Origin of the sequence: Bacillus sp. T2.9-1, from assembly GCF_950097965.1 — a bacterium.
Taxonomy (GTDB): Bacteria; Bacillota; Bacilli; order Bacillales; family Cytobacillaceae; genus Niallia; species Niallia hominis.
Genome location: NZ_CATNHG010000001.1, coordinates 1 through 57,671, shown reverse-complemented (window position 1 = coordinate 57,671; position 57,671 = coordinate 1). Strand labels below are relative to the sequence as shown.

Sequence of the window (57,671 nt, the reverse complement as noted above, 5' to 3'; positions counted from 1 at the left end):
GCTCAATATGCACATGTACCTCGAGTGCATGAAACTCATCAATTAAAGCATTCTCAACAGCGGAAGAAATATCATGGGCATGAGTAACATCTAACTGCTGGTTAACTGTAATGACAACATCAACAACTGGACTGTTTCCATAGTTTCTTGCTTTTATCTCTTTTACAGCTTTTACACCTTCTGTACGCAAAATAGTTTTTTTGTATTGATCAATTAATAAAACATCAAATCCATCTGTTAAATAGTGAGTTGTTTCTCGGAAGATACCCCAGGCTGTTTTACAAATTAATAGCCCAACAATACAGGCAGCAAGGGGATCTAAAAAGGTTAATTTTAGTTGAGCGCCAAAAATCCCAACTGCTGTCCCAATGCTAACCATTGAGTCGGAGAAGTTATCCTTTGCAGCCGCTTTAACTGCTTGGCTATTAATTTTATTACCTAAACGTAAATTAATGCGATAAACACCAAACATTACAGCACCACAAGCGATGGCCGTATATGCCGCTACTAAATCAGGTGCTTGCCTTGTCTGGCTAAAGAAGGAAGAAACGGCTTGGAATAATACTTGCAATCCGACACTCATCATAATAAAGGAAGCAATTAAAGAAGCAACAGTTTCTGCTTTCCAATGACCGTATGGATGATCTTTATCCGCTGGTTTTTGCGAAAGACGCAACCCGATTAGTACAGCAACAGATGCAATAATATCTGTGAAATTATTCCAACCATCAGCTTTTAGGGCTTGGGAACCTGTGCTATTTCCAATAAATAATTTAACAGAAGCTAGTACAATATATGTAAAAATGCTCAATATCGCAGCACGTTCTCCAAGCTTTAAGTCTGCATATTTTTTGTCCATTACAAATGCCCCCTTAACTAACCCACTTATCATATCAATTCCTTATAGGGTGGGTCTAGAGCAACGTTTTTATACATATCAACAAAAGTGTTAGAGAGATAAAATAGTTAGCTAGAGGAAAACTTCATCCATTTAATATTACTTAGCATGTGGAAAAAAATCTCACTGACTTTAATAAACTAGAAGAGATAAAAAATCTCCAAGACTTATCTTAAGACAAACCTTGGAGGCGTATAATCACTTATTCGTTTCCTTTTACATGTACTTTCTTGCTTGGCCAAAAGACTGTATTTCCTAATAGAGAAGTAATTGCAGGAACTAAAAAAGGTCTCACGATAAAGGTGTCTAGTACAACCCCAATAGCGGTTATCGTTCCAAAATGGACAAGCACTTCCATAGGTAAAGTAGTCAACACCATAAAGGTAGCTGCTAAAATGACTCCTGCAGAAGTAATAACCCCACCTGATTCTGCAACTCCCTCTTTTATTGCTAGTAGGAGAGGCATTTTTTTTCGTTTTTTCCAAATGCTTGATATCATGAAAATATTGTAGTCTTCTCCTAAAGCAACGATAAAGACAAAGGAGTACAAGGGGATTAAGCCTTGAATTGCTTCTACTCCAAATCCATAATGAAGAATGACCCACCCTAAGCCTAGGGCACTAAAGTAAGAAAGTAGTACAGAAGCTATTAAATAGAATGTTGCTATAATGGATCTAAGATAAACAAGTAACAAGATAGCAATCATGATTAAGATAATTGGAATAATTAATTTTACATCTTGATTTGTCAATTCTCTTGTATCATATTGTTCCGCAGTTACTCCTGCAATCCATATCTTCTCATTCGGTTCCTTTATGCCATTTTCAGCAAGCTTCTCTTCTAATGTATCACGAATAATAGGGAGTTCATTCATCGCTTGATTTGAATAAGGATTTGTTTCTAATTCAATCGAATATTTTACTAAATTAGGATTGCTTCTACCCGATTCTTCCTCCGAAACCGTTGCAATGAAAGCTAATTTATTTAATTCTTCTTCAATATTTAATGTTGCTCCTTCTGTATCAATAATGACAGAAACCGGTGCGAGTTCCCCTGCATTAAAATGTTCTTCTATTAAGATATATCCTTCTTTTGATGGCATGTCATCTGGAAATGAGGACAATAAATCATAGGTATATACTGTTTTAAGGGAAAATACAGCAAAAATACCAAGAAATAATGTCGTTAGTATAGTCACTTTCCATGGATGCTGTGTTACTATATTTCCGATTGTTTTCCCCAATGTATTTCTTTTTTTAGTCGTCTTTTTTATCCTACCATTTATAATTTGTCCTTCTAATTTCGGAATAAATGGATAAAAAGATAATCTACCAATAATGGCTAGAATGGATGGGACAAGACTAAGACTGGCTATCATCATAATAAATATAGCTAAGCTAAACGGGATTGCAAATCGTTGCACGGCACCATATTGGGCAAATAATAGGACAAGAAGAGAAAATACTACTGTTAATCCACTCATTGCCACAGCACCACCAGATCGATGCAATGCTCTTTCCATCGCCATTTCTTTAATTGATTCTTTGGTTAAATACGTTCGATACCTACTAATAATAAATAAACAATAATCTGTACCTGCTCCAAATAGTAATACAGTCATAATGGCAATGCTTTGTGAATCGAATTCAATCCACTCATGTTCTCCCATGAAACCAAGCAAAGGACTGATAACTCCATAAGCAATACCTACTCCAATTAAAGGAATTAACGCTAAAATAGGAGAACGGTAAATGACAAGTAAACAGATTAGCACAATAATAACTGTGCCAATGAGTAACGATAAGTCCCCTTGGCTAAATAGCTCTGTTGCATCTATGGAGATACCAACGGGGCCAGTAGTCCTTGCATGTAATATCGTTTCATCCTTTCGTGCAGTGTTAAACGGATTTTTTTCAAAGATTCCATTTGCAACAGCTTCTAGCTTTTGAATACTAGCTTTTAATTCACTAGTAGCTAAATTATTTGAAAATAAAATAGGGAGAACTAGAGTTGTTCCATCTTCTGAAATTTGTTGTTTGACTCCCTCAATAGGTAGTTGATGATAAGGAATAATTGCTTCTTGATGAGCAAGTGGCGCATTTGTTAATTGGTTCGTAAGTTCTTGGATTTGTTCAACATCCTTATCTGTTAAGCCAGTTGAGCGAAACCATGTAATTAACGCAGGAGTTCCTTGGTCATTAGAAAACTCATCCTTCATTTTTTCATCTGCCAGCTGTGATAAAGCATTAGTTGGAATATTGCTAGCTAAGTCGTTTTTTTGTGAACTAGCTTGAGGGAAAAGTGTACTTAATATCCCAACAAGGAGAATCCAGGCAAGTAATATTATCCATTTCCCTTTTTTACTAGTGACAGCGGTAAAATAGCGATGAATATACCGTTTCATTTTGTTCACTCCTTAAAATACACATAACTTATCACTTGATAAGTTATGTGTAAAGAAAGAAACTTATCAAGTGATAAGGTGAGTATATATTTATTTTTATAAGAAAGGAAGTGTTTTTTGAAAAATCATTACTTATCTACTATTCCAAATATAAATAGATGAACGACTAATTTTGCTTTACGCCGGATTTCCTTTGTTTGTTCTTCATTAGAAAGTTCTTTCATATGAGAAGGACGCATGGCAGTTTGAATATATTGAAGAAAGGTGAATGCTATTTCTTCGCTATTACTTTCTATTTTTTGAAAAGAAATATTATTATCTTTTTCAGCCATATCAAACAAATGTTTAATCGGTTTTAAAAATCCCTCTTGCCAGCGAATTCTTAGTTGGGTTTGTATATCATTTGGCATCTCATGTTGTAAGTCATGGAACATTTGCATGAGATCTTCTTGATAATGTTCTAAAAAGTAAAGAGCAATTTGGTAAAGACATTCTTGAAGAATCTGATATTCCTTCGTAATTTTTAATAAAGCATTTTCAGTCTGTTGAATAGATGTCATAATGACTTCTTTATAAATATCTTGTTTATTCTTAAAGTGATGGTATAAAGCAGGCTGTGTAATTCCACAACGCTCTGCAATCATCCTTGTGCTGACCTTACGAAATCCCAATTCCATAAACAACTGATAGGAGACACGGATTATAAATTGATAGGTATCATGATCCGTATTAGTTCTTTCCCATTTTTTATTCATATTGCAAACCCTTTCATTGTTGTTTTTATCACATTTTATATTATAGGAAAAGTAAGGAGATATTACAAATATGTATAAAATGTGAATGAGTTTGTGAAATGTTGAACATTTTTTAAGAATAGGCTTGAAGGTTTTAGCAAGTCATTATATGATAAGCATGTAAAGAATAACAACGAGAAATTCCAAAAGATATAATATGTTTGTAGGAAGCTAGTGGGCAAACAAACTACTAAATTAGTAGTTTTTCTTTAAAGAATTATTTGTGAATATATTCACAAATTAACTGCTTTTTTAAAGTAGTTTTTTCTTTAAAGTAACTTGTGAATATTTTCACAATATTATCATTCTCGATTTGGAGGGATTTAGTGATGTCAGTTGTTGAAAAAGAAGTAAAAGCGAAAAATGAGCAAGTTGATGTGCAAACCGTTATTAATGAGATGGCAGCAAAAGGGAAAAAGGCACTAGAAGAATTTATGTCTTTAGATCAAGAACAAGTAGATACAATTGTAAAGGCTATGGCCCTAGCTGGTTTAGATAAGCATATGTATTTAGCTAAATTAGCGGTTGAAGAAACGGGAAGAGGCATTTATGAGGACAAAATTACAAAGAATATATTCTCTACCGAATATATCTACCATAATATTAAATATGATCGTACAGTTGGGGTGATAAGCGAAGACCAACAAACAGGAATTGTGGAAATCGCTGACCCGGTAGGCGTAGTTGCTGGGGTAACACCTGTTACAAATCCAACATCTACAACCATGTTTAAAGCTATTATTGCGATAAAAACACGTAATCCAATTATATTTGCTTTCCATCCATCTGCACAGAAATGTAGCAGTGAGGCAGCTAGAATTCTAAGAGATGCAGCAGTTAAAGCGGGGGCACCAGAAAACTGTATTCAATGGGTAGAAAAACCTTCTATTGAAACAACTAAAGCGTTAATGAATCATAATGATATTGCATTAATTCTTGCAACTGGTGGACCAGGAATGGTTAAATCCGCATATAGTTGTGGCAAACCTGCACTTGGCGTTGGCGCTGGTAACGTACCTTGTTATATCGAAAAAACAGCGAAAGTTAAAAGAGCAGTGAATGATCTGATTCTTTCAAAAACATTTGATAATGGAATGATTTGTGCATCTGAACAAGCAGTAATCATTGACAAAGAAATCTACGATGAAGTAAAGAATCTATTGATTCGAAATAGCTGCTACTTCTTAAATAAAGAAGAGTTGGCAAAAGTAGAAAAACTAGTAATTAATGAAAACACATGTGCTGTAAATCCAGATATAGTTGGTAAATCTGCTCATTATATCGCTGGATTAGCAGGAGTAAAAGTACCAGAAGATACAAAAATTCTTCTTGCTGAATTAGAAGGTGTAGGACCTGATTATCCTCTATCTAGAGAAAAATTGAGCCCTGTGCTTGCATGCTATAAAGTGGAATCAACAGAAGATGGAATTAAACGTGCAGAAGAAATGTTAGAGTTTGGCGGATTAGGACATTCAGCAGTCATTCACTCTGAAGATCCGAAAGTAATAGAAAGATTTGCCCTAAGAATGAAAGCATGCCGTATTATCAACAATGCCCCATCTTCTCAAGGTGCAATCGGTGACATTTATAATGCATTCATGCCTTCTTTAACACTTGGCTGTGGATCTTATGGTAAAAACTCTGTATCTACTAACGTAACAGACATTCATTTATTAAATGTTAAAAAATTGGCAAAAAGGAATGTAAATATGCAATGGTTTAAAGTACCTTCAAAAATTTATTTTGAGAAAAATTCTGTACAGTATTTACAAAAAATGCAGGATATCTCTAGAGTATTTATCGTAACAGATCCATACATGGTTAAATTTGGATATGTGGATAAATTACTTTATAACTTAAGAAAACGTTCAAATCTAGTGCAAGTAGAAGTGTTCTCTGATGTTGAGCCAGATCCATCTATTGAAACAGTTGTTAGAGGAACAGAGATGATGGCTAAATTCCAACCAGACTGCATTATCGCACTTGGTGGTGGATCTCCAATGGATGCAGCAAAAGGTATGTGGTTATTCTATGAGCATCCAGATGAAGAGTTCTTCGGATTAAAGCAAAAATTCTTAGATATCCGTAAAAGGGTTTATAAATATCCATCATTAGGTGGTAAAGCTAAATTTGTTGCTATTCCAACTACTTCTGGTACAGGATCCGAAGTAACATCTTTTGCGGTAATTACAGATAAAGAACAAAACATTAAATATCCTTTAGCTGATTATGAATTAACACCAGATGTAGCTATCATCGATCCACAATTTGTTATGACAGTACCGCCTGCTGTAACGGCAGATACAGGAATGGACGTATTAACACATGCTGTGGAAGCATATGTATCTAATATGGCAAATGACTATACAGATGCATTAGCGGTGAAAGCAGTTCAATTAATCTTTGAATATTTACCAAGAGCATATAGAAATGGAAATGACGAAGAGGCACGCGAAAAAGTGCATAATGCATCTACAATAGCTGGTATGGCATTCGCAAATGCATTCTTAGGAATTAATCATAGCTTGGCACATAAATTAGGTGCCGAATTCCATATCGCACATGGTCGTTCAAATGCCATCTTATTGCCACATGTTATTCGCTATAATGCAGAGAAACCGAAAAAATTCATGGCATTCCCTAAATACGAATACTTTAAAGCAGATGAGCGCTATGCAGAGCTTGCAAGAATTCTAGGATTGCCAGCTAATACTGTGGAACAAGGAGTAGACAGCTTTGTCAAAGCAGTAATCAGACTTGGAAAAGAATTAAATATCCCAATGAGTATTGCAGCACAAGGTGTAGATCCAAAAGAATTCGAAGCAAAAGTAGATTATTTAGCAGATCGTGCTTTTGAAGATCAATGTACAACAGCTAACCCTAAATTACCATTAGTAACGGAATTAGCAGACATTTACAGAAAAGCTTTTAAAGGGGTTTAAAATCAAGTCAAAGAGCAAACAATTTGAGGCTGGGACATAAGTATTCCAGCTTAAAATAAACCTGAATGATTATACGAAGGTGCCAATGAAAGGTTCGTATAATCATTTGGGCTTTTTTATTCGTTTTAAAAAGGATGTTCCATGAAGTTTGTTGCTATTATCCGCAGCCTGAATACACTTCGCTTTCCGTGGGGCTCGCGCTGAGACGCGGTCTGCTTCCGCCTGCAGGGTCTCAGACTGTCTCGCTAATCCCCGTGGCGTCTACGTGTATTCAGGCTGCTCCGTTCTTCCAACTAATTTATTTTTTCTTTGGAAAACAATATTTTTTAGGAAATAGCCTTTAAAAACGAAGTGGAATGGAGCGGAGGACGGTCAACTCCTGCGGGAAGTAGAGGAAAGGCTGAGACCCCGCAGGCGCGCCGAGGAGGCTCAGCTTCCTCCCCGCGGAAAGGGAGTGTCCGTAGCGCAATGGAACGAATTGGTTTTTACACTTGAATATATTTAAAACCATAAATAACTAATATGAAAAAGTAGCTTTATTTAAGAGCTAAATTAGAGATTGTTCGTCTTTAAAGATTAGTTATATAGATTTGTCCCAGCCTCTTATATTCAATTGGCTAAGCCTGTAATTTTCAAAGATGTCTTACGTAAATCAATATAGGAGTCCTCTTGACGAACAAGCGGGAGATGTGGTTCATTTTGATGGATAAAGATAATTTCTGCTGTTTCGTTATTGGATAAAGTAACCTTTTTAAAGAGTTGCTTTCTCATAATAAAATTTGTAAATGGAATGACAATGGCAGGATTTAATGCATTTCCATATGATTCATTCACTAATTCATTGATCGCTTCAAAGTAGGTTTTCTTTTCTTTATGGGTGTGTGAGGAACACATGCTATTAAACATGTCTGCAACCGAAACAATTTGAACTAAGAATGGAATATCCTTTTCTGTTCGATGAGATGGATAGCCTTTTCCATTTATTTTTTCATGATGCAATAGAGCAGTTCTCGATATTAATATATCTAATTGAGAAATCTGAAATAAAATACTTTTTCCATAGATTGTATGTTTTTGAATTTCCTTATATTCTTTTTGCGTTAAGCGATCTTGCGCTTGTAAAATGGATGGATCAACTTTTAGCATGCCGATATCATGGAATAGTCCCATTTGGCTTAGGAGGTAACATTCCTTCCTAGCTAATCCTAAAACCTTGCCTATGATTGCTGAAATAATTCCAACATTAATACTATGCTGATAAATATAATTCTCAGGTTCTACTTCCTTATGGATAATATCTAAAATTGCTAATTCTTGAAGGGAAAAATCAATTGCTTTTTCATAGGTATGAAGAAGTCTATCCACATTATCATTTTGCTGTTCGATAATGGAATGGAAGGTTTCTTTCACTTCATCTATTAAAGTAGAAAATTCTTTATTTTCGGAGGAAAGAGAGGCTTCTTCAGTCGGATTAATCACATCAAATGGATTTACCTGATGTTTTGTGAGTAATTCCACATGTTTTTTCGTAAGAGTGGAGCCTTTTTTGAGTAGAAATAAACCTTCAATGGAGTTAGAATAAACATCTTCTTTTATTCGATATCCGGTAATATCAGCAGTTACTTTTTCCATGTCTTTTGTCTCCTTTAATTCATGCTATTTTGCTACGTCACATCCCCTTATTAGTAAATATTACCTTACCTCTAGCAAGGATAAAACAGACTTTATGACCAGTTGGAATAATCCTAAATACCTATTTTAGTAGAAATTACTAGGGACTAAGGTCTTCAGCAATGTTTTCCTATTATAATAACTATATATTTAACCGAAAAGAATAGAATAAATTGGGCATTTTTAGTAGATTCAAAGAGAGGGGAATACACAAATGGATAGAAATCAGCTGAAAGAAAACAATACATTTTATGTACATAATAAGAAAGAATATCAAAAACATTTAGATTTTATCCATAATGAATTGATAAAGTTTCCTACCATAAATATACCTAATCACCATAAAGTAATTAAAAATCAGGATTTGGAAGATTGGATAGTAGAAAAACTAAGTCCAAAAGACATTGCAGAAATTATCTTTTTATTAGAAAACGCCAAAAAAAGAGCATCCTCTCTGGAATCAATTTTTCAAGTAATTGCAACAAGTTTATTACAAAATTCATAAAGAAATTATCTATTCTCGTCTTACTATCACAAGGCTTCTCACTTGTTTCACTATGGTGACAACTATATAATAATAGATATTTATTTTAAATGCCTTTAATTGATTCCAAAAACAAGTAGGGAATTGACTAAAAAAGTTGTGGATACTTCCATTACTCTAAATGGGAAAACGATTGTATAGATGAGTGAGGAAGGTTTGTTTCTTGTATTAGGAGGAGAAAATAGTTGGAACAATGTATGAAAAGCCTATATACCTATTTATATGATCATCTTGTAGACATGCGTGAGGAATGGCTGAGCACAATAGAGAATAGTTCATCTAATTATTATTCAATCAATAAATCCTCAGACAGTATGGAAGAACTAGTTACAGCACACCAAATACTCTTAGAAAATGTAATTAAGGTATTTATTGAGGAAGAGGAAGTATATTCAGCCAATATTTCTAAATGGGCTGTTAAAGTTGCGGAAAAGCGGGCAAAAGATTTGGTTCCTATTTTGGAATCGATTGAACAGCTTAACACAGTTAAAGAAATTCTTTTATCATATGTTGAAAAATTTTCTGCAGAAACTACTGATCAATTAACGATAACGACACTGTTTGAATGGATACGATTAGTACAATATGCATTTGATCTATTTGTAAATATCTTTATTGGCTCTTATGATGAATACAAATTTCAGCAATTGACAGCACAGCAAGAAACCATTTATGAATTAAGCAGTCCAGTGATTCCCATAACAAAGGGGATTGGGGTGCTTCCATTAATTGGAGATATTGATACAAAGAGGGCACAATTAATCATGGAAAATACTTTGAAGGAATGCAATGAAAAACGCTTTAATCATTTATTCATTGATTTATCAGGAGTACCTCTTATTGATACAATGGTTGCACATCAAATTTTTCATGTTATACATGCACTGCGTTTAATTGGTGTAAAAGGGTATCTTTCTGGATTAAGGCCAGAGGTGGCGCAAACAGCCATACAATTAGGTGTAGACTTTAGCCAAATTCCGATATTTAATAATTTAGCAAGTGCTCTTGAAAGATTTGGGTTAATGGTTAATGAAACGAAATTTGTTTAAATAGAGGTGTATGTAGATGGGGAAATATCTAGCTGCACTATTTTTTCCATGCTTATTAGTAATACTTTTTTCAAAAGCTACCTATTATCCAATTATTGGATTAATTTTAACTGTCGCCTTAATTGCTGCTTCTGTGTATAAAGGATATACTGATACATTTCTATTAATTGTTGTGGATGCATTTTCTATGACGATTGGATATATGATTAGCAGAAGATGGAAAGAGAAAGTAGCGAATAAATAATGTTTAGGCTACATTTCAAAAAGTATTAAAAAAGAATAGAAAAGAAGAATGACTAAACGATTTTACGTCGATAAAGATGATAGGTATTTTCGTATAGTCATTTTTTTTTTGAAATTTAGTATCCATAGAAAAATTGCTGATGAAATAAATAGAATGTTTGTTCTCTTTTTTGTGGTTTGAAATAGGTGGTTTGTGGTAGAATGGTGATATGTTGATTACATAAGTAGGAAATTATAAAAAAAGACTTTAATACGAACGTCGAATTTTGAAATTTTGTTTATTTTAAAAGCCTCCTGGTACCCGCATAAATCCTATAACGGTGAGACCCCGCATTCCCTTACTTTCCTCTGGGAGAATGTAAGTATATGGAGTGAAATGGAATGAACAAGTTTTTTGTGTTTAACTCTATAAAACAACAAAGGTTATGAAAATAGCTTGTAATAGATATGCCTAAACATAAAGGACCAACGGACGTATGAATAAAAAGAAGTGCATATAGATCGGAGGATGGTTTAGTGAATCATGATTTTGAATTAGTTTCAAAGTATACGCCTCAAGGAGATCAGCCGGGAGCAATAAAAAAACTAGTATCAGGAATTAAAGAAGGCGAAAAAATTCAGACATTGCTAGGGGCGACTGGGACTGGTAAAACCTTTACAATTAGCAATGTTATTAAAGAAGTAAAGAAGCCAACGTTAATCATTGCTCACAATAAAACACTAGCTGGCCAATTATATAGTGAATTTAAAGAGTTTTTCCCAAATAATGCAGTAGAGTATTTTGTCAGCTATTATGATTACTATCAACCAGAAGCATATGTCCCGCAAACGGATACGTTTATCGAAAAGGATGCCAGCATCAATGATGAAATTGATAAGCTTCGCCATTCTGCAACATCTTCCTTGTTTGAAAGAGATGACGTTATTATTATTGCCAGTGTTTCTTGTATTTACGGTTTAGGTTCTCCAGAGGAATATCGAGAAATGGTTGTTTCCTTAAGGACTGGTATGGAATTAGAAAGAAATCAACTGCTTCGTAAACTAGTTGATATCCAATATGATCGAAATGATATCGATTTTAAACGGGGGACTTTCCGTGTTCGTGGAGATGTTGTTGAAATTTTCCCCGCTTCTCGTGATGAACATTGTATTAGAGTAGAATTTTTTGGAGATGAAATTGATCGGATTCGTGAAGTAGATGCATTAACTGGCGAAATATTAGGAGAACGGAATCATATTGCCATCTTTCCTGCTTCTCACTTCGTAACAAGAGAAGAGAAAATGAAAGTGGCGATTGAGAACATTGAAAAGGAATTAGAAGAACAATTAGAAAAACTAAGGGAAAATAATAAATTATTAGAGGCACAACGTTTGGAACAGCGCTCTCGCTATGATCTTGAGATGATGAGAGAGATGGGGTTCTGTTCGGGAATAGAAAACTATTCAAGACATTTAACATTAAGACCTCCTGGCTCAACACCTTACACTTTATTGGATTATTTTCCAAAAGATTTTCTTCTTGTCATTGACGAATCCCATGTTACACTTCCGCAAATTAGAGGAATGTATAATGGGGACCAGGCAAGGAAAAGTGTGCTAGTAGAGCATGGCTTTCGCTTGCCATCTGCACTTGATAATCGCCCGTTAACCTTTGGAGAATTTGAACAGCATATAAATCAAATGATCTGTGTTTCTGCAACGCCTGGTCCGTATGAAATGGAGCATACGCCGGTAATGATCGAACAAATCATTCGGCCAACTGGATTACTTGATCCAACTATTGACGTTCGTCCAATTGAAGGACAGATTGATGATCTAATTGCTGAGATTCATGAAAGAATTAAGCGGAATGAGCGGGTGCTGGTAACGACGCTTACGAAAAAAATGTCAGAGGATTTAACGGATTATCTGAAAGAAATCGGCATTAAAGTACAATATTTACATTCTGAGGTGAAAACGTTAGAACGGATTGAAATCATTCGAGAATTACGTCTCGGCAAATATGATGTTCTCGTAGGGATTAACTTATTACGGGAAGGATTGGATATTCCAGAAGTATCATTAGTCACTATTTTAGATGCTGATAAGGAAGGGTTCCTTCGTTCGGAACGATCTTTAATTCAAACAATCGGACGTGCAGCAAGAAATTCGAATGGGCATGTTATTATGTATGCAGATAAGATGACGCATTCAATGGAAGTAGCAATAAGTGAAACGAAAAGACGGAGAGAAATCCAAGAGAAATATAACGAAGAACATGGTATTACTCCGCAAACGATTCAAAAAGGTATTCGAGATTCCATTCGTGCTACGCAAGCAGCAGAAGAACCAGAAGAATATGCAACTTCTGTTAAACTTGATAAATTGACGAAAAAGGAAAAAGAGGCAATGATTGCCCAAATGGAGAACGAAATGAAGGAAGCAGCAAAAGCTCTGAATTTCGAAAGAGCTGCAGAGCTTCGCGATTTATTGCTTGAATTAAAGGCGGAGGGGTGAGCAAAAAATGGCAATGGATAAACTTATTGTAAAAGGTGCAAGAGCAAATAATTTAAAAAATATTGATATAACTATTCCAAGAGATCAATTAGTAGTCATAACTGGTTTATCTGGTTCCGGGAAATCTTCTCTCGCTTTTGATACCATTTATGCAGAAGGACAAAGAAGATATGTTGAATCTTTATCCGCATACGCGCGACAGTTTTTAGGGCAAATGGATAAGCCAGATGTAGATTCGATTGAAGGACTGTCCCCTGCTATTTCCATCGACCAGAAAACAACTAGCCGAAATCCACGCTCTACAGTTGGAACAGTAACTGAAATCTATGATTACTTAAGACTATTATTTGCAAGAGTAGGAAGACCAACTTGCCCAGAGCATGGAATTGAAATATCTTCCCAGACAATTGAACAGATGGTTGATCGCATTCTAGAATATCCTGAAAGAACTAGACTTCAAGTGCTCGCTCCGGTTGTATCAGGGAGGAAGGGATCCCATGTAAAAGTGCTGGAAAATGTGAAAAAGCAGGGATATGTTCGATTACGAATCGATGGAGAAATGTTTGAAATTGGTGATGATATTTCCTTAGATAAAAATAAGAAACATAATATAGAAGTAGTAATTGATCGCCTTGTAGTGAAAGAAGGGATTGCTGCAAGACTGGCAGATTCCCTTGAATCCGCATTACAATTTGGGAATGGAAAAGTGATTATCGATGTAATTGGGGAGGAAGAATTGCTTTTTAGCGAGCATCATGCTTGTCCGATTTGCGGATTCTCTATTGGGGAATTAGAGCCAAGACTGTTTTCCTTCAATAGTCCATTTGGAGCTTGTCCTGATTGTGATGGTCTCGGAAATAAACTAGTAGTAGATGTTGATTTAGTCATTCCTAATTGGGATTTGACTCTAAAAGATAATGCGATTGCTCCATGGGAATCTATTAGTTCTCAATACTATCCTCAGCTCCTTGAAAGTGTATGCAACCATTATGGCATTGATATGAACATACCCGTAAAGGATATTCCTAAAAATCTAATGGATAAGATTCTTTATGGATCAGGCAAAGAATATATTCACTTTCGATATGAAAATGACTTTGGCCAAGTTAGAGAAAATGATATTCAGTTTGAAGGTGTTATAAGAAATATCGAAAGAAGATTTAAGGAAACAAGCTCTGATTATATTCGAGAGCAAATGCAAAAATACATGGCTGAACAGCCTTGTCGTACATGTAAAGGCTATCGGTTAAAGAAAGAAGCATTAGCAGTATTAATTAATGGCCAGCATATAGGAAAAATCACGGAAAAATCAGTTGTTGAGTGCTATCAATTTATGGAGCAGGTTGATTTAACTGAAAAGGAAAAACAAATTGCGAACTTGATTCTTAGGGAAATAAAAGAGAGAGTCGGATTTTTAATAAATGTTGGTTTAGATTATCTGACTTTAAGTAGATCAGCGGGAACTCTATCTGGAGGCGAAGCGCAAAGAATTCGTTTGGCAACACAAATTGGATCAAGACTTACAGGCGTACTTTACATCTTAGATGAACCTTCTATCGGTCTTCATCAAAGAGACAATGATAAATTAATTGATACATTAAGACAAATGAGAGACATCGGAAATACATTGATTGTTGTAGAGCATGATGAAGATACAATGATGGCAGCAGATTATTTAATCGATGTTGGTCCTGGTGCGGGCGTACATGGAGGAGAAATTATTTCTGTCGGAACACCAGATGAAGTAATGAAGGATCCTCAATCGATAACAGGTCAATATTTATCAGGAAAAAAATTCATCCCACTTCCATTAGAGAGAAAACAAAGTGATGGTAGGTTTATTGAAATAACTGGGGCGAAAGAAAATAATTTAAAAAATGTAAATGTAAAAATCCCCCTTGGAATGTTTATCGCCGTCACAGGTGTTTCAGGGTCTGGAAAAAGTACGTTAATTAACGAGATTCTTCATAAAGGCTTAGCACAAAAGCTGAATCGCGCAAAAGCAAAGCCAGGCCAGCATAAAGAAATTAAAGGAATCGACCAGTTAGAAAAAGTTATTGATATTGATCAGTCTCCAATTGGACGAACTCCAAGATCAAATCCTGCGACTTACACCGGAGTGTTTGATGATATTCGGGATGTTTTTGCGACGACTAATGAAGCTAAAGTACGTGGATATAAAAAAGGACGCTTTAGTTTTAATGTAAAGGGCGGAAGATGTGAGGCTTGTCGTGGAGATGGAATCATAAAAATTGAAATGCATTTCCTTCCAGATGTGTATGTTCCATGTGAAGTATGTCATGGAAAACGATACAATAGAGAAACATTGGAAGTAAAATATAAAGGGAAAAACATTTCAGATGTCTTGGGTATGACAGTAGAAGATGGAGTAGCTTTCTTTGAAAATATCCCTAAGATTCATCGTAAGCTTCAAACAATTGTTGATGTTGGTTTAGGTTATATTAAACTCGGACAACCAGCAACTACTTTATCAGGTGGGGAAGCGCAAAGGGTCAAATTAGCATCTGAATTACACCGCCGTTCTACTGGCAAGTCCTTTTATATTTTAGATGAGCCGACGACAGGCTTACATGTTGATGATATTTCAAGATTATTGATCGTGCTTCAAAGATTAGTCGAAAATGGCGATACAGTACTCGTTATTGAACATAATCTGGATGTAATAAAGACTGCAGATTATATTATCGACTTAGGTCCAGAAGGCGGAGATAAAGGTGGTACTATTTTAGGAACAGGTACGCCAGAAGACATTGCAGACCTTAAAGGATCCTATACGGGGAAATATTTAAAGCCAATCTTGGAGAGAGATCGACTAAGAATGAAGAATCATATAGAAGAAGCAGAAAAGATTGCTACAACTTAATATAGGATAAAGGGATGGGGACAGTAGAAGAGTCGATTAGTTTATAGCAAAGCAGACTTCCTATAAAATGGCCCTGTCCCTTTTTTATTTCTTCCACAGAATTCTTCTGAAATGAAAAATAATGACATAAAATAAAAAAGATTATTAGCTTTAAGTAAATAGATAAATAAAAGGATTGAAACTTTTCGGAGGGATAATTCGTATTAGAATGAAGAGATGATAATTTTGAATGCTAATGGTTGATATCCAGAATTAATTAGAGTAGACATCAACGGACTCTATTGCAAAAAAATGAAATTATTATGCAAACAGCATTTTTATCACAATTTTAATTGTAATTTCCATCATTAATCTTAAATAATATCTTAAAAATACAGCCAATCATTTCATAATTCACAGAGTATCATTAAAAACCGTTTTGTAGTTTATGGCTAAGCATTAGCAAATTATTTTTAAATGTTGAAAACAGAATAAAACAGTTTAGTTAATTTTGAGGAGGATTTAAAGTGGCTGACGAGAAAAAACGAATTTTAGAGTTAGTTGAAAGTGGAAAATTGACAGTGGATGAAGCATTAAAGCTAATGGAAAAGGTTGATGAAGTAAGTGAGAAGAAATCCTTAAATGAAGAAGAAAAGAAGATATTAGAAGATTTTCATGAAGAAGCAAAGTTCCATGAAAAAAAGAAAGAAACAAATTCAAATTATGGATTTAACTTTCAAGCAGCAAAAGATAAACTTTTTGATTTTGTTGATACAACGATAAAGAAGGTAAAAGAAGTAGACCTTGATTTGAACTTTGGTCATTTTGAAGAAGTTTCTCACATATTTCAGTACAATAATATTTCACCAAAGAAACTGGATATTGATATTCCTAATGGAGAAGTTGAGCTCATTCCATGGGATCAAGAAGAAGTTAGTATTGAGTGTAAAGCAAAGGTATATAGAGTTAATTCTTTGGAAGAAGCAAAAAAGGTGTTTTTAAAGGAAATACAAGTGATTGTAGATGATGAACAATTAGTAGTCAAAACAAATCATAAATGGATGAAGGTAAAAACTCAAGTTTATGTTCCTAAAAAGTCCTATGAATCAACCATCATTCGCTTATTTAATGGACCGATTACAACATTTGATATAAAGGCGGAAAAATTGTATGCTAAAACGGCTAATGGTAAAATAACGCTAAATGCAGGTGAAAATACAAAAGTAGAAGCAGATGCAGCGAATGGCAGTATAAAAGTTGATAAAGGAAACATCCAGAAACTTGATGCAGAAACGATTAATGGTTCGATTGCAGTGGATGGGTACTTTAATAAAGTGGATTTACAATCCTTTAATGGAAGTATTTCATGTACAAATCATGCCGAAAATTGTGAAGTTTTAGAGTTCCAAGGGACTACAGGGAGTATTGAGGTAAGCTTGCCAGAAGCATTAGCCGTTAGTGGTGTATTAAAAACGAATTTTGGCGGCTTTAATGTAGAGTTAGAGGGTATTCAAATAATTGAAGAGAAAAGTGAAGTACTTCAAAAAACGTTACAATTTAAATCAATACAATCAAGTGATCATCATACAAAAATGGAAGCAAACACAAAAACTGGATCGATAAAGGTTAAAAAAATTGAAAAAGCAGGCAATTAATTTTATAGGAAAAACCGATAATTAATTAATCGATAGTTGGTATGGAGAATAAATGAATGTGCGAATGCTAATTATATCACTTATCGTATTTTTACCACTCTTAACGGCCAGTACCATTACCTCCTATCGACTGAGAAGAATTCATGGGAGAAAGGCGGGAAATCAACTGTCCGTAAAGGTCCGATTGGTTCAACTAACCATCAGTGGGGAAGTTTCTTTATCGGTTTTTACTATGCAGAATGAGGAGCAATAAGAATGAGATGGATAATAGGAATATTAATTAATGCTATCTTCTTTGTGGCATTAGCCGGTTTATTTCAGGATTACTTTTATTTATCAGGAATCGGTGCTGCAATTGGTGCTAGTGCCGTTTTATCTCTGCTAAATATTATTGTAAAACCAATTTTAATATTATTGACATTACCTGTGACAATATTATCGCTAGGACTATTTTTATTTGTCATTAATGCGATCACACTGTCATTAACAGACAGATTGATGGGGAGCAGTTTTGAAATATCAAGTTTTAGTATGTGCTTACTTTTTAGCATTTTCCTATCGATTTGTAATATAATTGTTCAAAATACTGTCCTTCGTGGAGAAAAAAGGTAAACGCTGCTAAGTAAAGGGGGAAAACTATTTTCCTGCTTTATTGGCAGTTTTTTTATGTTCCAAATTAATGAATGGGAAGTAGATTTAATCTGCAGATATTAGCACATTCATTATGAAAACAGCCATAATAATGGACATTATTGGCTTCATAATAGCATAACTGCTACCGATTTCCACTAACAGTATGTAAACGAGGACCTATAAGTAGTCTTGTTTTCCTAATATTTTGATTGAATTCTGGCATATATTTATCTTTTAATGCTAAAATAAAGTGAATATGGAATTCTAAATAATGACTAAAATTAAACAGTTTTGTTCTGTTTATAAAACGAACAGCAAAGACCTTTAAAGGAGGAGCTTCATGGCGGCAAAAGTATTAATAAAAGATGTTATTGAAGAGTTTGATTTAGAAATTGTAAGTGGAGAAGAAGGAATTAATCGACCGATTACGGTTAGTGATATATCAAGACCTGGTTTAGAAATGGCAGGCTACTTTAACTACTATCCAGCTGAGCGTGTTCAGTTGCTAGGAAAGACAGAGCTTACATTTGCTCAACGTTTAAGTGATGAAGATCGAGCAAATCGATTAACAAAATTATGTAGTGATACAACTCCAGGTATTATCATCACTCGTAATATGGAAGTGCCACCACAGTTAATAGAGGCATCTGAAGAGCTGGCTGTACCAGTATTGCGGTCCAAGCATAAAACATCACTTTTTTCTAGTAGACTTACAAATTTCCTGGAAAGAAAACTTGCACCTACTACAGCGGTTCATGGTGTCCTCGTTGACATCTATGGCGTAGGGGTTTTAATTACGGGGAAAAGTGGTGTTGGTAAAAGTGAAACAGCACTTGAGCTTGTTAAGCGTGGTCATCGATTAGTTGCTGATGATTGTGTGGAGATTAGGCAAGAAGATGAGAATTTAATTGTTGGAAGTTCACCAGAGCTAATTGAGCATCTATTGGAAATTCGCGGATTAGGAATTATAAATGTCATGACTTTATTTGGAGCTGGTGCTGTACGCACACATAAGAAAATCTCCTTGGTTATGTCATTGGAATTATGGGAGCAGAACAAGCAATATGACCGTTTAGGGCTAGACGAAGAGAAAATGAAAATAATTGATACGGAAGTAACAAAGCTTACGATTCCAGTCCGTCCAGGTCGAAACTTAGCTGTCATTATTGAAGTAGCAGCAATGAATTTCCGATTAAAACGAATGGGTGTAAATGCAGCAGAACAGTTTACCAATAAATTGAATAATGTTATTTCTGACGAAAAAAATTAAAGAAATGTAACTAAAGGAATGAATGGTAAAGTGAAAATACACTTTTTTCTCAAGCCTTTAAAAGAAACACATGGGAAATAGGAGGAAATCTGATGGAAGATATACAACCAATCGATCCAATTGCCTTTTCATTAGGACCAATTGATGTCAGATGGTATGGACTTATTATCGGTTCTGGATTAATTCTTGCTCTTATTATTGCAATGAGAGAAGGAAATAGAAGAGGACTAGGAAAGGATGACTTTCCAGATTTAATGTTATGGGCTATTCCAATCTCTATTATATGTGCGAGAATTTATTATGTCATCTTTGAATGGAGCTATTATAAAGATCACCTTGGTGATATTCCAAAAATTTGGAATGGAGGTATCGCTATTCATGGTGCCTTAATTGGAGCTGTTGTCACTACCTATATTTTTACAAAGAAAAAGGGAATTCCTTTCTGGAAAATAATTGATATAGCAGCGCCAAGTCTTATCCTTGGACAAGCAATTGGCCGTTGGGGCAACTTTATGAATCAAGAAGCACATGGTGGGGAAGTAACACGTTCCTTCTTAGAAGGACTTCATTTGCCGACCTTTATTATTGATCAGATGTATATTAACGGAACTTACTACCATCCTACTTTTTTATATGAATCATTATGGAATATAATTGGATTCGTGATTTTACTAGCTTTACGTAAAGTTAATTTACGAAGAGGAGAAATATTCTTATCCTATGTCATTTGGTATTCGATTGGAAGATTCTTTATAGAAGGCATGAGAACAGATAGCCTAATGATTGGCGATTTACGAATGGCTCAATTAATTTCTTTAGCTTTAATTGTATTATCAGTTGTCACCATTATTTATAGAAGAAAAGCTGGATTTGCAAGTGAGCGTTATTTAGATACAAATGGTTAATGATAGAAAGGGATGTTCAGGTTGACTGGAAAAATTAATACTGCATTATTTGATTTAGATGGAACACTTATTAATACAAATGAATTAATAATTTCCTCTTATTTACATACATTAAATCATTATTACCCAGGAAAATATGGCAGAGAAGATGTAATTCCATTTATGGGTCCACCGTTATTAGAAACATTTGAATCCATTGATAAATTACGTGCACAGGAAATGATGACAATGTATCGTGCCTATAATATCGAGAATCATGATAATATTGTTACGATATTTGATGGAGTATATGAGACCATTAAAGAATTAAAGGAAAGAGGCTTTAAACTTGCGATTGTATCAACAAAGCTTTCTGATGTGGTAGAAATGGGCTTGAAATTAACAAAATTAGATGCGTTTTTTGACGTAGTAGTTGCATTGGACCATGTAAAAAAGGCAAAGCCAGATCCGGAGCCAGTTCTTCTTGCTCTCGAGAAATTGAAGGCATCACCAGCTGAAGCAATAATGGTTGGAGATAATAAACATGATATATTGTCAGGAAAAAATGCAGGTACCTTAACTGCTGGGGTTGCTTGGACATTAAAAGGAAAGGCATTCTTGCAGGAATATCATCCTGACTATATTTTTGATAATATGAAGGATATCCTTTCTATTCCAGAAGTTCAAACATCATGAGAAAGACAACAAGATATCCAGTTAGCGGACCGAATTCTTTATGGCATGTATATAAGACTGTGCCTTTTTTAAAGGTAATTAAGAATTTTATGGTTATCCAAACAGCAAGATATATGCCTTTTTTGAAAGTAAAGAACTGGATGTACCGTAAGCTTTTGAAAATGAAGGTGGGAGAACATACTTCCTTTGCTTTGATGGTAATGCTTGATATTATGTTTCCTGAAAAAATCAAGGTTGGCAAGAATAGTGTGATAGGATATAACACAACCATTCTTGCCCATGAATATTTAATTGAGGAATACAGACTAGGGAAGGTTGAAATTGGTGATGAAGTAATGATTGGTGCCAATACAACGATTCTTCCTGGCGTGAAAATTGGAGATCATGCAATTGTTTCAGCAGGTACACTTGTCCATAAGGATGTTCCTGCAGGAAGCTTTGTTGGTGGAAATCCAATGGAAGTTATTTATACAGCAGAACAAATGGAAGAGCGCAGAAAAAACGAACCTTCTTATGTACTAGATGAATAAATAGAAGATAGCCTATCTGTCCGTTATTCCAAGATTGATAATCTTTGGAGTAACGAATAGATAGGTTTTTTAAAAAATGTCAGAATTAATAAAAAATAGAAAGATTAAGCGAATTTTCTTTTAAATGCAACTTTTCCCTTGACCTAAGATACGACGAAGAGTACACTAAAAACAACTCTTTAATTTGGTAGTATATTAGCGAACTAAAGCATTCGGAATTTTAAAACATGAGGTGTAGTGATGAGTAGCTTATTTATGTTTGAAAAGCCATTAGGCATGAGAGATACATTACCAGCCATATATGAAAGAAAATATAAAGTAAAACAATCGATGGACACAGAGATTAAGAAATGGGGATACCAATTTATTGAAACCCCAACATTGGAATATTATGAAACAGTCGGAACGGCGTCTGCCATTTTAGATCAGCAACTTTTTAAATTATTAGATCAGCAAGGACATACACTAGTCCTTCGTCCAGATATGACAGCCCCAATAGCGAGGGTAGCAGCTTCTAAACTTCTAACAGAAGACTTGCCATTGCGACTTGCCTATAATGCCTCTGTTTTTCGAGCACAGCAGCGAGAGGGTGGGAGACCAGCTGAATTTGAGCAAATCGGGGTTGAATATATCGGTGATAAAACAATTAGTGCCGATGGGGAAGGGATTTCTTTACTCGTTTCTACTCTTCAACAAGCAGGTGTGAAGGAGTATCAAGTTTCAGTAGGACATATTGGCTTTGTGCAGTCCTTCTTTCAACAAATCCTGGGAACGAAAGAAAGAGCAGAGAGTCTAACGAAATATTTGTATGAAAAAAATTATGTGGGGTATCGCCAGCATGTGGACAAGCTTTCTTTATCAAGCATTGATAAGCAGCGATTAAATGATTTCTTGCAGCTTAGAGGCGGAGAAGAAGTGATTGAGCTTGCTTATCAATTGATTGAAGGCGGTCAAGGGGCGAAAGCAATTGACGACTTAAAGCAGCTTTGGGAAATCCTTGTTGATTATGAAGTGGCAGATAGAGTGACATTTGATTTATCCCTTGTTAGTCATATGAGCTACTATACTGGGATTGTGTATGAAGTATATGCTGAGGGTGTAGGTTTTCATATCGGCAGTGGTGGCCGCTATGATTTATTATTAGAGAAATTCGGAAAAAGAACGGGAGCAACTGGTTTTGCTATTCGAGTTGACCGATTATTAGAAGCACTTGGGAAAGTGGAAAAAACAGCAACAATAGAGTGTATTTTATTTAGTAATGAGCGCAGAAAAGAAGCTTTCCAATTGGCTCAGGAGAAGAGGAAAGCAGGAATCCATGTCATTACGCAAGATATTAATGGGGTAAAAGATGTAGATGCTTGTACGAAGCAATACAGTGAAATTACGCTATTAGTTGGGAAAAAAGGAATGGAGGTTGTCAAATGAACGATATGCTAACTATAGCCATGCCAAAGGGAAGGATATTCGAAGAGGCGGCTGATTTATTAAGAGATGCAGGCTTTCGTTTACCTGCTGAATTTGATGACTCCCGGAAATTAATCATTGATGTAGAAGAAGAAAATTTCCGCTTTATCTTGGCAAAACCAATGGATGTACCAACTTATGTGGAGCATGGCGTAGCCGATTTAGGGATTGCTGGGAAAGATGTCATGCTGGAAGAAGAAAGAGATGTATATGAACTGCTAGACCTACATATTAGTGCCTGCTATTTGGCAGTAGCAGGTCTTCCAAATACAGAGCTTAATGAAATCGCGCCAAGGATTGCGACAAAGTATCCGAATGTAGCAGCTGCTTATTTTCGGGAGCAAGGGTCTCAAGTAGAAATCATTAAGCTGAATGGTTCGATTGAGCTTGCGCCTATTATTGGGTTGACGGACCGAATTGTTGATATTGTTTCAACAGGAAAAACATTGGTCGAAAATGGACTCGTAGAATACGAAAGAATAGTAGATATTACTTCAAGATTAATTGTAAATCCTGCAAGCTATCGATTGAAGGATTTACGAATTGGTGAATTAGTTGCAAGGCTTCAACAAGTCGTAAATACGAAGCTATTATCGAAATAAAGGGAAAGGGGATTTCGAGATGAGGATTGTGAAAGATATAGAGAATATTAGCTTAAAACGTTCTGTTGATGCTGGAACAGTAGAGCAGAGAAAAGCCGTTATCGACATAATGGAAAACGTAAAAAGAAATGGCGATCAAGCATTAATCGAATATACAAAAAAATGGGATGGAGCAAATCTATCAAGTCTTCTTGTAAGGGAAGAAGAGATTGCGGTTGCCTACGATAATGTTGAAAAGGATATGATTTCTATTATCAAGGAGGCAGCTGCAAACATTAAAGATTATCATCAAAAGCAGCTAAAAACTTCATGGAATTTCACACAAGAAAATGGATCAATCCTTGGTCAAAGAATTCTGCCTTTAGATTCAGTTGGTGTATATGTGCCAGGCGGAACGGCAGCCTATCCTTCATCTGTATTAATGAATGTAATTCCAGCAATTGTTGCAGGAGTGAATCGGATTGTAATGGTATCTCCACCAAGTGAAAACGGAACACTTCCTCCTGCAGTACTAGTAGCAGCAGATATTGCTGGAGTTAAGGAAATTTATAAAGTGGGTGGAGCACAGGGGATTGCTGCTTTAGCCTATGGAACAGAATCGATTGAAAAGGTCGATAAAATTGTTGGTCCTGGGAATATCTTTGTAGCCCTTGCAAAACGAGAAGTTTTTGGAGATGTTGCCATTGATATGATTGCTGGTCCAAGTGAAATTGCGATAATAGCAGATGAAACGGCCAGAGCAAAAGAAATAGCAGCAGATTTATTATCACAGGCAGAGCATGATGAAAGAGCTTCATCTGTTCTTGTGACTACTTCTCCAAAATTAGCAGAAGAGGTTTCGAAAGAAGTAGAAATACAGTTAAGTGATTTGCCGCGAAAAGAAATAGCGAAAAAATCAATAGATCAATATGGATTTATTGTCGTTGTAAACACACTGGAAGAAGCTGTGACAGTCATTAATACAATTGCCCCAGAACATTTAGAAATAATCACAGAAAATCCGTCTGATATTCTGGAAAAGATTCGCCATGCAGGTTCCATCTTTCTTGGAAGATATAGTTCAGAACCAGTCGGCGATTACTTTGCAGGAACGAACCATGTATTGCCGACAAATGGTACAGCAAGATTCTCTAATCCATTAAATGTAGATGATTTTCAAAAAAAATCTAGTGTTATCCAATACAGTGAAGTAGCATTTCGCGAAAATGCCCCAAAAATAGCTAAATTTGCACGATTAGAAGGGTTAGAAGCCCATGCAAGAGCAATAGAAGCCCGCGATAAGCAAATAATTAGTATCGATAGTTTTGACAAAGAATGATGATAGTGACCTTAGCAGCAAAGATAAAGTGGAGGTACGGTCATTCGGCTATGGGATTAGCGATACTGGGAAGACTCTAAGGGGCAAGCGAACTGCTGCCAAATAGAAAGATATCTTTCAAGGTTACAATACAAAAAGGAGGAAGGAATATGGGAAGAACCGCTGCAATCAATAGAAAAACAGGAGAAACAAACATTCAGTTATCTTTAAATATAGACGGAGAAGGAGTTTCTGAAATCGATACAGGCGTACCATTTATGAATCACATGCTAGATTTATTTACAAAACACGGTCAATTTAATTTGACAGTACAAGCAAATGGCGATATTGAAGTAGATGATCACCATACTACAGAAGATATTGGAATATGTCTTGGAATGGCGCTGAAGGATGCTCTTGGTGATAAAAAGGGCATAAAGCGATATGGAAATAGCTTTGTACCAATGGATGATACGTTAGCGCAAGTAGTAATAGATTTAAGTAATAGACCGCATCTAGAATTTCGTGCTGAATTTCCAAGTGATAAAGTTGGGACGTTTGATACCGAACTTGTCCATGAATTTCTATGGAAATTTGCATTAGAAGCTAGAATGAATCTTCATGTTATTTTACATTACGGACACAATACTCATCATATGATTGAAGCGATTTTTAAAGCGATGGCTCGTGCACTAGATGAAGCTACGACAATTGACCCTAGAATCAAGGGGATTCCTTCGACGAAAGGGATGCTGTAAATGATCGGGATTATTGATTATGGAATGGGAAATTTGTTCAGTGTGAGTAAAGCACTGGAACGATTAAATGCTCCTTATTTTATTTCAGAGGACAAAGAAGCTTTGTTAAGCGCAGATGCATTAATTCTTCCTGGCGTGGGTGCATTTAAAGATGCGATGGCAAAGCTAAAGGAGACTGGTTTAGCGGAGATGATTGACACATTTGTTGACAGTGGCAAGCCTTTTTTAGGAATATGTCTTGGAATGCAGCTATTGTTTGAGTCGAGTGAGGAGCATGGCTACAGTGAAGGCTTGAAATTATTGCCTGGAAAAGTAGTTCGTTTTCCTGGAATAGCAGAAGATGGTTCAGCATATAAGGTACCTCATATGGGCTGGAACAAGCTTCATTTTAAGAAAGAGTCATCAATAGCACCAAATAGGGACGATGATTTTGTTTATTTTGTGCACTCCTATTATGCAGATACAAAAGACGAAGTAATCATCGCGAGCTGTTCCTATGATAAAGAGGTACCAGCAGTAGTAGGAAGAAACAATGTATATGGCATGCAGTTTCATCCAGAGAAAAGTAGTAAATTGGGTATGCATTTATTAAGCAATTTTGCTAGTTTAATACAGGAAGGATGAACTTACATGACCTTTACCTTATATCCTGCTATTGATATGCGGGGCGGAAAATGTGTCCGTTTGCTACAAGGGGACTATGATAAAGAAACAATCTATGGTGATTCACCGTTTGATATGGCCAAGAGCTTTGTTGAGCAGGGTGCTAAATGGATACATATGGTTGATTTAGATGGTGCAAAAGATGGCAAAAGAGTAAACGACCAATTTGTTATTGATGCAGCAAAAAAATTAGGTGTGAAAGTGCAAATTGGAGGAGGCATTAGACAAGAGGAAGATATTGTTCACTATTTAGAAAATGGGGTAACGAGAGTAATACTCGGTAGTGTTGCTGTTTCCAATCCAGAATTTGCGATGGAGATGATTCGGAAATATGGAAAGGGAATTGCCATTGGAATCGATGCGAAAAATGGACTTGTAGCGACACATGGATGGCTGTCGACCTCTGAGGTGAAAGCTGTAGAGTTGGGGAAACGATTTGCAGAAGCAGGAGCCGAGACCTTTATTTTTACGGATATTGCAACAGATGGCATGTTGAGTGGCCCAAATATAGAGGCAATTGAAGAAATGGCTTTGGCAACAAAAAAAGAAGTGATTGCATCCGGTGGAGTAAGTAGTATAGAAGATCTTAAGCGGCTGAAAGAGATACACTCTAAGGGTGTTGGCGGTGCGATTATAGGCAAGGCGTTATATGAAGGAAGGTTCACACTAGAAGAAGCTTTGGGGAAAATGTACTAGCGGAAGAAACATTTCGACAAGCTCATTGTGAGAGGGGTTTTAAAATGTTAACAAAGCGAATTATTCCATGTTTGGATGTTAAAGATGGACGGGTTGTAAAAGGAATCCAATTTGTTCAATTAAGAGATGCAGGAGATCCAGTTGAATTAGCGCGCTTTTATGATGAACAAGGAGCAGATGAATTGGTATTTCTCGATATATCTGCTTCACATGAAGGTAGAAAGACAATGGTAGAAGTAGTAATGGAAGTGGCATCCCAGCTTGCTATTCCTTTTACTGTTGGAGGAGGCATTCATTCATTAGAGGATATGAAAAAAATTCTTCGTGCGGGTGCGGATAAGGTATCATTAAATACAGCTGCAGTGCTAAATCCATCTTTGATTGAAGAAGGGGCTAATTTTTTTGGTTCTCAATGTATTGTAGTTGCGATTGATGCAAAATATGATGCAGCACTTGAATCATGGCGGGTATATACACATGGTGGTAGAAATCCAGTTGATAAAGATGTTATTACGTGGGCAAAAGAAGTGGTAGAACTTGGAGCAGGTGAAATCCTATTAACAAGCATGGATTCGGATGGAGAGAAAAATGGCTTTAATCTAGCATTAACAAAAGCAGTGAGTGAGGCTGTTTCTGTTCCTGTTATTGCTTCAGGAGGAGCTGGAAATGCTGCCCATTTTGAAGAAGCGTTTAAAGAGGGAAAAGCTGATGCTGCGCTGGCTGCTTCTATTTTTCACTATAAAGAAACATCTGTTCATGAAGTAAAGGAATATTTGAAGGAAAAGGGAGTGCTTGTCAGATGAATGTAGAGGAATTGAAATTTGATGAAAAAGGATTAATTCCTGCTATTGTACAGGATGCTACTACGAAAGAAGTGTTAACACTTGCTTATATGAATAAAGAATCCTTAGAAAAATCCTTACAAACAGGGGAGACTTGGTTTTATAGCCGTTCTAGACAAGAACTTTGGCATAAAGGGGCAACAAGTGGCAATACACAGCAAATTGTAGAGATTAAATATGATTGCGATCAAGATGCATTAGTAGTATTCACCAATCCAGCTGGTCCTGCTTGCCATAATGGAACAACAAGCTGTTTTATAGAGAGCATTTATCAAAATAAAGAAGCAGTTAAAAAAGTATCTGCAGATTATCAGATTCTGGCTAACTTAGAGAAAGTTATTGAAGAAAGAGATAGAAATCGTCCTGAAGGTACATATACAACGTATTTATTTGAAAAAGGGGTAGATAAGATTCTGAAGAAAGTCGGAGAAGAAGCAGCAGAAGTTATTATTGCTGCGAAAAATCGCGATTCAGAGGAATTGAAATGGGAAGCATCCGATCTTCTTTATCATTTATTCGTCCTATTAAGAGAGCAAAAACTTCCATTTTCTGAAATTTTAAATGTATTGGAAGCACGTCATGAAGAGAAGCAAGGTAAGTAAAGAGATAGAAAAAGAGGCCCATTCGATTAAGAAGAATGAGCCTTTTTACTTTTTGCTTGTACGTGAATGGCTTCATCGAAAAGTTATTCCGACCCCTTTTTCCTACCAACAAATTTCTGCTTTAAATTCATACACTTTTTTTCCAAAATAGGATTGACTCTTCTCCGAAATGAACTTAATATGGTATAATTGTTTAGTTAACAATAACCATTTATTTTAGCATGCTATTTATCTCTTGCTTTATAAGGGAACATATATATATTGGAGGATTTATGAATAAAAACTCAAGTAGAGTACAACCAGTGGGTAAACTTATTACATTTAATCCTACAGGCGAATTTTATTTTAACAAAGGAATTAAAGCATACCATCAAAGAGATTATTATAAATCCCTTAAATATTTGCAAAGAGCACTGGCGTTGGAGCCAGGAGAACCAATGATTGCGTGTCAGCTTGCAGTCGTTTATGCAGATGTTGGAGAATATCAAAAATCAAATGAACTTCTCCATGATATTATTGAAGAATTAGATGAGGGTATGGTTGAGTGTTATTATTTCCTAGCGAATAATTATGCCCATTTAGGATTTTTTAAAGATGCATATTATCATGCAAAACTCTATTTAAGTCTGGATAAAGATGGGGAGTTTGTAGAGGATACGGAAGACCTAATGGAGGTTCTTTCTTTGGAATCCGATGAGCTTGAGGAAGAAGAAGCCTACGAGGAAGAAGATCTTATTACAAGACAGGAGCAGGCAAGAGCATTGCTTGAGTCTGGTAACTTTGCAAAGGCTGTAGAAGTGCTGACGAAAGTGATTCAAGATTATCCAGAGTATTGGTCGGCCTATAATAATTTAGCTTTAGCTCATTTTTATCTTGGTCAATCGGAAAAGGCTAGCGAAATTTTAGAGCATGTATTGACCCAGAATATAGGAAACTTACATGCTTTATGTAATAAGCTAGTATTTGCCTATTATCAAAATAACGATGCTCATGTTGCGGAAATGGCAGCCATTTTAAGAAAAATCAACCCTATTTCTATTGATCATCAATTCAAACTAGGCACTACTTTCGCACTTATTGGCGAGTATGACACGGCGTATTTTTGGTTGAAGAAGATTTATAAACAAGGATTCCAAGGAGACAGTTCTTTTTACTATTGGTTATCGTATTCCGCGTATAACACAGGAAATAAGCAAACGGCAAAAAAAGCATGGAAAAAAGTATTGGATCAGCAGCCAGAAAAAAAAGGACAAGAACCATGGAATAATTTGGATTATAAGGTTAGTGGATTTGAGGAGCATCTTAGCTCTATTCTGAAAAGATTTGACAGCAATCATGTAGAGGAACGATTGTTTGCGACATTCTTAACTTCTGTATCTAGTCAAAAGGAAAAAATTCTTTCTTCATCTGCTATGCAGTTAAAGAATTGTTCAACGAAATTAGAACAAGATTATTTAGCCTTTGTGAAGACTGGTACTGAAATAGAGGATCCGTTCCTATATGTTGCACATCATACAGCAGAGCAAATTTATACGAATTATCATCCAATTGGAACAGAAGAAACTAGCTTATATCTACTATGGTTTTCAGCAATCATGGAAATGCAAACAGCCGGTACTTTATATAAAAATTGCATTGCCAGTGCAGCAGCTATCGATTATTTATGGAATCAAACTCGTGAGACAAAAAAGACCCAGCAGGAAATTGCCGATCAGTATGGACTCTCTACTTCCACATTACAGAAATATATAAAGTCAATGAAGGATTATATGCAACCTATCTATAGTTAATATCTATCATTTAGGATGTTTTATGCATTTAATGAAAAATAATTCCTTATAGAAGCAGTTTAATTCGGATAGAATTTAGCTGCTTCTTTTTTTAGGTTGCTTTAGGGATGTATTTTAATAGCAGTTGAAATGAATTAAATGATTAAATAGATGATAAAAAGAGTTATAATTAATCTAATAATAGGGTGAATGATATTTATTTTTCTATAAAGGTAAAAGCCATTTGCGATGGCAAGAATGCTAATGAAGACGATCATGTTTACCAAGTTTTAACTAATCAATTAGACGAACTTTTGAAGGAAGAAGAAGAATTACGGGAGCGGAGACTAATTTTAGCAAATGAGGTCAAGAAACTAAAGGATTTGATATAAATCTTTTAGAAATTACATAATAAAGAGTGGAAAAAATAGGGGGACTACATAAATTCCAATAAATTCTATCCTAGATTACTGCCTATCCGTAAATGATTATTCAGCTATTTTTGAAAATTTTTCGAGTTTGAGCAGATTTTTGGACGGATAGGGGATTGGTTTTATAGGATAGTAATAGATAATCATACTTATAATAAGAAATAGAAATTAATTTAAAGATTGATTCTTTTATCTAAGCGTTTATTTAGTATAATAAATGCGTTAGTTAATGGGAAAAGGAGTTTTTGAAAATGACAGAAGAAAAAATTTATGATGTTATTATTATTGGGGCAGGACCAGCTGGAATGACAGCTGCTGTTTATACTTCTCGTGCCAATCTTTCTACATTAATGATAGAAAGAGGAATACCTGGTGGACAGATGGCGAATACAGAAGAAGTGGAAAACTTTCCTGGATTTGAAAGTATCTTAGGCCCAGACCTATCCAATAAAATGTTTAATCATGCAAAGAAATTCGGTGCTGAATATGCTTATGGTGATATTAAAGAAATAGTGGATGGAAAAGAATACAAAACAGTGAAAGCTGGTTCAAAAGAATTTAAAGCAAGATCTATTATTATTTCTACAGGTGCAGAATATAAAAAGGTTGGCGTACCAGGTGAAAAAGAATTAGGAGGTCGCGGTGTCTCTTACTGTGCTGTATGTGATGGTGCGTTCTTTAAGAATAAGCGTCTATTTGTTATCGGCGGAGGAGATTCAGCAGTTGAAGAAGGTGTATACTTGACTCGTTTTGCATCACAGGTGACGATTGTACACAGACGCGATGAATTAAGAGCACAGAAAATTCTTCAAAAAAGAGCGTTTGATAATGAAAAGGTTGACTTTATTTGGAATCATACGATTAAAGCAATTAATGAAAAGGATGGGAAAGTGGGCAGTGTGACACTTGTTTCCACTGTAGATCAAACAGAGCAAGAGCTAGAGGCTGACGGCGTGTTTATTTACATTGGCATGGTTCCATTATCTAAACCATTTGAAAGCTTAGGAATTACCAATGAAAATGGCTATATTGAAACAGACGATCAAATGGAAACGAAAGTACCAGGTATATTTGCGGCTGGTGACATTCGTGAAAAGACACTTCGCCAAATTGTTACTGCAACTGGTGACGGAAGTATCGCTGCCCAAAGCGCTCAGCACTATGTGGAAGAGTTAGCAGAATCATTAAAACAACAAGCATAACTACTTCTTAAAAGTGTCATTCCGTTTTAATTGGAATGTAACAGTAGTGAAACATATTTGGGGTATCATATAAGTAGAAATTGACCCCCTTTTAAGATATATTTTTTTAGCATAGGCTTATACAGCCTATGCCTTTTTTTGCTTGGGCGGATTTTTGGTTTGGCTGATAAATGGTAACTTTCGCGAATAACTTCGAGGTTTTCGCGAATACTTCACTTTTTTTCACGAATAACTCAATAATTTTAGTGCATATCACGTTAAATGATACAAATACTTCTTTTCATTCAAAAAAATCTTTCGAAGGGTAATAAATTCTCCCTCGATTTTCACCTGTATAAGGTAATTTCATTGAAACAAGAAGCCGATTAGCGGTATCTTTGGATGTAATATGGACAAATTCACGAAATTCCTTACTGGTAATAGAAGGTTTGATTAAGAGGAAATAATCCTCTACTGCTTTTATACGAGCCAGTTTATCAAATGTGGAACATGATGGAAAAAACCAGTTACGCATTTTTCTTATCATCGCAAATGCTTTACAGTGAGGGCATTGAACACCTGTTATAATGTCTTTTTTGTTTATTCGGTATTTTCCAATATATTAGTGTTTTCTGAGGTATGATGCTTGAGAAGAAATTTGGAGATTTTGAGTAGGCTTTTTTCATCTATAACATTTACTTTATATTTTCTTTGTAACTGATCCCATTTATCAAGAAAACTATGGCTGTGAAGAACATGATTTTTTATGGAGGGATTTCCTTTTATGATTGTAGAGGGTTTGGAAATAATAACGAGGGGTTCAATGGGGGGAATGGTAAAGTGGTGTTTTTGTAAGAAATGCTCTAATTGTCGCTTTAATCTATTTACTTGGGAGATAGGATCTAAGTATCCCTCTTCTTGATTATTTCTAATTCGAGTAAACTGGTTTAAGGTTGTATCAAAAATTAATGTGCCTAAGTAGTTTTTACAATCAATAATGACAAAAAAGAAACGAGTCAGCAGGAGATAGTCTATTTGAAAATAAGATTTACCATTATATAAACGAAGATTATGAATAATAAAGCATTCTTTATCTGGTAGAAAAATCAAGGTAGTAGGTTAGTTCCTTTTCACCTTTATAGCCACGTAAATGAATATAGACATCTTTTTTGATGATCCAATCTTTACCTCCGCGTTGTAAGAGAGCTTCCATTTTTCTTAACTTCAAACTCTTTTTTTTAAAAATTAATATACAAGAACAATACACATCCTTTTCTAAAGATTATATCATTCATTCTCCGTAATGAATGAAGAATCCTTCCTAATTGGAAAAGGCAATTTATTGTGAGGGCATGACAATAATAGTATAATAAAAGGAATGGATAAAAGAAGTGCCTACATACAGAGAAAATCGGGGTGAATAATTTGCAACGTGTGACGAATTGTTTGTTACTTAAAGATAATAAAGTATTGTTATTACAGAAGCCAAGACGTGGTTGGTGGGTAGCGCCAGGTGGCAAAATGGAGCCAGGAGAATCTGTACGAGATTCCTGTATTCGTGAGTATAGAGAAGAAACAGGTATTTATTTAAGAAATCCGAATATAAAAGGGATTTTTACCTTTATTATTAAGGATGGAGATAAGATTGTGTCGGAGTGGATGATGTTCACCTTTTTCTCTACGAACGCTGATGGTGTCAATGTAGATGAATCAGCTGAAGGGAAAATCGTCTGGCATGATTTAGATAATGTGAAAAACTTGCCAATGGCTGAAGGCGATTATCATATATTAGACTACATGATTCATGGGAATGGAATTATCTATGGGACATTTACTTATACACCTGATTTTGAATTAATTAGTTACCGATTAGATCCAAGCTAAAGATTTATAGGGGGAATAAAAATGAGTGCAAGTGAGCCACAAATCGTAATCATCACAGGAATGTCAGGAGCAGGAAAGACAGTTGTTATCCAAAGCTTTGAGGATTTAGGATTTTTTTGTGTAGATAACCTACCTCCAACTCTTTTGCCAAAGTTTCTTGAACTTATGAAAGAGTCTGAGAATAAGATGAATAAGGTTGCTCTTGGGATGGATTTAAGAGGCAGAGAATTTTTTGATGATTTATTCACTGCCCTAGACGATTTAGCAAATTCCTGGGTTGTACCTAAGATCCTTTTTCTAGATGCTGATGACAGCGCGCTAGTTAGAAGGTATAAGGAGACAAGAAGAGTTCATCCCCTTGCACCGTCTGGACTTCCTTTAGAAGGAATTAAAATGGAAAGAGAAATGTTAGAAGAGTTAAAAGGAAGAGCTCAAATTATTTATAATACATCACAAAGCTCTCCCAGAGAACTACGTGAAAAGATTTTAAAAGAGTTCTCTGTTAATAAACAATCCATCTTTACTGTAAATGTGATGAGTTTTGGATTTAAGCATGGACTTCCTATTGATGCAGATTTAGTATTTGATGTGCGTTTTTTACCAAACCCTCATTACGTGGAGCATATGAGACCGAAAACTGGTTTAGATGTAGAAGTATCTAGTTATGTGTTGAAATGGACAGAGACAGGTCAGTTTCTAGAAAAAGTAATTGATTTGTTAACGTTCATGCTGCCCCAATATAAGAGAGAAGGAAAGTCGCAGCTAGTTATTGCGATTGGCTGCACTGGGGGTCAGCACCGCTCTGTTGCGTTAGCAGAATATATTGGACATCATTTTGAAAAAGAATATAATATTGCTATTGCTCACCGTGATATGGAGAGGAGAAAGGACCAGCAGGCATGAGTGAAAAGGAACAGCCAAGAATAGTAATCATCGGGGGAGGAACAGGCCTTTCTGTACTTTTACGAGGATTGAAAAAATATCCAGTGGATATAACAGCAATCGTAACGGTAGCTGATGACGGAGGAAGCTCTGGAAGATTAAGAGAGGATCTTGATATCCCTGCTCCAGGAGATATTCGCAATGTATTAGCAGCACTATCAGATGTGGAGCCATTAGTGGAGGAAATGTTTCAGCATCGATTCACTAATAGTAAAGATTTAGATGGGCATTCATTAGGTAATTTAATTTTAGCTGCAATGACTTCCATTACTGGTAATTTTACCTATGCGATTCAAGAAATGAGCAAAGTACTTAATGTTCGTGGTAAAGTATTACCTGCAACAAGTCATAGTGTTATCTTAAATGCATTAATGGAAGATGGGACGGTTGTTGTTGGAGAATCGAGTATTCCGGAAGCTGGGAAAAAAATAAAGAGAGTATTTCTAACTCCAGAGGATTCTGCTCCGCTTCCTGAAACCATTCATGCTATCCAGCAAGCAGATCTAATTGTAATTGGCCCTGGAAGCTTATATACGAGTATCTTGCCGAATTTGGTTGTCAAAGAAATTAAGGAAGCCGTTCTAGAAGCGAAAGCGAAAAGAGTATATATATGCAATATAATGACACAAGCTGGAGAAACGTTAGATTATACGGCAAGTGATCATGTGAAGGCATTATATGAACATGTTGAACAACCATTTATCGACACGATTATCGTGAACAAAACGAATATCCCAGCAAGTGTACAACAAAGATATGATGAAGAAAAAGCAAAGCCTGTGGTTTTTGATATAAAACGGCTAGAACGGATGGAGCTAGATGTGATAGCTGGCGATATCATCAAGCTTGATCAAGGTGTTATTCGCCATAATACTGTTGAAATGGCGAAAATTCTTTATTCGATAATTGAATAATGGATTAAATTGCATCTGCTTTTTTCTAAAAAGGGGGGAAGGACATGTCTTTTGCGTCAGAAACAAAAAAAGAATTGACAACAATTGAAGCCAAAAATTGCTGTGGAAAAGCAGAATTATCAGCACTGATACAAATGAACGGGACTCTTTCCTTTTCCAACCAGAGGCTAGTTGTAAATATACAAACAGAGAATGCGGCTATAGCTAGAAGAATCTATACCTTGATAAAACGGTATTTCGATATACCAGTTGAATTACTAGTTCGTAAAAAAATGCGCTTAAAAAAGAACAATGTATATATTGTGCGGATTTCTAATCATGGGAAGGAAGTGCTGGAGGAATTAAGTATTCTGAAAGAAGGCTTTGTGTTTACGCATGAAATCTCCCCAGAGCTAATTAAGAAGAAATGCTGTAAACGGTCTTATTTAAGAGGGGCCTTTTTAGCAGGCGGCTCTGTAAATAACCCAGAAACATCTTCCTATCATCTTGAAATAGCATCCTTATATAAAGAGCATATCATTGCCCTTAGTGATTTAATGAATACTTTTGGGTTAAAAAGTAAGACTCTAGAAAGAAAAAAAGGGTTTATTGCTTATTTAAAAGAAGCGGAAAAAATTACGGAGTTCCTTAATATTATTGGTGCACATGGAGCACTTCTTCGCTTTGAAGACATACGAATTGTTAGAGACATGCGAAATTCTGTTAATCGATTGGTCAATTGTGAAACAGCCAATTTAAATAAAACAATTGGGGCTGCATTAAGACAAGTTGAGAATATCCGTTTTATCGATAAAACGGTTGGTTTGCAAATTCTTCCAGAAAAGCTAAGAGAAATTGCAGAGTTGCGAGTTGCGTATCAAGATGTAACCCTAAAAGAATTAGGGGAAATGGTATCTTCTGGAAATATAAGTAAATCTGGAATCAATCATCGTTTAAGAAAAATTGATGAAATTGCAGATGCACTACGTCGTGGAGAAGCAGTTAAATAAAAGAAATGGATAATATATAAAGACAGGGATATATATTATCCATTTTTTTGTGTGTGAAAATATTATCAGAAAAGTTTCCTTAAACTGAATATTATTCCCCTTGGATAGAGCAAAAAACTTATTTTCCTTGTATAATAGATATATTACTACTTTGTTAAAGGGGAGGAAGTTCGATGGTGGAACAAGAAATAACAGTTGGCCTAAAAGCGGGACTTCAAGCGAGACCTGCTGCTTTATTTGTACAGGAGGCAAGTAATTATTTATCAGAAGTATTTATTGAAAAGGATGGAAGAAAGGTAAATGCAAAAAGCATTATGGGGATAATGGGCCTAGCGATAAATTCTGGAGCGACAATTAAACTTATTGTTGATGGTAGCGACGAGGTGGAAGCGCTTCAGAAATTAAAAGATTTGCTTAAGTGATTATTTGATAAATAAAAACTCTCCTTATAAATAAAAAGGCTGTTCCCTACCTAGGAACAGCCTTTTTATTGAGTATATTTGGTTAGTGTGTGAATTAGTTATTTTTTTTGTCTTCTAGAGAATTACGGCTGATAACATGGTCAACTAAACCATATTCTTTTGCTCTATCAGCAGTCATAAAGTTGTCGCGTTCTGTATCTCTTGCGATGATATCAATAGGTTGACCAGTACGCTCAGATAAAATACCGTTTAATTTATCGCGTAAGAATAGAATACGTTTAGCAGCAATTTCAATTTCCGTTGCTTGACCTTGAGCTCCACCAAGTGGTTGGTGAATCATTACTTCACTGTTTGGAAGAGCATAACGCTTCCCTTTTGCACCAGCAGCAAGTAAGAAGGCACCCATAGATGCAGCCATACCAATACAGATTGTTTGAACATCTGGCTTAATATATTGCATTGTATCATAAATGGCCATCCCAGCAGTGATGCTTCCGCCTGGGCTATTAATATAGATCGATACATCTTTTTCAGGATTTTCTGTTTCTAAGAATAAAAGCTGTGATACGATAGAGTTAGCTACATTATCATCAATAGCACTACCAAGCATAATAATACGGTCTTTTAATAAACGGGAGTAAATATCGTAAGCGCGTTCTCCTCTGTTTGTTTGCTCAATAACTGTAGGAATTAAATTCATTTAAAATCCTCCTTTATAATGTCTGTTCAAAAACGATAAGTATTTGTTTCTTCAGTAAGATGAAAAACATCTAAACTGTATGTAATCCTAATGATACACGGATGGTCAATTAAGGTCAAACTTAAAAGCCTAAATACCTAAAAATATCATTCGACATCTTTTTTTATAGCAGTTTTCCTAAAGTTGTTGCTACGTATATTTTTAAATTTTGGTTCTATTATAACAGAATGTTAACGGTACTATGATTGGCAAATTAACAGTATAATTCCGTTTAAGCGGATAAGCACGTAATAACAGAGCCTAATTTTAAAAGTACAATAGCGTTTCATTGGGAAGTCGATACTTGAAGGTATAAGGAGATCCATCCTTTTATTTCCTCTACAATCCTTTCTACATGATACCCATTGCTCCTATTTTTAAACATCATCTATTGCATAAAATAGTAACTTCGCTTATAATATGAAGGCGTTACTTCAATGGGGCGCAAGTTATACACAATGCCCTTGTGGTGCAACGGATAGCACGTAAGATTCCGGTTCTTAAAATGGGGGTTCGATTCCCTCCGAGGGCGCTAATAAAATAATAAAAAGGTTTTTCTGAAGTTTCGAACAATCGTCGATTCTTTAGAAAAACCTTTTTATTTTGCTTCTATTTTAAGTACCTAAAAATAAATCAGATTGCTGATTCAGCTTTTAGGCTGTTTTTCCTTTGTGAGAAGCTTTGTGTTTATATTACTACCTTATTATATTTCTATAAAGACTACTGTTTAAAGAAAGGTTTTCATGTAAAGTATTCAAATATCAAAATTCCTCTTTTTAGTTATTAATACTTGCTTAATATATTCATTCAAACACCATTTTCCTTTTTCAAAAAAACAATTAAAAATTAAGGGAATAATTATTCATTTTTTCCAAATAGTAAGAAAAGAAAGAACGACACTTTTTCGTCAAATTTTACAAAAAATAGACACATATCAGTTGAATTCATACTATACTGGTGTTAGAATTGTTCTTGTAGCAGGGAAGTTATTTTTTTTGTAGTACCCGGGACGAAAAATGTCTATGTGGGACTTCTTGCGACCACTGTAAGTGAAGGAGCGCATCAAGCATGGTTTCATTTATTGAGATTCAAAAAAGATTATTACCTGATTTACTTACAGTTATGCAAAAAAGGTACTATATTCTGCAATACATTAAGAATATGCAGCCTGTCGGAAGAAGAAGTCTGGCAGTGAGCCTAGGACTGACCGAAAGAGTCTTGAGAAGTGAAGTCGAGTTTTTAAAAGATCAGCAGCTTATACATATTTCAAACATCGGCATGACAGTCACTTTAAAAGGGGAAGAAGTATTGGAAAGTCTTTCTAGTGTAATGAGAGAAGTAACGGGTATTAACGAAATGGAGCAGCTACTGCAACGAAAACTTGGCATCAGTAAGGTAATTATCGTTGCGGGAGACAGTGATCATTCTCCATGGGTAAAAAAAGAATTAGGACTTGCGACAGCAAATTGTATGAAATCTCTCCTAAAGGGAAATAATATCATCGCAGTTACTGGTGGGACTACTATGTCTTCTGTTGCTGATGCTCTAACACCAAGTGTTGCAGATGGCGAATTATTATTTGTTCCTGCTCGTGGTGGAATAGGAGAAGATGTCAAAAATCAGGCAAATACAATTTGTTCCATGATGGCAGACCATACTGCTTCAAAACATCGAGTGTTATACGCTCCAGATGAGGTCAGTGAAGAGATGTACAAAAGCATTTCTAACGACCCTCGTATAAGTGAAGTATTAAAACTTATACGTTCAGCAAACCTTTTAGTTCATGGTATAGGCGAGGCGCTTACGATGGCGAATCGTAGAAATACAACTAAAAGCGATCTAGAAAAGATTAAGAATGCGGAAGCCGTTGGTGAGGCATTTGGGTATTACTTCAATGAAGAGGGAGAGGTTGTCCATAAGGTCCAAACAATTGGCCTTAGACTAGAAGATTTATCTTCCGTACCTAATATTATCGCTGTAGCTGGTGGAGCATCTAAATCAAAGGCTATACGTGCTTATTTAAAAGAAGCACCAACTTCAACTATTTTAATAACAGATGAAGGAGCCGCAAAAAAATTGATATAATGGGAAATCCCTTTATATATTTAATACTCTTAAAATTAGAGGAGGAAATTTATAATGACAGTAAAAGTAGGTATTAACGGTTTTGGACGTATCGGACGTTTAGCATTCAGAAAAATCATGGAAAACCCAGAATTAGAAGTGGTTGCAATCAATGATTTAACTGACACTAAAATGCTAGCACATCTTTTAAAATATGATTCATCTCAAGGAACTTTCCAAGGTGAAATCGAAGTACATGAAGGCTACTTCTTAGTAAACGGTCAAAAAGTTGTTACAACTGCTGAAAGAAATCCAGCTGACCTTAAATGGGGAGAACTAGGTGTAGATACAGTTATCGAATCTACTGGTTTCTTCACAACTAAAGAAAAAGCAGAAGCTCACATTCAAGCAGGTGCTAAAAATGTAGTTATTTCTGCTCCAGCAACTGGCGAAATGAAAACAGTTGTTTACAATGTAAACCATGACGTTCTTGATGGAACTGAAACAGTTATCTCTGGTGCTTCTTGTACTACTAACTGTCTTGCTCCTATGGCACAAGTTCTTCAAAATAAATATGGTATCGTATCTGGTTTAATGACTACAATTCACGCTTACACTGGCGACCAAAACACTTTAGATGCTCCACATCCAAAAGGTGACTTCCGTCGTGCGCGTGCAGCTGCTGAAAACATTATTCCTAACTCAACTGGTGCTGCTAAAGCAATCGGTTTAGTATTACCTGAACTTCAAGGTAAATTAGACGGTGCTGCTCAACGTGTTCCAGTTAAAACTGGTTCATTAACAGAGCTTGTAACTGTTCTTGACAAAAAAGTTACTGTTGAAGAAATCAACGCTGCAATGAAAGAAGCTGCTAACGAATCTTTCGGTTACACAGAAGAAGAGCTTGTATCTTCTGACATTATCGGAATTAGCTATGGTTCATTATTCGATGCAACTCAAACAAAAGTAATCACTGTTGGTGATCAACAACTTGTTAAAACTGTTGCTTGGTATGATAACGAAATGTCTTACACTAACCAATTAGTAAGAACTGTTAAGCACTTTGCACAACTTGCAACAAAATAATTTCCCTTTTCAATGGAAATATGTGCGAGTTAATAAGCACCCCCTTTAATCTAACAGCGGAAACAACTTTTGTTTCCGCTATTTTAAAAATATGCAGTGGAGGGTACCTATAATGAATAAGAAAACAATTCGTGATATCGATTTAAAAGGGAAAAAAGCTTTTGTTCGCGTTGACTTTAACGTACCAATGAAAGATCAACAAATCACTGATGAAACAAGAATTCAAGCTGCACTTCCAACTATTAACGGTTTAGTAGAAAGTGGAGCAATTGTTATTCTTGCAAGCCACTTAGGACGTCCAAAAGGTGAAGTTGTAGAAGAGTTACGTTTAACTCCTGTTGCAAAACGTCTTTCTGAAATACTAGGTAAAGAAGTTGTAAAAGCTGATGAATCATACGGTGAAGCTGTTAAAGCACAAATCAGCAAGCTTTCAGAAGGAGATGTAATCCTTCTTGAAAACGTACGTTTCAATGCTGGAGAAGAAAAAAATGATGCAGAGTTAGCAAAACAATATGCAGAGCTTGCAGATGTATTTGTAAATGATGCATTTGGTGCTGCACACCGTGCCCATGCTTCAACAGAAGGAATTGCTCATCATATTCCAGCTGTATCTGGATTATTAATGCAAAAAGAACTAGATGTTCTTGGTAAAGCTTTATCCAATCCTGATCGCCCATTCACTGCTATTATTGGTGGAGCAAAAGTTAAGGATAAAATTGGAGTAATTGAAAACCTTCTAGAAAAAGTTGATAACTTAATCATAGGCGGAGGCTTAGCTTATACTTTCGTTAAAGCACTTGGTCATGAAGTTGGTCAATCATTATTAGAAGAAGACAAAATCGATCTTGCTAAATCATATATGGAAAAAGCAAAAGAAAAGGGCGTTAAGTTTTATATGCCTGTTGATGTTACAGTTGCAGATGATTTCTCTAACGATGCTAACATCAAAACAGTTTCTATTGAAGAAATTCCAGCTGAATGGGAAGCATTAGATATTGGTCCTAAAACACGTGAAATTTATGCAGATGTTATTAAGAGTTCTAAATTAGTTATTTGGAACGGACCAATGGGTGTATTTGAATTAGATGCTTTCGCTAAAGGTACAAAAGCAGTTGCAGAAGTACTTGCTGAATCTCAAGATACATATTCCGTAATCGGTGGTGGAGATTCTGCAGCAGCAGTTGAGAAATTCGATTTAGCTAATAAAATGAGTCATATTTCTACTGGTGGCGGTGCTTCATTAGAATTTATGGAAGGTAAAGAACTTCCAGGAGTAGTGGCTTTAAACGACAAATAATATCTTTATAGATATGCACGAAAGGATGTAAACAATGCGCAAGCCAATTATTGCAGGTAACTGGAAAATGAACAAAACACTTCCTGAAGCGACTGAGTTCATTTTAGAAGTAAAAGCTTCTGTTCCATCAAGTGAAAAAGTGGATACAGTTGTATGTGCTCCTGCGTTATTTTTAGGACAATTAGTAGAATTAACGGATGGCACAGATGTAAAAATCGGTGCTCAAAACATGCATTTCGAAAAAAGTGGTGCATTTACTGGCGAAATCAGCCCAGTTGCATTAGAAAATATCGGTGCTAAATATGTAGTGCTTGGTCATTCAGAGCGTCGTGAGTTCTTTAACGAAACAGACGAGTCTGTTAACAAAAAGACACTTGCTGCTTTTGAAAATGGCTTAACTCCAATCGTTTGCTGTGGTGAAACACTTGAGCAAAGAGAAAACGGCGAAACAAATGATTTCGTTGCATCTCAAGTAACAAAAGCGCTTAACGGCTTAACTCCAGAACAAGCAAAAGCAACAGTTGTTGCATATGAGCCAATCTGGGCAATTGGAACTGGTAAATCTTCTACTTCTGCAGATGCAAACGAAGTATGTGCACATATCCGTAAAGTAGTAAGTGAGCAATTCTCTCCAGAAGTTGCTGAACACATCCGTATTCAATACGGCGGTAGCGTTAAGCCTGAGAACATTAAAGAATATATGGCACAGCCAGATATTGACGGAGCATTAGTAGGTGGAGCTAGCCTAGAGGCTCAAAGCTTTTTAGCTTTATTGGAGGCAGGTAAGAATGAGTAAATCTCCAGTAGCTTTAATCATTTTAGATGGTTTTGCTTTAAGAAGCGAACGCATGGGAAATGCAGTAGCACAAGCAAATAAGCCTAATTTCGATAAATATTGGAACGCTTATCCTCATGCTACTTTAGTAGCTAGTGGGGAAGCTGTTGGTCTTCCAGAAGGACAAATGGGTAACTCTGAAGTTGGACATTTGAATATCGGTGCCGGCCGGATCGTATATCAAAGTTTGACTAGAGTAAATGTTTCTATCAGAGAAGGCGAATTTTACAAAAACGAAACTTTCGTTAATGCAATGAAGCATGTAAAAGAAAAAGGCAAAAATCTACACCTATTTGGATTATTATCTGATGGTGGAGTTCATAGCCATATTGAACATATGTATGCACTTCTTCGTCTAGCAAAAGAAGAAGGAATCGAAAATGTATATATTCATGGAATCTTAGATGGCCGAGACGTCGGTCAAAAGACTGCTGAAAAATACATTAAAGCTACACAAGAAAAAATCGCTGAATACGGTGTAGGTGAATTTGCTACGATTTCTGGACGCTACTATTCAATGGATAGAGATAAACGTTGGGATCGTGTAGAAAAATCATATCGTGCAATGGTATATGGAGAAGGACCAGTATATTCTGATCCATTACAAGTAGTAGAAGATAACTACAATAACGGAATCTTTGATGAGTTCGTACTTCCATCCGTAATCACAAAAGAAAACGGTGAGCCTGTTGCGACAATTAAAGATGAAGATGCGGTTATTTTCTATAACTTCCGTCCAGACCGTGCGATCCAAATTTCTAATACTTTCACAAATGAAGACTTCCGTTCATTCGATCGTGGAGAAAAACATCCAAAAAATCTTTACTTTGTATGTTTAACTCATTTTAGTGAAACAGTAAATGGGTATGTTGCATTCAAGCCAACAAACTTGGATAACACATTAGGTGAAGTCCTTTCACAAAATGGGTTGACTCAACTTCGTATCGCTGAAACAGAAAAGTATCCACATGTTACTTTCTTTATGAGCGGTGGACGTGAAGCAGAGTTCCCTGGTGAAAAACGTATCTTAATCAATTCACCAAAAGTGGCAACTTATGATTTAAAACCTGAAATGAGTGCGTATGAAGTAACAGATGCACTATTGAAGGAAATTGAAGCAGATAATTTTGATGCAATCATTCTAAACTTCGCTAATCCTGATATGGTTGGGCACTCCGGAATGCTTGAGCCAACAATCAAAGCGATTGAAACAGTTGATGAATGTTTAGGAAAAATTATCACTTTAATTGAACAAAAAGGTGGTAAAGCAATTATCACAGCTGACCATGGTAATTCAGATGAAGTGGTAACACTTGATGGAACACCGATGACAGCACATACAACAAATCCAGTTCCTGTAATCGTAACAGATAAAAATGCTGAATTACGTACAGATGGTATTTTAGGAGATCTTGCTCCTACTATGTTAGATTTATTAGGACTTGATAAACCAGCAGAAATGACTGGAACATCTATTATTAAAAAATAAGTAATAAAATTAAAGGAGAGAATAAATATGCCTTATATTCAACAAGTTTATGCTCGTGAAGTATTAGATTCACGTGGTAACCCAACAGTAGAAGTAGAAGTATTAACTGAATCAGGATTCTTTGGTCGCGCACTAGTTCCATCTGGTGCTTCAACTGGTGAATACGAAGCAGTTGAATTACGTGATGGTGACAAATCTCGTTACCTTGGTAAAGGTGTTCTTAAAGCAGTAGAAAACGTAAACGAAGTAATTGCTGAAGCAATTATCGGTATGGACGTTACTGATCAAGTTGGAATCGACAGAACAATGATCGAGCTTGATGGAACAGAAAACAAAGGTAAATTAGGTGCTAACGCAATCCTTGGTGTATCTATGGCTGCTGCACATGCTGCTGCTGAAGTAGTAGGATTACCTTTATACCGTTACCTTGGTGGATTCAATGCAAAACAATTACCAACTCCAATGATGAACATCATCAACGGTGGTTCACATGCTGATAACAACGTTGATTTCCAAGAATTCATGATCTTGCCAGTAGGAGCTCCAACTTTCAAAGAAGCTCTACGTATGGGTGCTGAAGTATTCCATGCATTAAAAGCTGTTTTACATGCAAAAGGTTTAAACACTGCTGTAGGTGATGAAGGTGGATTCGCTCCAAACCTTGGTTCGAACCGTGAAGCATTAGAAGTAATCATCGAAGCAATCAAAAAAGCTGGTTATGAGCCAGGCAAAGATGTATTCTTAGGAATGGACGTTGCTTCTTCTGAATTCTTTAACAAAGAAACTGGAAAATATGATCTTGCTGGAGAAGGCCGTAATGGTTTAACTTCTGAAGAATTAGTATCTTTCTACGAAGAGTTAGTTAACGAATTCCCAATCCTATCTATTGAAGATGGATTAGATGAAAACGACTGGGAAGGTCATAAATTATTAACAGACCGTATCGGTTCTAAAGTACAATTAGTTGGTGATGATTTATTCGTTACAAACACTAAAAAATTAGCTGAAGGTATCGAAAAAGGTATTGCTAACTCAATCCTTATCAAAGTTAACCAAATTGGTACTTTAACTGAAACATTCGAAGCTATCGAAATGGCTAAACGTGCTGGTTACACAGCTGTTGTTTCTCACCGTTCTGGTGAAACAGAAGATGCTACAATCGCTGACATCGCTGTTGCTACTAACGCTGGCCAAATCAAAACTGGTTCATTATCTCGTACAGACCGTATTGCTAAATACAACCAACTTCTTCGCATCGAAGACGAGCTTGGCGAGTTAGCAGTATACGATGGTCTTAAATCTTTCTATAACCTTAAGAAATAATAGAAGTTAAGCTTTCCTTAACTTGATAAGCACCCTAGCTTTAGGAGATTTCCTATAAGCTAGGGTGCTTTTTAATAATTGTGAAAGAATAGGGAGAAGAGGAGCCGCATCATTTCTCAGTGCCCGAAAACAAGAGATCCAGCAGGAAAAGGGAACAGAGGAGCGTTCTCTGAGCCCGAAAACAAGAGATCCAGCAGGAAAAGGTAACAGAGGAGCGTTCTCTGAGCCCGAAAACAAGAGATTCAGCAAGAAAAGGTAACAGAGGAACGTTCTCTGAGCCCGAAAACAAGAGATTCAGCAAGAAAAGGTAACAGAGGAGCGTTCTCTGAGCCCGAAAACAAGAGATCCAACAAGAAAAGGGAACAGAGGAACGTTCTCAGTGCCCGAATACAAAAAATCCAGCAGGAAAAGGTAACAGAGGAGCGTTCTCTGAGCCCGAAAACAAGAGATTCAGCAGGAAAAGGTAACAGAGGAGCGTTCTCTGAGCCCGAAAACAAGAGATCCAGCAGGAAAAGGTAACAGAGGAGCGTTCTCTGAGCCCGAAAACAAGAGATCCAGCAGGAAAAGGTAACAGAGGAGCGTTCTCTGAGCCCGAGAGCAAGAGATCCAGCAGGAAAAGGGAACAGATGCTTCTTATTCAAAGGTTATCGCGTAATTAAGAGAACTCTTCCATACATTCATGCTGGATAAATATATTCTACTAATTATTATGACAAAGAAAGCGACATACTATTGTGGCAAAACATAAAATATGATACATTTAAACTAATGTAGGTTGGGTTTAATGGAGGTGTTTGATATGATACACACAGTTTTGATTACTTTATTGATTATCGTTGCGATTGCATTAATCGTAGTAGTACTTCTTCAAAATGGTAAGAGTGCTGGACTATCTGGAGCAATTTCTGGTGGTGCAGAGCAGTTATTTGGTAAACAAAAAGCACGTGGTTTAGAATTAATCCTTCACAATGCAACAATCGTTTTAGCAATTCTATTTTTTGTATTAACGATTGCAGTTAGTTATTTTGATCTATAATAACGAAATTCGGTATAGATAAAAAACCTGGCCATGAAAGGTCAGGTTTTTTTTCGGAATACAATCATACATAAGTGTTGATTTAAAGAAGGAACGACCTTACTAAAGAAAAATCATATTACTGGATTCTTCCATTTCTTTTTTACTACAATAAAAGATAGTTCTTTTTCTAATTAACATAGTAATTTTAATTATAGATAAGGATGAAGGAGAAAATAATAAGATAAAGGAGCGCTATCTAATGAAAATAGTAGAACAGAAGCCATTAACATTTAAAGGAGATAATAAACGTGCTGTGCTGTTATTGCATGGATTTACAGGTAATACATCTGATGTGCGTTTGCTAGGTAGATATTTAAATACAAAGGGGTATACATGCTATGTTCCTTTATATAAAGGTCATGGTGTTCCGCCAGAAGAATTAGTCGAGTCTGGACCGAAAGATTGGTGGAAAGATGTTACGGAAGCATACCAGCATTTAAAGGATATGGGATATGAAGAAATTGCCGTTGGCGGACTATCCTTAGGAGGGGTATTTTCCCTTAAATTAGGTTACACTGTACCTGTAAAGGGTATCGTAACCATGTGTGCTCCGATGTATATCAAGAGTGAAGAAGTAATGTATGAAGGAGTGCTTGAATACGCTCGCAATTATAAGCAACGCGAGAAAAAATCAGAAGAAGTCATCGAACAGGAAATGGGTCAATTTAAGCCGATGAATACACTGAAGGAATTACAAAATCTTATAAAAGAAGTAAGAGACTCTATTGACCTTATTTATTCACCCGTATTTGTTATACAGGCCAGACATGATCAAATGATTGATATAAATAGTGCTAATATTATTTATGAAGAAGTGGAATCGATTTACAAAGACATAAAATGGTATGAAAACTCAAGTCATGTTATTACACATGATAAAGAGAAAGAACAGGTATTTGAAGATTTCTATCAGTTTTTAGAAAAACTAGATTGGAAAGAATGAGAAGCAAAGGAGGTTTTTTGTTTGGAAGATATAATTAAGGAAAATGTCGAGAAGTTATTAACCTATATGAAAGATGAAGCCTACAAACCATTAACGGTGCAAGAATTAGAAGAGGCTTTTGGAATAGAGGATTCTTCTCACTTCAAAGATTTTGTAAAGGCACTTGTACAGATGGAGGAAAAGGGGCTAGTCGTTCGTACAAGAAGCAATCGTTACGGTTTACCGGAAAAAATGAACCTTATTCGAGGGAAACTAGCAGGACATGCAAAAGGGTTTGCATTTGTTATTCCAGAAGAACAAGGGATGGATGATATCTTTATCCCTCCAAATGAAGTAAAAACAGCGTTAAACGGAGATATTGTGTTAGCTCGTGTCACTTCTGAGAGTTCTGGTCAAAGAAGAGAAGGGACAATCGTCCGAATTATTGAAAGAGGCGTACAGCAAATTGTTGGTACATATTCGGAAAGCAAGCATTTTGGCTTTGTAATACCTGATGATAAAAAAATCGCAACGGATATTTTTATCCCTAAAGGCAGTACAAAAGGAGCTATCGAAGGGCATAAGGTAGTTGTTAAACTAACTTCCTATCCAGAAGGCAGAAAGAATGCAGAAGGAGAAGTTATCAAAATACTAGGGCATAAGAATGACCCAGGTGTGGATATTTTATCGGTAATACATAAGCATGGATTACCACTAGCTTTCCCGGAAAATGTACTAGATCAAGCGAATAGTGCTCCAGATACGATAGATGAAAAGGAAATTGCCAATAGACGAGATTTGCGTAATGAAACAATTGTCACCATTGATGGCGCAGACGCAAAAGATTTGGATGATGCGGTTACTGTTACAATTTTAGAAAATGGTCATTATAAACTAGGAGTTCATATTGCGGATGTTTCTTATTATGTAACAGAAAATTCTCCGATTGATGTAGAAGCAGAGGAAAGGGGAACGAGTGTTTATTTAGTAGACCGTGTGATTCCAATGATTCCACATCGCTTATCAAATGGAATATGTTCCTTAAATCCAAAAGTAGATCGTTTGACTCTTTCCTGTGAGATGGAAATCTCACCAGAGGGGGAAGTAGTGAAGCATGAAATTTTCCAAAGCGTCATTAAGACCACAGAGCGCATGACCTATGCAGATGTGAATTCGATCTTACACGAAAAAGATGAAGCATTGAGAGCTAAATATGAAGGTCTTGTACCGATGTTTGAACGAATGGAAGAGCTAGCAGCCATCCTTCGCAAAAAACGGATGACTCGTGGTGCCATTGATTTTGATTTTAAAGAATCCAAAGTAATCGTAGATGAAGATGGAAAGCCACAGGATGTCATTTTAAGAGAACGATCTGTTGCAGAAAAATTAATTGAAGAATTTATGCTTGTGGCCAATGAAACGGTTGCGGAACATTTCCATTGGATGCAGGTACCGTTTATCTATCGTATTCACGAAGATCCAAAAGAAGAAAAGCTAAGAAGATTCTTCGAGTTTATTACAAACTTTGGCTATATTGTTAAGGGAACAGCAAATTCTGTCCATCCTAGAGCATTACAGGAAATTATCGAAGCAGTTCAAGGAACGCCGGAAGAAATGGTTATTTCAACGGTAATGCTGCGATCGATGCAACAAGCGAAATACTACCCTGAAAGCTTAGGACATTTTGGTTTATCAACTGAATTCTATACGCATTTTACTTCACCTATTAGACGTTATCCAGATTTAATCGTCCATCGATTGATTCGGACGTATTTAATTGAAGGGGATATCAGTTCAGCGACACAAGAAAAATGGAATAGCCGCTTAACAGAAATAGCAGAGCACTCTTCTAGTATGGAAAGAAGATCAGTAGAAGCTGAGCGTGAAACAGATGAGTTGAAGAAATCAGAGTACATGCTTGATAAAATCGGCGAAGAATATGATGGTATTATTAGCTCCGTTACGAATTTTGGAATGTTTGTAGAGCTTACAAATACAATCGAAGGACTTGTCCATGTCAGTTATATGACCGATGACTACTATCGTTATGATGAACGTCATTTTGCCATGATTGGCGAAAGAACAGGAAAGGTCTTCCGTATTGGAGACGAAATTACGGTGCGTGTTGTAAATGTAAATAAAGATGAACGCGCAATTGACTTTGAAATTGTCGGCATGAAGGGAACACGCCGCAGAGATCCAAAGAAAGATGGCAAGGTATTCTCTACTGGCAGTGTGTCTCGTGTACCACGTAAAGGTAAATCAGATAGAGATACGGATAGAAAAGGAAAACCTGGAGAATCTCGCCGTAAAGGAAAGAATGATCGAAAACACTTCGAAAATGCACCAAAAGCAAAGCGAAAGAAAAAGAGACGTTAACTAAAAATTTGCTAAGCATTAAATGGCATGTGGTTTCTATCTGAAAAAGGAAACCACGTGCAGGGGATGTTTGTATAATAGACATTCTTTTGATAAAATTATTGGCAGAGTAGGGGGAAGAGGCATGCCAAAAGGTGAAGGGAAATTAGTTGCACAGAATAAAAAAGCAAATCATGATTACTTTATTGAGGAGACTTACGAGGCAGGGATTGTTCTTCAAGGAACTGAAATCAAAGCAATTCGTGCTGGAAGAGTAAACTTAAAGGAATCATATGCACGCATTATTAATGGAGAAGTATTCCTGCTCGGAATGCATATTAGTCCCTATGAGCAAGGAAACCGATACAATCATGACCCTTTAAGAACAAGAAAACTTTTATTACATCGAAAACAAATCAATAAATTAATTGGGGAGACAAAAGAAGTAGGTTATGCTTTAGTCCCACTAAAGATTTATTTTAAAAATGGTTATGCAAAGGTTTTGATTGGTCTAGGTAAGGGTAAAAAGAACTATGATAAGCGTGAAACCTTAAAACGTAAAGAAGCAAATCGTAGCATCGAACGTGCTTTACGTGAAAGGCAAAAAATGTAATCCAAAACTTTACAATTGAAATACGCTATAGTTATGTTATAATAATTTATGTCGATATGACAACATAAATTTAAGCTCCTATTTCAGAGCTTCCGAAACGTTACGCTTTTCTATTAAAGCGGGAATCATGTAATGTAACAATTGCTTGATTTTATCCTAATAATGGGGACGCTACGGATTCGACAGGGATAGTTCGAGCTTAGGTTGCGAGTCGAGGGGATCGGCCTCGTTAAAACGTCAAAGCCTATAACTGGCAAACAACAAAACAACTTCGCTTTAGCTGCTTAATAGCGCTTAGCGGTTCCTCCCTCCATCGCCCATGTGGTAGGGTCAGGGACTCAAACTGAGTGGGCTACGCCGGATTCCACCGTCTGAGGAAGAAGGAAGAGAACAACCAGACTAGCTTACCGGACGCCTGTCAACAGGCAGAAGAATAAGCGAAATGCGAATATGTTGACTACACTCGTAGAAGCTTAAGTGCCGATGTTTCTGGACGTGGGTTCGATTAATTTTAGTCGCCTTGTATGGTAACATATAAGTGAAAATCTGGCTTTATCGGTGAAACCTAAGTCACATTAACTGTGATAAGGCAATGCCGAGCGGTATGTGAAGTAATTCAACAGCCGTGTATCGACTTATAGGCTGCCAAGAATTTGGTAGCACTAGGATACGGAATGCTACTTTAAAGTAAATTTATATTTCGTATAAGACGCCAGAGGACCAAACTAAATATTACAGGTTCAAGATATAGTCAGTGCCATGACGAAAGCATGGAATTGCACGTCCCACCGTCTCCACCAAATACATATTTGGTGGTTTTTATTTTGTCTATATGTGACGTAAAGCATAAGTTTTCCGTTTGGAAAGCTTATGCTTTATTTTGTTTTAGGAAATTTTATGCTTTATTTAAGATATAAAAGCATAACAATCTTTATTAGCTAAGTACGCTTAGTATAAGGAATTTTGTCTATTAAATTCATAAAATCCTTGATTAATTTTCATATTTAACATAATATTAAAATAATTATGAATATTACCTTTCTAATGATAAGCGCACATTTCCCAACCCTACGGACAAATGTGTGCTTTTTTAATTAAATGGGGGAGGAATACTTTTCCATCTTAGCGAGATACTACCTCTAAATAGAGGTGGTCCTTATGTATGAACATTTATTTATAACCCCTAGAAGTGTTTTATATAATATAGAGCCAATCGGTACTGGTTCCGAATTTGTTGAAAGTTTAACAAGCTATTTAGCTAGAGTTGCGTTTGAGCATAATACATCCGTTGGTCATTTGGTAAATAAATTACTAATCCCGAGTATGGATAAGGACTATCTTCATAGAAGTCGTGATTTTGGAGGTAATCGATTTTATGAAGGTGCGAAAACGATAAACGGATACATGGAAAATTCCTTGAGTGTGGTAAAGGCAATCGAAAAATTAACAGTTAGGGACGATATACATAAATTGACATTAATAAGATGGAAAAACGTATTTCCTTTAAGGGAGCTGTTAAAGAAATCCTTAGCTTGGTGTCCTTTTTGTATCAAAGAATGGAAAGAAAATAATAAAACAGTTTATTATCCTTTAATATGGTCCATAGACTTAGTCCATATGTGCCATATTCATTCATGTTTTCTAATAAATAAATGTCCAACTTGCTTTAAGCAACAGGATATTCTAAGGAGGCAATCGTTAGTTGGTATTTGCCAACACTGTCTTCGACAATTAGATGATGGTGCAACAAAAGAGAAATATGGCCAAGAAAATAAGGATTGGCAAGGTTTTGTAATTGATAATGTTTGTTCATTGTTAAATTATGATGGAAAAATAAATACAGGCGAGAACTCACTTCTTGTTAAGAATCTTAATCTTATTTGTGAAAAAGTATTCGATGGAAGTATTAACGAATTTAGTAAACAATTAAATTTTGCAAGAAGTTCGGTAGTAGGATGGATTAAAGGCAAGGTTAAACCAACCTTAGAAAATCAATTATACATATGCCAGAGGTTAAATATAGAAATAGAACAATTATTACTTACTACCAACATTCAAAATTTTCATATAGTTAAACAAAGGAAAAGAATTATAAATACTTCATCAAAACCTAAAAGAGTTGACTATTACATTGTTGAGAAGGAGTTAGAAAAAGTTATCCAAAATAAGGAAAATATATCAATGGAAGCAGCTGCTAAAAAAGTAGGCATAAATAAAAGAACACTTTATAGAAAATTTCGCCATCTTTGCGTTCAAATCTCAAATCATTATAAGCAATACCTTGAAGAAAGAAAGCTTCAAAGAATACTATGTTTAAAAATTCAGGTTGAAGCTACTTTCACAAACCTATATATGCAGGGAATTTATCCAAGTAGGAGGAAGATAGAATTTGTTATGAATAAACCAGGTGTACTCAAAGAAAGAGAGTTACAATCTCACTGGAAGGGTTTATTAGGTAAACAAGGTTTACTATTTGAACGTAATTTAGGGGAGTGTGAAGATATTGGTGATGAATTCCAATGAGTTTCACGAATGGTCTAAAGAACTTAATTTGTCTGAAGAAGCAATAGAACAAATAAAAATAATCAGATTATCTGATCCATCACGCCTTGTTGGTGGAGGGGCTCGGAATGTTCCTGGAGAGTTCACTAGTAAAAAAATGGGTGTAACCATTCAATTTGAGAGCTCAAAAGTTGAGCTGGCTGCAATATACATGATGGAGTTTGATGATAATGTATTGGAATTCTATGATCAACCTCCTTCAATTAAATTAAACAAAGTAGGTTGGAAAACACCTGACTTTTTTGTAATTGAGAAAGACAGAGCATATTGGATTGAGTGGAAAACAGAAGATGAATTGATTAAGCTATCACAAAAGAAAAATGCAAAGTATTATTTGGATGAGGAGAGTAATTGGCGTTATTTACCAGGAGAGGAATATTGTAAATCACTTGGAATTGAGTTTAAAGTAGGCTCATCAAAAGATATTAATTGGACCTTACAAAGAAATCTAATTTACTTAAAAGATTATTTAGGGAGCGAAAAACCAAATGAAGAAGTTATTTCTTCTGTAAAGAATAACATAATGGCTTCTCCAGGAATAACTTTGAAAAAGTTGATCGATTCTTCAGGTGAAGATTTTACTTTAGATGATATTAACATCTTAATTGCTCAAGATATTTTATACGTTGACCTTTTCACATCGTTATTGGTAGAGCCTAGTTCTGTTAAGATTTATTGTACCAAGGAGCAAAATAGGAGCTTTATAAATCTTTGGGAATCTTCTAGAGAGAAGAAGGAAGTAAGCGTGGTTAAAATCACAAATGGCTCAAAGATATTGTGGGGAGAAATACAGTGGAAAATCCTTAATCATGATATAAAAAACCTATTTTTGGTATCAGATTCTGGTGATTATAATGAAGTCCCCATAGAAACGTTTGAAAGATATGTTTCAGAAGGTTATATTACAGGTTTGAATTCAGATGATGACATAGATGATGAAAAAGTCAAAGAATTGATTACTACTGCTGCTGAGGCAGACTTGAAAATAGCAAACAGAAAATACTCGATTGTTAAAAAGATTTTGCAAGGAGATGAAATAGGACCAATAAAAGAAACGGATAGAACAATAAGAAATTGGATAAAGGCATATAGGGATGCCGAAGATTTATATGGGAACGGATACCTTGGACTATTACCAAATGATAAAAACAAAGGTAACCGTAATAGAAAAATTCCAACAAAATCAATTGAGTTAATGGAAGAGGTTATAAATGAAAGCTATGAATCAATAAAAATAAAAACTGCAAAAGTTGTTCATGGAGAATATCAAACTCTTTGTGAAAACAACAAAGTTCCTCCAGCGTCATACCAAACCTTTTGTGAAGCAATAAGGAAACGGAGTATTTTTGAGTTAACAAAAAGTAGAGAAGGTGATCGTGCCGCCTATAAATACGAGGAATTTTATTGGTCACTAGAGTACACCACACCAAAACATGGAGATAGAGCTTTTGAAATCGCTCATATTGATCATACTCTACTAGATATTGAATTAGATATTGGAAATGGGAAATCAAAAAAACCATGGTGCACATTTTTAACAGATGCTTTTTCAAGGAGAATTTTAGCTTTTTATTTAACATTTGATTCCCCGTGTATTAGCTCAAACATGATGATTATAAGAGAATGTGTTAGAAAATATAATCGGCTTCCTCAAACTTTGGTCGTGGATGGAGGGAGAGATTTTCACAGCATTTATTTTGAGTCACTACTTGCAATGTATGAAGTTGAAAAGAAAACCAGACCCGCTGCAAAGGCTAGGTTTGGTAGCGTAGTCGAGCGTCTATTTGGTATCGCAAATAAACTGTTAATCCATAATCTACTTGGAAATACTCAGGTGATGAAAAATGTACGTCAAGTAACTAAACAGGTGAATCCTAAGAATCATGCAGTTTGGAACTTGGAACTATTGACAGAAAGGTTAGAAAATTGGATAGACGAAGTTTATGATATCCGTGAACATCCAGCACATTTTATGACTCCTAAGGATGCATTTAATCATTTAATAGCATCAACAGGCAAACGATTTACTAGACTTATACCTTACAATGAAGAGTTTATCATTCTAACATTACCATCTCCTAAACCAAGACACCGTAAGGTTCATCCGGGCAAAGGTATTAAATTGAACTACTATTATTACTCGAATGACAAGTTTCGTAATAGAGAGATTGAAAATAGTATGGTAGAAGTTCGTTACGATCCATTTAATATAGGTGTTGCATACGCTTATGTAAATAAACGATGGGAAAAATGCTATTCTGAGTATTATTCCATTGTAAATGGAAAGACAGAAAAACAGATAAAACTGATTACAGAGGAGCTTCGTCACAAGAGAAAAGAATTTGAAAAAAACAGTTCAATTACAGCGAAAATGATTGCGGAATTTATTCTTGAATCTGAAGAAATAGAAAACCGTTTATTATTGGAAAAGCAGGGTAAAAGCATTGATGCGGTCCAATTAACATTGATAGAAGGAACTGGGAAGAACGATGATATGCTTAACAAAAGGCCGGATAAAACTGATGTTAATTTTTTTGATGATGATATGGATTTAGTGTTTTTGGGGAGGGATAATTAATTGCATGAAACAGCGAGAATGTTTGATGTAGATTTATTGAAAAAATCAAAGGAAGAGAGGGTAAAATTCTTTAAGGAATACACTATACAACATCCAAAGTTTACTAAAGTAAAGGATGAAGTTATAAAAGAGATAAATTCTAGTGATTACAATATCATAATGGTTATTGGTCCATCTAGAATTGGAAAATCTAGATTGGTTGGGGAACTTATTTTTGAATATCTTAAAAATATGGAGGAAGAAATAAGATTAAATCCAGGAATAATTCCTATTTCAGGGATGGAGTTACCAAATCCAGATTTATCAAGGTTTAATTGGAAGGATTTTTATTTTCGAGTGCTAACTGCATTAAAAGATCCGTTAATAGATGAAAAGATTGACATTGAAAATGAAATTATAAGAAAAGAACCAAAGAAGTATTTAAAGCCCTTTAGGAAAGATACTGCGCCAGAATTAAGGATATCTATAGAATCTGCGTTTCGTAATAGAAAAACTAGGGCTTTCTTGATCGATGAGGCACAACATTTTTTTAAAGTTGGAGGAGGTAGTGAAGCACTCAACGTACAATTTAATTCTATTAAATCTCTTTCGAATATGACTAGCTCAAAGTTTGTCATGTTTGGGACTTATGATTTAAATCAGGTTATTAATTTGGATGGGCAATTAACCAGTCGTGTTAAGGAGGTACATTTCCCTCGATACGATGTAAGAAATAGAGAAGATGCAAAATTCTTTAAGAGTGTAGTGTATACTCTGCAGAAGGTTATTCCTGTAGAAGAAGAGCCGAATTTTCTTGATCATACTCAATATTTGTATAACTTTAGTATTGGCTGTATAGGACTTCTTAAACAGTGGTTAGAAAGGGCGCTATCAGACGCATTGAGTTCAAGTGATAAAACAATAACAATCGAACATTTAGAGAGAAATTCATTAAATCAAAAGAAGATTCTTACTTTAGCTAGAGAAGCTATTAAAGGTGAAAGTGATTTCATAGAAAAAGAGGAAGATAGGATAGAGTTGCAGGAAATCTTGTATGGATCTGTTAAAAAGAGTGGTTCTCAAAAGAAGGAAGATGATAAGAGTACTGACAAAGGTAAGCATAAACGTTCAAAGCCAGGTCAACGTAATCCGCATAGGGATCAAGTTGGGACAGTAAGGGAAGATGAATCCGATTTTAGCGAAATAGCGAAAGAAAACTCTATAGGTGAAAAATGAATATATATATATAATAATTGAGTGAATATCATGTTTTTTCACTCAATTATTAATATCTTTTTCAAATAGAAGAAAATGATTAAGTTGTTAAAAACTTAATTTATTTAAAAGCATTGATTTTGGGGGACAAGAGTAATGAATTCTCTAATAGAAAGTTTAAGAAAAAGTGAAAATCCATTAGGTGATTTTTTATCATCAAGAACAGTATTGTATAATAATATAGAACCGATAAGCATCGGGGAGAGTATAAAATATTTTGTGTAAATGAAAATTTCCATGTAAAAAGGAAGACCTTCTCTTGGTAGAATTAAGTCACCACAACCAATCCTAGAAAAGAGGTCTTCCCTATGAATCAGTTTACAACAGAAATTATCGATGCACTAGTAAAAAAACAAGATATTACCGAGGTTTTTCGTTCGCACTTGGAAATGGCGATCAACTCGCTACTTGTGACAGAGTTAACGGAATTTCTAGATTATGAAAA

Annotated in this window: 49 protein-coding genes, 1 tRNA gene, 1 other RNA gene and 1 pseudogene (1 of these 52 running past the window's edge); 46 read left to right on the top strand and 6 right to left on the bottom strand. The window is 35.7% G+C overall.

Annotated elements, in window-relative coordinates; genetic code table 11:
- The 3 genes from QQZ16_RS00260 to QQZ16_RS00250 all read right to left on the bottom strand — a co-directional run.
- On the bottom strand, positions 1–859 hold the 5' portion of the coding sequence (locus tag QQZ16_RS00260; RefSeq protein WP_031540643.1) for a cation diffusion facilitator family transporter. Its footprint begins 17 nt before the window's first position; the window shows 859 of its 876 coding nt (coding positions 1–859); it begins with the start codon at positions 857–859; its stop codon lies off the left edge, out of view.
- Between the two features lie 241 nt (positions 860–1,100).
- Positions 1,101–3,302: an MMPL family transporter gene (locus QQZ16_RS00255; protein ID WP_284560952.1), complete on the bottom strand. Its 2,202-nt coding sequence runs from the start codon at positions 3,300–3,302 to the stop codon at positions 1,101–1,103.
- Positions 3,303–3,430: 128 nt separating this feature from the next.
- Complete coding sequence (locus QQZ16_RS00250) at positions 3,431–4,057, bottom strand: TetR/AcrR family transcriptional regulator (protein WP_031540645.1); 627 nt, start codon at positions 4,055–4,057, stop codon at positions 3,431–3,433.
- A 368-nt stretch (positions 4,058–4,425) separates the two neighbouring features.
- Between QQZ16_RS00250 and adhE the strand changes: the two genes are divergently transcribed.
- Entirely contained in the window at positions 4,426–7,038 is a 2,613-nt protein-coding gene (adhE, locus tag QQZ16_RS00245) for a bifunctional acetaldehyde-CoA/alcohol dehydrogenase (RefSeq protein ID WP_031540646.1), read from the top strand.
- 609 nt (positions 7,039–7,647) lie between these two features.
- Here the strand turns inward: adhE and QQZ16_RS00240 are convergent.
- Entirely contained in the window at positions 7,648–8,670 is a 1,023-nt protein-coding gene (locus QQZ16_RS00240) for an HD-GYP domain-containing protein (protein WP_251629497.1), read from the bottom strand.
- Between the two features lie 253 nt (positions 8,671–8,923).
- Between QQZ16_RS00240 and QQZ16_RS00235 the strand changes: the two genes are divergently transcribed.
- The 24 genes from QQZ16_RS00235 (at position 8,924) to trxB (ending at position 31,898) form a co-directional block, all read left to right on the top strand.
- Positions 8,924–9,214 (top strand): hypothetical protein, encoded by a 291-nt coding sequence (locus QQZ16_RS00235; RefSeq protein WP_284560951.1) that lies wholly within the window; start codon positions 8,924–8,926, stop codon positions 9,212–9,214.
- Positions 9,215–9,438: 224 nt separating this feature from the next.
- Positions 9,439–10,302, top strand: coding sequence for an STAS domain-containing protein (locus QQZ16_RS00230; protein ID WP_031540649.1), 864 nt, complete (start codon positions 9,439–9,441; stop codon positions 10,300–10,302).
- Between the two features lie 16 nt (positions 10,303–10,318).
- Entirely contained in the window at positions 10,319–10,546 is a 228-nt protein-coding gene (locus QQZ16_RS00225; RefSeq protein ID WP_031540650.1) for a CsbA family protein, read from the top strand.
- A 515-nt stretch (positions 10,547–11,061) separates the two neighbouring features.
- Positions 11,062–13,041 carry an excinuclease ABC subunit UvrB gene (gene uvrB / locus QQZ16_RS00220; protein WP_031540651.1) on the top strand — a complete coding sequence of 660 codons (1,980 nt, stop codon included), beginning with the start codon at positions 11,062–11,064 and terminating at the stop codon, positions 13,039–13,041.
- A gap of 7 nt (positions 13,042–13,048) precedes the next feature.
- Positions 13,049–15,925 carry an excinuclease ABC subunit UvrA gene (uvrA, locus tag QQZ16_RS00215; RefSeq protein ID WP_031540652.1) on the top strand — a complete coding sequence of 959 codons (2,877 nt, stop codon included), beginning with the start codon at positions 13,049–13,051 and terminating at the stop codon, positions 15,923–15,925.
- 506 nt (positions 15,926–16,431) lie between these two features.
- Complete coding sequence (locus QQZ16_RS00210; RefSeq protein WP_031540653.1) at positions 16,432–17,559, top strand: DUF4097 family beta strand repeat-containing protein; 1,128 nt, start codon at positions 16,432–16,434, stop codon at positions 17,557–17,559.
- A gap of 36 nt (positions 17,560–17,595) precedes the next feature.
- Entirely contained in the window at positions 17,596–17,802 is a 207-nt protein-coding gene (locus QQZ16_RS00205; protein ID WP_109769010.1) for a hypothetical protein, read from the top strand.
- Positions 17,803–17,814: 12 nt separating this feature from the next.
- Positions 17,815–18,171 carry a phage holin family protein gene (locus QQZ16_RS00200; RefSeq protein ID WP_031540654.1) on the top strand — a complete coding sequence of 119 codons (357 nt, stop codon included), beginning with the start codon at positions 17,815–17,817 and terminating at the stop codon, positions 18,169–18,171.
- Positions 18,172–18,532: 361 nt separating this feature from the next.
- The gene (gene hprK, locus QQZ16_RS00195) at positions 18,533–19,462 is read left to right on the top strand and encodes an HPr(Ser) kinase/phosphatase (protein ID WP_031540655.1); all 930 of its coding nucleotides are present in this window, start codon (positions 18,533–18,535) and stop codon (positions 19,460–19,462) included.
- Positions 19,463–19,554: 92 nt separating this feature from the next.
- Positions 19,555–20,367 carry a prolipoprotein diacylglyceryl transferase gene (gene lgt / locus QQZ16_RS00190; RefSeq protein ID WP_031540656.1) on the top strand — a complete coding sequence of 271 codons (813 nt, stop codon included), beginning with the start codon at positions 19,555–19,557 and terminating at the stop codon, positions 20,365–20,367.
- 21 nt (positions 20,368–20,388) lie between these two features.
- Positions 20,389–21,042: a pyrophosphatase PpaX gene (gene ppaX, locus QQZ16_RS00185; protein ID WP_231512623.1), complete on the top strand. Its 654-nt coding sequence runs from the start codon at positions 20,389–20,391 to the stop codon at positions 21,040–21,042.
- Positions 21,039–21,572, top strand: coding sequence for an acyltransferase (locus QQZ16_RS00180; protein ID WP_284560950.1), 534 nt, complete (start codon positions 21,039–21,041; stop codon positions 21,570–21,572). Before ppaX ends, QQZ16_RS00180 begins: the two co-directional genes overlap by 4 nt.
- 240 nt (positions 21,573–21,812) lie before the next feature.
- Positions 21,813–22,997: an ATP phosphoribosyltransferase regulatory subunit gene (locus QQZ16_RS00175; RefSeq protein ID WP_284560949.1), complete on the top strand. Its 1,185-nt coding sequence runs from the start codon at positions 21,813–21,815 to the stop codon at positions 22,995–22,997.
- Positions 22,994–23,638 (top strand): ATP phosphoribosyltransferase, encoded by a 645-nt coding sequence (hisG, locus tag QQZ16_RS00170; protein WP_031540660.1) that lies wholly within the window; start codon positions 22,994–22,996, stop codon positions 23,636–23,638. The genes QQZ16_RS00175 and hisG overlap by 4 nt, the downstream gene beginning before the upstream one ends.
- A gap of 19 nt (positions 23,639–23,657) precedes the next feature.
- A complete protein-coding gene (gene hisD / locus QQZ16_RS00165; RefSeq protein ID WP_284560948.1) occupies positions 23,658–24,956 on the top strand; it encodes a histidinol dehydrogenase in 1,299 nt (432 codons plus the stop codon).
- A gap of 149 nt (positions 24,957–25,105) precedes the next feature.
- Positions 25,106–25,693, top strand: coding sequence for an imidazoleglycerol-phosphate dehydratase HisB (gene hisB / locus QQZ16_RS00160; RefSeq protein WP_031540662.1), 588 nt, complete (start codon positions 25,106–25,108; stop codon positions 25,691–25,693).
- The gene (gene hisH / locus QQZ16_RS00155) at positions 25,694–26,317 is read left to right on the top strand and encodes an imidazole glycerol phosphate synthase subunit HisH (protein WP_284560947.1); all 624 of its coding nucleotides are present in this window, start codon (positions 25,694–25,696) and stop codon (positions 26,315–26,317) included. It abuts the gene before it with no gap.
- A 6-nt stretch (positions 26,318–26,323) separates the two neighbouring features.
- Positions 26,324–27,052 (top strand): 1-(5-phosphoribosyl)-5-[(5-phosphoribosylamino)methylideneamino]imidazole-4-carboxamide isomerase, encoded by a 729-nt coding sequence (gene hisA, locus QQZ16_RS00150; protein WP_109769007.1) that lies wholly within the window; start codon positions 26,324–26,326, stop codon positions 27,050–27,052.
- 44 nt (positions 27,053–27,096) lie between these two features.
- Positions 27,097–27,855, top strand: a complete 759-nt coding sequence (hisF, locus tag QQZ16_RS00145; protein WP_031540665.1) for an imidazole glycerol phosphate synthase subunit HisF — start codon at positions 27,097–27,099, stop codon at positions 27,853–27,855.
- Entirely contained in the window at positions 27,852–28,496 is a 645-nt protein-coding gene (gene hisIE / locus QQZ16_RS00140) for a bifunctional phosphoribosyl-AMP cyclohydrolase/phosphoribosyl-ATP diphosphatase HisIE (RefSeq protein ID WP_031540666.1), read from the top strand. The genes hisF and hisIE overlap by 4 nt, the downstream gene beginning before the upstream one ends.
- Positions 28,474–28,647, top strand: coding sequence for a hypothetical protein (locus QQZ16_RS00135; RefSeq protein WP_204375777.1), 174 nt, complete (start codon positions 28,474–28,476; stop codon positions 28,645–28,647). Before hisIE ends, QQZ16_RS00135 begins: the two co-directional genes overlap by 23 nt.
- 121 nt (positions 28,648–28,768) lie before the next feature.
- Entirely contained in the window at positions 28,769–30,286 is a 1,518-nt protein-coding gene (locus QQZ16_RS00130; RefSeq protein WP_284560946.1) for a tetratricopeptide repeat protein, read from the top strand.
- A 185-nt stretch (positions 30,287–30,471) separates the two neighbouring features.
- A complete protein-coding gene (locus QQZ16_RS00125) occupies positions 30,472–30,657 on the top strand; it encodes a hypothetical protein (RefSeq protein WP_284560945.1) in 186 nt (61 codons plus the stop codon).
- A gap of 290 nt (positions 30,658–30,947) precedes the next feature.
- Positions 30,948–31,898 (top strand): thioredoxin-disulfide reductase, encoded by a 951-nt coding sequence (gene trxB, locus QQZ16_RS00120; RefSeq protein WP_284560944.1) that lies wholly within the window; start codon positions 30,948–30,950, stop codon positions 31,896–31,898.
- A gap of 579 nt (positions 31,899–32,477) precedes the next feature.
- Here trxB and QQZ16_RS00115 read toward each other — a convergent pair.
- Complete coding sequence (locus QQZ16_RS00115) at positions 32,478–32,987, bottom strand: nuclease-related domain-containing protein (RefSeq protein ID WP_284560943.1); 510 nt, start codon at positions 32,985–32,987, stop codon at positions 32,478–32,480.
- A 315-nt stretch (positions 32,988–33,302) separates the two neighbouring features.
- Here QQZ16_RS00115 and QQZ16_RS00110 point away from each other — a divergent pair, with 315 nt between their 5' ends.
- The 5 genes from QQZ16_RS00110 (at position 33,303) to QQZ16_RS00090 (ending at position 37,028) form a co-directional block, all read left to right on the top strand.
- The gene (locus QQZ16_RS00110) at positions 33,303–33,761 is read left to right on the top strand and encodes an NUDIX hydrolase (RefSeq protein WP_031540670.1); all 459 of its coding nucleotides are present in this window, start codon (positions 33,303–33,305) and stop codon (positions 33,759–33,761) included.
- A gap of 21 nt (positions 33,762–33,782) precedes the next feature.
- A complete protein-coding gene (gene rapZ, locus QQZ16_RS00105) occupies positions 33,783–34,664 on the top strand; it encodes an RNase adapter RapZ (protein WP_031540671.1) in 882 nt (293 codons plus the stop codon).
- Positions 34,661–35,617, top strand: a complete 957-nt coding sequence (locus QQZ16_RS00100) for a gluconeogenesis factor YvcK family protein (protein ID WP_031540672.1) — start codon at positions 34,661–34,663, stop codon at positions 35,615–35,617. Before rapZ ends, QQZ16_RS00100 begins: the two co-directional genes overlap by 4 nt.
- Before the next feature lie 44 nt (positions 35,618–35,661).
- Positions 35,662–36,606 carry a DNA-binding protein WhiA gene (whiA, locus tag QQZ16_RS00095; RefSeq protein WP_284560942.1) on the top strand — a complete coding sequence of 315 codons (945 nt, stop codon included), beginning with the start codon at positions 35,662–35,664 and terminating at the stop codon, positions 36,604–36,606.
- Positions 36,607–36,779: 173 nt separating this feature from the next.
- Positions 36,780–37,028 carry an HPr family phosphocarrier protein gene (locus tag QQZ16_RS00090; protein WP_031540674.1) on the top strand — a complete coding sequence of 83 codons (249 nt, stop codon included), beginning with the start codon at positions 36,780–36,782 and terminating at the stop codon, positions 37,026–37,028.
- Between the two features lie 94 nt (positions 37,029–37,122).
- Here the strand turns inward: QQZ16_RS00090 and clpP are convergent, their stop codons facing one another.
- Complete coding sequence (gene clpP / locus QQZ16_RS00085) at positions 37,123–37,728, bottom strand: ATP-dependent Clp endopeptidase proteolytic subunit ClpP (RefSeq protein ID WP_031540675.1); 606 nt, start codon at positions 37,726–37,728, stop codon at positions 37,123–37,125.
- A gap of 499 nt (positions 37,729–38,227) precedes the next feature.
- Between clpP and QQZ16_RS00080 the strand changes: the two genes are divergently transcribed.
- From QQZ16_RS00080 to QQZ16_RS00005, 16 genes and pseudogenes are all read left to right on the top strand, one after another.
- Positions 38,228–38,299, top strand: a tRNA-Arg gene (locus tag QQZ16_RS00080).
- Between the two features lie 536 nt (positions 38,300–38,835).
- Positions 38,836–39,852, top strand: coding sequence for a sugar-binding transcriptional regulator (locus tag QQZ16_RS00075; RefSeq protein ID WP_031540676.1), 1,017 nt, complete (start codon positions 38,836–38,838; stop codon positions 39,850–39,852).
- 54 nt (positions 39,853–39,906) lie between these two features.
- The gene (gene gap, locus QQZ16_RS00070) at positions 39,907–40,917 is read left to right on the top strand and encodes a type I glyceraldehyde-3-phosphate dehydrogenase (RefSeq protein WP_047943784.1); all 1,011 of its coding nucleotides are present in this window, start codon (positions 39,907–39,909) and stop codon (positions 40,915–40,917) included.
- A 112-nt stretch (positions 40,918–41,029) separates the two neighbouring features.
- A complete protein-coding gene (locus QQZ16_RS00065; RefSeq protein WP_284560941.1) occupies positions 41,030–42,214 on the top strand; it encodes a phosphoglycerate kinase in 1,185 nt (394 codons plus the stop codon).
- Between the two features lie 34 nt (positions 42,215–42,248).
- A complete protein-coding gene (gene tpiA / locus QQZ16_RS00060) occupies positions 42,249–43,010 on the top strand; it encodes a triose-phosphate isomerase (RefSeq protein ID WP_284560940.1) in 762 nt (253 codons plus the stop codon).
- Positions 43,003–44,538: a 2,3-bisphosphoglycerate-independent phosphoglycerate mutase gene (gene gpmI, locus QQZ16_RS00055; RefSeq protein WP_016203860.1), complete on the top strand. Its 1,536-nt coding sequence runs from the start codon at positions 43,003–43,005 to the stop codon at positions 44,536–44,538. The genes tpiA and gpmI overlap by 8 nt, the downstream gene beginning before the upstream one ends.
- Positions 44,539–44,565: 27 nt before the next feature.
- Positions 44,566–45,861 (top strand): phosphopyruvate hydratase, encoded by a 1,296-nt coding sequence (gene eno / locus QQZ16_RS00050; protein ID WP_284560939.1) that lies wholly within the window; start codon positions 44,566–44,568, stop codon positions 45,859–45,861.
- An 802-nt stretch (positions 45,862–46,663) separates the two neighbouring features.
- On the top strand, positions 46,664–46,897 hold the full coding sequence (gene secG / locus QQZ16_RS00045) for a preprotein translocase subunit SecG (protein WP_031540682.1): 234 nt from the start codon (positions 46,664–46,666) through the stop codon (positions 46,895–46,897).
- Between the two features lie 241 nt (positions 46,898–47,138).
- Positions 47,139–47,882 carry an alpha/beta hydrolase gene (locus tag QQZ16_RS00040; protein WP_031539861.1) on the top strand — a complete coding sequence of 248 codons (744 nt, stop codon included), beginning with the start codon at positions 47,139–47,141 and terminating at the stop codon, positions 47,880–47,882.
- 66 nt (positions 47,883–47,948) lie between these two features.
- Positions 47,949–50,240 carry a ribonuclease R gene (gene rnr / locus QQZ16_RS00035; protein ID WP_396953895.1) on the top strand — a complete coding sequence of 764 codons (2,292 nt, stop codon included), beginning with the start codon at positions 47,949–47,951 and terminating at the stop codon, positions 50,238–50,240.
- 124 nt (positions 50,241–50,364) lie between these two features.
- Positions 50,365–50,832: an SsrA-binding protein SmpB gene (smpB, locus tag QQZ16_RS00030; protein WP_031539863.1), complete on the top strand. Its 468-nt coding sequence runs from the start codon at positions 50,365–50,367 to the stop codon at positions 50,830–50,832.
- A 172-nt stretch (positions 50,833–51,004) separates the two neighbouring features.
- Positions 51,005–51,340, top strand: a transfer-messenger RNA (tmRNA) gene (gene ssrA / locus QQZ16_RS00025).
- A 650-nt stretch (positions 51,341–51,990) separates the two neighbouring features.
- On the top strand, positions 51,991–53,355 hold the full coding sequence (locus QQZ16_RS00020; protein WP_048717262.1) for a TniQ family protein: 1,365 nt from the start codon (positions 51,991–51,993) through the stop codon (positions 53,353–53,355).
- On the top strand, positions 53,342–55,972 hold the full coding sequence (locus QQZ16_RS00015; RefSeq protein WP_284560938.1) for a TnsA endonuclease N-terminal domain-containing protein: 2,631 nt from the start codon (positions 53,342–53,344) through the stop codon (positions 55,970–55,972). The genes QQZ16_RS00020 and QQZ16_RS00015 overlap by 14 nt, the downstream gene beginning before the upstream one ends.
- Positions 55,973–57,187: a TniB family NTP-binding protein gene (locus tag QQZ16_RS00010; protein WP_284560937.1), complete on the top strand. Its 1,215-nt coding sequence runs from the start codon at positions 55,973–55,975 to the stop codon at positions 57,185–57,187. It begins immediately after the preceding gene.
- Between the two features lie 347 nt (positions 57,188–57,534).
- Positions 57,535–57,671 (top strand): annotated as a pseudogene (locus QQZ16_RS00005) (IS256 family transposase); the annotation flags it as partial.

Bases quoted from the DNA above. Each gene is read 5' to 3' on its own strand.
- hisA (WP_109769007.1), top strand. From the start codon at position 26,324: ATGACCTTTACCTTATATCCTGCTATTGATATGCGGGGCGGAAAATGT.
- gap (WP_047943784.1), top strand. From the start codon at position 39,907: ATGACAGTAAAAGTAGGTATTAACGGTTTTGGACGTATCGGACGTTTA.
- adhE (WP_031540646.1), top strand. From the start codon at position 4,426: ATGTCAGTTGTTGAAAAAGAAGTAAAAGCGAAAAATGAGCAAGTTGAT.
- rnr (WP_396953895.1), top strand. From the start codon at position 47,949: ATGAAAGATGAAGCCTACAAACCATTAACGGTGCAAGAATTAGAAGAG.
- QQZ16_RS00225 (WP_031540650.1), top strand. From the start codon at position 10,319: ATGGGGAAATATCTAGCTGCACTATTTTTTCCATGCTTATTAGTAATA.
- hisG (WP_031540660.1), top strand. From the start codon at position 22,994: ATGAACGATATGCTAACTATAGCCATGCCAAAGGGAAGGATATTCGAA.
- hisB (WP_031540662.1), top strand. From the start codon at position 25,106: ATGGGAAGAACCGCTGCAATCAATAGAAAAACAGGAGAAACAAACATT.
- QQZ16_RS00240 (WP_251629497.1), bottom strand. From the start codon at position 8,670: ATGGAAAAAGTAACTGCTGATATTACCGGATATCGAATAAAAGAAGAT.
- hisIE (WP_031540666.1), top strand. From the start codon at position 27,852: ATGAATGTAGAGGAATTGAAATTTGATGAAAAAGGATTAATTCCTGCT.
- QQZ16_RS00100 (WP_031540672.1), top strand. From the start codon at position 34,661: ATGAGTGAAAAGGAACAGCCAAGAATAGTAATCATCGGGGGAGGAACA.
- QQZ16_RS00065 (WP_284560941.1), top strand. From the start codon at position 41,030: ATGAATAAGAAAACAATTCGTGATATCGATTTAAAAGGGAAAAAAGCT.
- QQZ16_RS00020 (WP_048717262.1), top strand. From the start codon at position 51,991: ATGTATGAACATTTATTTATAACCCCTAGAAGTGTTTTATATAATATA.
- QQZ16_RS00180 (WP_284560950.1), top strand. From the start codon at position 21,039: ATGAGAAAGACAACAAGATATCCAGTTAGCGGACCGAATTCTTTATGG.
- hisH (WP_284560947.1), top strand. From the start codon at position 25,694: ATGATCGGGATTATTGATTATGGAATGGGAAATTTGTTCAGTGTGAGT.
- QQZ16_RS00235 (WP_284560951.1), top strand. From the start codon at position 8,924: ATGGATAGAAATCAGCTGAAAGAAAACAATACATTTTATGTACATAAT.
- uvrA (WP_031540652.1), top strand. From the start codon at position 13,049: ATGGCAATGGATAAACTTATTGTAAAAGGTGCAAGAGCAAATAATTTA.
- hprK (WP_031540655.1), top strand. From the start codon at position 18,533: ATGGCGGCAAAAGTATTAATAAAAGATGTTATTGAAGAGTTTGATTTA.
- whiA (WP_284560942.1), top strand. From the start codon at position 35,662: ATGTCTTTTGCGTCAGAAACAAAAAAAGAATTGACAACAATTGAAGCC.
- gpmI (WP_016203860.1), top strand. From the start codon at position 43,003: ATGAGTAAATCTCCAGTAGCTTTAATCATTTTAGATGGTTTTGCTTTA.
- QQZ16_RS00015 (WP_284560938.1), top strand. From the start codon at position 53,342: ATGAATTCCAATGAGTTTCACGAATGGTCTAAAGAACTTAATTTGTCT.
- smpB (WP_031539863.1), top strand. From the start codon at position 50,365: ATGCCAAAAGGTGAAGGGAAATTAGTTGCACAGAATAAAAAAGCAAAT.
- hisF (WP_031540665.1), top strand. From the start codon at position 27,097: ATGTTAACAAAGCGAATTATTCCATGTTTGGATGTTAAAGATGGACGG.
- tpiA (WP_284560940.1), top strand. From the start codon at position 42,249: ATGCGCAAGCCAATTATTGCAGGTAACTGGAAAATGAACAAAACACTT.
- QQZ16_RS00075 (WP_031540676.1), top strand. From the start codon at position 38,836: ATGGTTTCATTTATTGAGATTCAAAAAAGATTATTACCTGATTTACTT.
- QQZ16_RS00090 (WP_031540674.1), top strand. From the start codon at position 36,780: ATGGTGGAACAAGAAATAACAGTTGGCCTAAAAGCGGGACTTCAAGCG.
- rapZ (WP_031540671.1), top strand. From the start codon at position 33,783: ATGAGTGCAAGTGAGCCACAAATCGTAATCATCACAGGAATGTCAGGA.
- QQZ16_RS00255 (WP_284560952.1), bottom strand. From the start codon at position 3,302: ATGAAACGGTATATTCATCGCTATTTTACCGCTGTCACTAGTAAAAAA.
- QQZ16_RS00200 (WP_031540654.1), top strand. From the start codon at position 17,815: ATGAGATGGATAATAGGAATATTAATTAATGCTATCTTCTTTGTGGCA.
- QQZ16_RS00175 (WP_284560949.1), top strand. From the start codon at position 21,813: ATGAGTAGCTTATTTATGTTTGAAAAGCCATTAGGCATGAGAGATACA.
- QQZ16_RS00040 (WP_031539861.1), top strand. From the start codon at position 47,139: ATGAAAATAGTAGAACAGAAGCCATTAACATTTAAAGGAGATAATAAA.
- hisD (WP_284560948.1), top strand. From the start codon at position 23,658: ATGAGGATTGTGAAAGATATAGAGAATATTAGCTTAAAACGTTCTGTT.
- QQZ16_RS00130 (WP_284560946.1), top strand. From the start codon at position 28,769: ATGAATAAAAACTCAAGTAGAGTACAACCAGTGGGTAAACTTATTACA.
- QQZ16_RS00135 (WP_204375777.1), top strand. From the start codon at position 28,474: ATGAAGAGAAGCAAGGTAAGTAAAGAGATAGAAAAAGAGGCCCATTCG.
- clpP (WP_031540675.1), bottom strand. From the start codon at position 37,728: ATGAATTTAATTCCTACAGTTATTGAGCAAACAAACAGAGGAGAACGC.
- QQZ16_RS00250 (WP_031540645.1), bottom strand. From the start codon at position 4,057: ATGAATAAAAAATGGGAAAGAACTAATACGGATCATGATACCTATCAA.
- lgt (WP_031540656.1), top strand. From the start codon at position 19,555: ATGGAAGATATACAACCAATCGATCCAATTGCCTTTTCATTAGGACCA.
- trxB (WP_284560944.1), top strand. From the start codon at position 30,948: ATGACAGAAGAAAAAATTTATGATGTTATTATTATTGGGGCAGGACCA.
- eno (WP_284560939.1), top strand. From the start codon at position 44,566: ATGCCTTATATTCAACAAGTTTATGCTCGTGAAGTATTAGATTCACGT.